Below are 44,152 nucleotides of genomic sequence, written 5' to 3'. Positions count from 1 at the left end.
TTTGCTACGGCGACCTTGCCTAAACATCTCAATTGCCTTTGCTTTTGTTGCCGTAGTTATGTTGCTCCTCGCCATGTGACCTCCTAATAAAAAAGTTGGACCTGAATTTAAATCCAAGTCCAACTTTAGGGGTTCACACCAAAAGGGCGCGTCGTTTTTGTGCGTTTACTCCTTGCTCATACTTCGCTATAAGCCCCGAGAAACGCGAACTGATCGATTGCCTCATCAAGTTCGCAAAGAAGATCGATGAAAGTCGCATCATAGACGCTTGCATCCATGTCGAAATAAAACATGAATTTAAAATCACTTCCGGCCAGAGGCCTACTTTCGATTTTGGTGAGATTTACCCCGAGTGTGGCAAACTTGGAAATCATCGAATAGAGCGATCCAGGCTCGTGAGGAACCGTGAACATAAGGCTTATCTTGTTTGCGCCGGGGTATATTTCGAGCTTCTTGGAGATGCAAATGAAGCGCGTATAGTTGTTGTCGCTGTTTTGTATCGATTCGCTGAGCACCGTCAGATCGTAGAGTCGGGCACACTCGATTGCAGATATCGCCGCAACGTCCCCTCTCCCCGACTCCTTGACCATTCGCGCGGCGACGGCGGTGTTTTCGACGACATTGACATGCACGTCTGAAAGCCCCTTCAAGAACTCACCACACTGACCGATCGCCTGCTCATGTGAATAAATCTCTTTTATGTCCTCGAGCTTTGCGCCATCGTTGGCAAGCAACGCGTGATGAATGTGCAATTTCACGCTACGGGCGATATGGAAATCACGCTGCTTCATGAGATCGTAGACTTCCGTCACCGAGCCGTAGGAGCTGTTCTCGATGGGAAGCATGCCGTAATCGCAAAGTCCTTGTTCAACCGCTTGGAAAACCGCCTCGAAGGTGTTGAAATACACAATGTTCGGCAAAGAAAAGAGCTTATCGGTCGCAGCTTGCGAGTACGCGCCCTCCGTTCCCTGGCATGCCACGACGGCTTTGTTGGGAAAAATTCGCGGGGTGTTTTCCAGCGCATCGTGGATGCGTGATGAGAGTTCTCCTCGACATCCCATCGCACGGCTCTGATACGATTTACCGATGTCGAACAATGTCGTGAACAAAGCCCGCGCATACATTTCATAGCCTGCGCCAGCCTTGCCTGCCATTCGGGAGAGAACCGCTCGCTCACGTCCTTTATCGAGAATCGATTGATTGTGCTCGCTTTTGTACCGCGCGATTTGCGCGGTTGCTTCTATCCGCTTCTTCATCAGATCGACTATCGAATCGTCAATCTCATCGATTTCGTTTCGTGCATCCGATAAATCCATCAGTTTTCTCCTAACAAAAAGTCCAAAATGACCAGAGCCGTTATCGCTTCGGCGACCGGAAGCGCCCTCACCACGACACAAGGGTCGTGGCGGCCGAGCACCCGAATGACCGCGTCCTTGCCCGTTTCCAAATTGACGGTTTGTTGCTCGCGTGCTATCGAGGGGGTCGGCTTAAAGCTCAGTGTCATGGTGACGGGCATACCGGTGCTGATTCCGCCAAGTATTCCTCCGTGGTTGTTCGTACGAGTTCTGACCATATCGCCGTCATAGAAAAACTCGTCGTTGTTCTGCGAGCCGAACATTGTGGCGACTTTGGTTCCGGCGCCGAACTCGACGGCTTTTACGGCGGGAATGCCGAAGGCGGCAAAAGAAAGCGCCGACTCGAGGCCGCCGAAGTATGCATCGCCCAGACCGGCGGGCACTCCGGATGCGGTGACGGTGATCGCCCCTCCGATCGAGTCGTTTGCCACTCTTGCCTGTTCGATGGCTTCAATCATCTCAGCAGTCGGCTCGCTCGCCTCTTGCTCAACCTCACCGATACGTATGATCCGAGCCGAAATGGATATACCGCGACGCTCGAGTATCTGCAAAGCGATGCTTCCCGCAGCGCAGAGCGGAGCGGTCAGACGACCCGAGAAATAACCGCCGCCGGCAGGAATGCGTTTGCCCGTCTTCGCATAAAACGGAAAGTCGGCATGCCCCGGACGCGGCGTATCTTTGATGGAATCGTAATCGCTTGAACGGGTATTGCCGTTCAAAATTTCCATATGGATCTGCTCCCCGTCGGTGACCCCGTCATGCAGCCCGGAGAGGAATCGCACGACATCGGCTTCTTTGCGCGAGGTGCTCAACGAGGAGCGACCCGGTGCACGCCGCTCCATGAATCTTTCAAGCAGGACCGCATCGACGCGTTCACCGGCCGGTATTCCGGAAAGCTTAGCTCCGATGGAAGGCGAATGCGACTCACCGTAAAGTTCGAGTTCGATCTTGTCGCCCTTAAGAGATTTCACGATACACACCTCCCACACTCTTCAGGTCTTCGAAAAACCGCGGATACGACTTCTCGACTGCATCGGCACCTTTTATCACGACCGGTCCTATCGCAAACAGCGCGGCGATGGCCGCCGCCATGACGATCCGGTGATCGCCCTTCCCGTCCACGACGCCTCCGCTTAGGCGAACGGGCCCGTTTATGACGAACGCATCGTCGAATTCTTGTATGTTCCCACCGAGCGCACCGAGCATTCCAACTATAGCGGAGATGCGATCGCTTTCTTTGATGCGCAGACGCCCTGCTCCGATAAAACTCGTTTGACCGTGCGCTGCGCAAGCGAGAACCGCCAAAGCCGGTGCCAAGTCGGGCGTCTGAGAAAGATCGATGACTGCCTCGTAGAGCTTTTCATGCGTACTAAAAATCGTATCGCCTTCGACGACGCGTGTGCCGAATCGGTCGAAAATAAAGCGAATGGCGCTGTCCGGTTGATACGTGAGCGGATCCAGACCCGAAAGCTTGATATCGGCTCCCAACGCATCGGCGACCAGCCAGAATGCCGCACTCGACCAGTCACCGTAGACCAAGTCACCGACAAAAGGTACGTACGCCTGACTCCCCGGAATTGTGAACATGCGGTCCGCATCATCCTCCATCCAAACGCCGAATCTCTCAAGGATGTCCAGCGTCATATGAACATATCCTTGGGATTCGAGAGGAGTGGTTATTTCAATGACACTCTCACCTTTCAACTTCGGCAGTGCAATCAAAAGACCTGAGACGAATTGCGATGTTATATTCCCCGGCAACGAAAACTTCCCCGCTTTCAAACCACCGGAGAGTGCCACCGGCAACGAAGATGCGCTCGCCTTGCAGCCGTTTTTACTCAATTCGTCCAAAATCTCGGCAATCGGACGCTTCGGGAGTCTTCCCTCTCCGACGAACGTGGCATTGTGGGCGATTGCCGCAGCCACCGGCAGGAGCAAACGCAAAGTGGTACCACTTTCCCGACAATTCAACAAAGGCGCCTCAGGAACGCTGACAATGCCTGTAACCGACACATTTTCACCCTTGCGGTCGATTTTGGCGCCGAGAGCTTCGAGACAGCCGATGGTGGCCTCGATATCGGCCGAGAGCTGATCGATGGTCATCATCGTCGTTCCCGAACAAAGGGCGGCGCATATCAATGCCCGATGCGCTTCGGATTTCGATGCGGGCACGCGTATGGTCCCTGAAAGTTCCTCTATCGGTTGTACTTCGATATCCATTACTTTTCCTTTGAAACGATTCGATTGTCGATTTCCTCTTTTTGCTCTCGCCCAGCGCGCAACAGTTCTTCGAGACGCGTCGCGTCGCCGATCTTAATGGCGGTCGTATACTCTTCAAGACGCAACGTGATTCCTTCGAGTTCCGTAACGAGATTCGTACTGTTTTCCAGGAACAACTCCGTCCACATGACCTCGTTGAGTTTTGCGACGCGCGTCATGTCCAGGTAACTCCCCGCGGAAAAACCGGCATGCTTGCGAGCAGTCGGACTTTTAATGTAGGCACTTGAGATCACATGGGCCAACTGAGAAGTGAAAGCTATCATTTCATCGTGATAATCGGCGGAGGCGATCTCGAAATTCGTAAAACCGATGCGTTCGCAGAATTTTTTGAAGACTTCTATCTCCTCTATGCGAGCGCTTTTCATAGGAGTCAGAACGAGAGAGGCCTCTTTAAAAAGCGTTTCGGAGGCTGAATTGAAGCCGGAAGTCTCAAGCCCGGCCATCGGATGGGCGCCGATGTAGGTAAACCAATGCTCACCGGCAATACTCGATAAATCGTCGAAAATTGCAGCCTTGATTCCGCAAAGGTCGGCGAGTATGGCATTCTTCTTAATCCGGTCGGCATTTCGACGAGTCCACTCGACGGCCGCTTTCGGATAAAGTGCCAATAAAATCATGTCGCACTCTTTAATGCGGTCCTCGTTCAGTTTCGCATCGATCGCTTCAACGAGGATAGCCTTATAGACGACACTCTCGTCGATATCGAATCCCAAAATCGTATCGTTTCCGAGGTTGTGGGCAGCCTTTGCAAACGATCCGCCGATGAGCCCCATTCCAACTACGCCGATTACCATGATCATTCCTTCTCTAGAGAACGGCTCGGAGGGCAAAGACCGATGAAGCGACTTCATCGAAAGCTTCGGGCGTCAACGACTGCGGACCGTCACAAAGCGCATGCGAGGGGTCGTTGTGCACTTCAATCATCAGTCCGTCGGCGCCCGCCGCCGCGGCGGCCAAGCTCAGAGGTCTCACCAGCGCCGCAATTCCGGCCGCATGGCTCGGGTCGACGATGACGGGGAGGTGCGACAGTTTTTTCAAAACCGGAACGGCACTGATATCGAGCGTATTTCGCGTGGCGGTTTCAAAGGTTCGTATGCCACGCTCACATAAAATAACGTCGGTATTGCCGCCGGCCATGATGTACTCGGCGCTCATCAGCAACTCCTGGAGGGTGTTCGCCATTCCTCGTTTGAGCAAAATAGGCTTATGCACGTGACCGAGCACCTTGAGCATTTCGAAATTTTGCATATTGCGAGCGCCGACCTGAATGAGGTCGACATCATCGAAGAGTTCGAGTTGGGAAATATCCATGATCTCACTGACGATCGGCAATCCCGTCTCCTCTTTCGCCTTCTTCATGAGCTCGAGACCTTCGCCTCGAAGGCCTTGGAATGCATAAGGCGACGTTCGCGGCTTGAAGGCTCCACCGCGCAAAAGTTTCGCGCCCGATGCCTTGACCGCTTGTGCCACGGCGCTTATTTGTTCGGGAGTCTCCACCGAACACGGACCGGCGATGATCTGAAAATTTCCTCCGCCGATTTTCACGCCGCCGACATCTACGACGGTGTCTTCGGGGTGAAACTTGCGATTGGCTTTTTTGTAGGGCTCTTGGATGCGTTTGACATCCTCGACGATGTCGAGCGCAAGAATGAGATTCATATCGATGCGCAACGTATCTCCGACGAGACCGAGAATGGTCGAAGAGGCACCATGCGACTCGTGAATCTGCAACCCCTGATTGGTCAACCAGTTCTTGAGGTTATCCAATTGCTGTTGATCGGAATTCTCTTTCAGGATTACAATCATTTTTCTCGCTCCTTTGTCCTTAAACCATTATCGACGTTTTACTCTCACAACACCCGACCTATAAAAAAAGACTCCGTCAGCGTTTTGCTACGAAGTCTTCAAGGTTTTTTCAGTTCTTTTCGTATTCGAAAATTATACCCTTGCCGCAGCAAAACCTGATTCAGACTTCTCGTAATACCAGAAGCCGAAAAAGTAAAACTTTGCTGCGAACGCATTGTGCATGGAATGTACACTCCAAAAATAGGTTAGATGAGATTGTACCACATTAGAATAAACATTCTTTATTATTACGAGCACGAAACGGTAGAATTGAATCTGTCCGAAATTGATGAGATTGGAAACCACGTGCTCTCAGAACGCATTTTGACCAACGTGACACGAATATTCAACAAGGATTATCTCAACGGTACCGTTGCAACCGATATGGCACGCATCCCGAAACCGGACCCCGATAAACACTATATGCTCTACGTGCATGTTCCGTTTTGCAAACAACTCTGCACATACTGTTCGTTCAATCGCTTCTACTTCAAAGAGGAACGCGCACGCGAATACTTCACGTATCTGCGTCGCGAGATGCGACTGGTTGCAGACATGGGATTTCGTTTCGAGGCAACGTACATAGGCGGAGGAACACCTACCGTTTTGCTCGATGAACTCGCCGATACCATCGATCTTGCGAAAAGCCTCTTCCCCGACATCAAAGACGTCTCCTCGGAGACGAATCCGACCGATCTGGGAACCGAGCTCTACGAAGCGCTCAGCGGCAGGGTCGACCGTCTTTCAGTCGGCGTGCAGAGCTTTGATGATGACCTCCTCCATCAGATGGGTCGCTATGATACGACCGGATCGGCCGAGGAGACATTGGCCGCCGTTCAGTCGATGCAAGGAAAGTTCGATTCCTTTAATGTCGATATGATATTCAATTTTCCCAGTCAAACCTTCGAAACCCTGCAGCGTGACATCGAACTCGTCAAACAAACCGGGTGTAACCAAACGACATTTTATCCCCTCATGGCTTCGCCCTTGCTCCGTTCACAGCTTAAATCGACCATCGGTGAAATCGATTACGGCCGCGAATATGAGATGTACAAGATGGTCTGCAACGGGCTTGCGGATACATTCAACCCCTCCTCGGCGTGGACGTTCAGTGCCGACAAAAATATGATAATCGACGAATATATCGTCGATTATCCCGAATACGTCGGCATCGGCTCGGGAGCGATGTCGTACCTTAAAGGATGCAATTACACCAACACTTTCAGCCTGAGAGAGTATTACGACCGCCTCGACCACGATAAGATGGGCATCACCAAAAAGAGTAAGGGCGGACAGTCGAAAATATCCTCCATGCGCTACACGTTCGCCAGCCAACTTTTCGGTCTCAGACTCGATAAGTCGGCCTTTTACAAAGAATACGGCGTCTCGGTCAGTACCGGGTTGCCCGCCGAAATGTCGTTTATGCGCATGGTCGGCGCTTTTGCGACCGACAACCGCGAAGAACTGACTTTGACCGAAAAAGGGCGTTATCTCATGGTGGCGCTCATGCGTGAAACGCTCGCCGGTAGCAACGACTACCGGGATAAAGCGCGCGAACAACTCCCCGTAGACGAGTTCAGAGCACTCTTAATGAAGGAATATCAATAATGACGCATGAGCACACCGAACAATTTCTCAAAAAAGTCGACGGCACCGGCGATAGAATTCTCATCATGGGACCGGGGAATACCATCATGGGCGATGAGGGAATCGGACCCCGCTGCATCGAAGCACTCGATCGCGATTTCGATTTTCCCGCCAACGTGACACTCATGGACGCCGGTACGATGGGACTGCTGATACTCGACAGCCTTCGCGAGTGCGACCGTCTGATTGTGATTGACGCCGCCCAAGAAACCGGGCATCCGGCGGGAACCGTTTTATTGTTCACCCCTGAGGAGCTTGCCGCCAACCAGGTGCTGCATTCGGCTCACGACATGCGCTTGGTGGATGTTTTGAAGGCGGCTACGATGATGGATATCGAGCTGAAATCAAAAGTCATCATCGGTGTGCAAGTGCAAGACATCACTCAGTGGGTTTTGGAACTATCCCCCGCCGTCGAAGCGGCGGTGCCCGTCGCTTGTGCCGCCGCGCTCGATCAATTGGCGCATCTCGGAATCGAAGCCACCCCCAAGCCCGACGTGAATCTTGCCCCGGCCCTGCTCGACGCACGGGAAAATTTCGCGCCCATGCCCGAGGAAAACCTCGAAGCCTAAAGCTCTTCGCTGTACTCGATTCCGCAATCGCCGAGCACCTTGAGAGCTGCGCGCTCTCCGCCCTCTATACAGTTGGGCACACCGACTCCGCGAAAGCATCCCCCGGCCGCGGCAAGCCCTGAGGTTGCAGCGCAGATTTCTTCGATTGTCTCCACACGGCCGAGATGGCCCATGGTATATTGCGACATTCCCAAATGCCATCGGTAAAACCGAGAGAACAGTGGCTGCGCCCCCGGCTTGATATCCATGATTTCACGCAATTCCGCAAGGATTATCTCCGTGAGTTCTTCATCGGTTTTCTCCATGAGCTCTTGATTATGCGGCGTTCCGCAAAACCCCCGAAGAAGCACTCTGCCTTCAGGCGCGCGATGTTCCCATTTGTTCGACGACCACGTCGCCGCGAGAAGCGCCCTGTTCTCAACGGCCGGCACAAGCGTCCCGAACCCTTTATCCGGAACATCGACATCCTCGGCGCGAAAGCCGAATGAGCAGGTGGATGAAGTGAGATTGGGAATTTGCCGATACGCCTGAGACATTTCGGGAGATATTCGTTCGATCAGCTGCGCACCGGCGTAGCTTTCGGTGGCGATTATCACGGCATCCGCAGAAATGCACTCTCCTGTTTCGAGCGTGATGCGATAGGTCTCGCCATTTTTTTCAAGGGACTGCACGCCGGCACTCGTATGGAGATGTTCTCGGCCGGCCCTGTCGGCCATCGTGTCGGTGAGCTGATGAAGTCCGCCTTTGAAGGTGGCGAACAGCGGCGCGGGGCCCTTAGTCGCACCGTCACGTTTTAATGCAGCGCGCTCTCGAGCTGCCGCCATCAAAACAGTACCCTTGATAACCGAGCCGTACTTTTGCTCCATATCCAAATAGCCGGGGAAAGATGCGGCAAGTGACATCGTCTCGGGCGCGGAAGCATGAACACCGCCGATGAACGGCTCAGCGAGATAGTCGAGCACTTCTCGACCGAAACGTCGCGTTATGAAACTCTCGAGAGATTCATCGTTGAATGCACCGGGAGCAACTTCCTTTTTCGGCTCCACGAGATCGCGCAACATTTCACGTTTTCCCTCTTCACTCAAAAGTTCGGTTTCAAACAGCGGAGCCAACTGCGTGGGGATGAACATCGAAAACCCGGTAGGTAGATGATATTTCTTGCCTTTTCGCCAAATATACGTTCCCCGTCGCGCATTGTTGCAGCCCAATTCTTGGTCGGCGATTCCCGCCGACTTCGCGACACGGTGCACCGCCGGCTTACGCTCGGTGAAACAGTCCGGCCCTCCGTCTACCACGTACGGCTCACCCGTTTGCGGATCGGCTACGATTTCACCTGCGACTTTTCCTCCGAGCCGCATGTCTCGCTCATAGAGATCCCATGTCATATCGACGCCTGCATTTTGTGCACGTTTCAACAAATAGGCGGCACCGAGCCCCGTCGCTCCGCCACCGATAATCACTATATGAGCCATCATGTCCCTTTTCTAAAAGATACGCGTATCCGGCTTGCCGTCCCCATCGAGAACGATATTGAAATCATCGAGTATTTTCGAAGCCGCTTTTTCACCGGATTCCAGACAGTTGGGAACCCCGACCCCGTCGTAAGAAGCACCCGCGAGCGCAAAGCCGGAGAGCGAATCCACAATCTCGTGAAGCGCCTTCATACGATCGAGGTGACCCACGGTATATTGCGGCATGCTCTCAGGAAAACGAAACACCTTGGCGTAACGAATGGGGGCATCTTTGACCAAACCGAGGAGTTCCTCATACGTTTTGCGTGCGAGATTTATGATTTCCTCGTCGGTCAAATCGAGCATATGGGGATCGCGCGGACCTCCGATGAAGCCCCGAAGCAAAACTTTGCCCTCAGGGCAGCGTCCCTCCCACTTCGACGACATCAGAGAAATACCTGTCACGCTGCGATGCTCGACTGCGGGTGTCAGTATACCGTGCCACGCTTTATCGAAAGGCGCATCGTGGCCGTCGAAGGCGAGAATGACCGTCGCACAAGAAGAGTACGGTATGGTGTCGAGGATAGCGGCGGCGGAGGCGGCGAAATCTTTCATCAACGGTGAGGCGACCCATCCGGCAGTCGCGCAGATGACCGCGTCGCCATTCATCACTTCTCCCGACTCGAGGGTGACACGATAAGAGCCGTCTATCCGTTCGAGAGACTTGACCTCGGCACCGAGCCGAATGTTATCTTGCCCGATCGCATCGGCGAGAGCATCTGCGAAAGACCCCATGCCCCGCTTGAACGAGCTCATGAACGTCCTGCGTTTCTGTCCGGGTTTCGAAGGATACTTCTTTTTCATCGCCTCCACTTTTTTTCGCTGAGCCAAAAACCCGCGAATGAGGGAGCCGTGATCTTGTTCCATTTGCAAAAGCGAAGGGTAGGTCGCCAAAACCGACATCGTTTTGGGATCCGACCCGTTTACGCCTCCGATTATCGCTTCGGCTAAATTATCGAGGCACTCGCGACCGAGCCTGCGTGTCACAAGCGACTCGACGGACTCGTCCTCCAAGCCACCGGCGGGTTGTTTCTTTTTCGGCATGAAAAAATCGAGGACCATGCGAAATTTAGCCGGCCAGGAATAAAGTGAGGTGGTGGCGAGCGGAATGATTTTAGTCGGCGCGAACATCATGATTCCATCGGGCATCTCGACGAGCTTATTATTTTTTACGATGAATGTCTTTTTCACCTCGTCGAGGGTGCCGGTTTCCTCGGTTGCCATATCTATCATCTCGGCGACACGATGCAGCGCGGGTTTCTCGGTCATGTAACAGTCACTACCGCCGTCTGCGACGATCATCTGCCCTTCGAGGTCGACGACACGGTCGGTCCAGAGCTGACCGCCGATACGATCTTGTTGTTCCAAAACGGTAAAGGAAACTTCGGCGCCCGCATCTTGCGCGCGTTTGATTTTATAGGCGGCGCCCAAACCGGCGATTCCGCCCCCGATGATGACAACGTGTCTCATAGCTCGACCTGCTCACGAATGAATCGTATAAAAATGGTTATTCGCTCTCACGGACGGTCTCTATCGATTCGACGAACGCATCGACGAGCGATTCGGAGTTATTCGGGGAAGCACTTCTGAAAAAGGCCATCCCGGCATCGGTGACCTGCTTTTTTGCAACGATATCGAGATCGTAAAGCGTTTCCATATGATCGGTTGAAAAGCCGAGCGGCGAACAAACGACCGCCTTGATCCCCCGCTTTGCGGCATCGTCTATGAACTCGGACAGCGTCGGCTTGAGCCAATCCGCCCCCCGCATACCCTGCGACTGAAATGTGACACACCAAGGGCGAGGAGGCTTACTGGTTCCATACGCCTTGATATCTTCGATCATGTATCCGTCTTCATCGGCCGGTGAGAGAAAGAGATGTTCGGACAGCGCATCGGCGGCGCGGCGCAGGCCGTCCTCATATACGTAATCGCCGGTCTCGACGGCGGACAGGGGCAAACTGTGCGCTGAAAACGAGATGGGAGCCTCGTCCGTCTCGACGTCGACCGCATCGAATATTTTGCCGAGAGCGTCTGCCTGTGCTTTGATGAAGCCCTCGAATAACCCGATCTCGGGTGCGCATACGAGCTTCACGCCTTCATGAAGGGCGACGGCTCCGCCGACCTCCTCGAACGCTCTTCCGTTGGATGCCGTCGAGTAGAAGGGAGAAAGTGAAACCGCAATGATGCGTGTGGCACCGCAGTCCACGAGAGCATCGACTGCCTCGATGATCGAGGGCGCCGTGTGCACCATACCGATTTCGACGGGAACGAGTGTTCCGCCCGATGCCAACTTTTTTTCGACGGAAGCGGCAATTTCTCGAGCGTAACCGATCAAAGGCGAGCGACCGCCTATCGCCACGTAGTGAGACTTCAAGCGATCGAGCACTTCATCACTCGGTGTACGCCCGATGAGACTTGTCATGAAACCTGAAACCTCTTCAAGGGTTTCGGGCGCTCCATAACCGACGATTATGACTGCATCCATGATCAGGACCTAGTTTCCGCTACGAATTCGAGCCGACTGCTCTTTGACCGTATTGACGAAGAAACGGGCCTTATCCGGGTCGGTCGTTTTGTGAATCCCGTGTCCGAGATTGAATATGTGCCCGGGACGAGTGCCGACGGCATTCAAAATCTCGCCCACTTGCTCTTCTATGGATTCCTCCGAGCCGAAAAGCGCCGCGGGATCGATATTGCCTTGGATGCCGAACTTCTCATCGACCTGCTCGACGATTTTTTTCATGTCGAGGCGCCAATCGAATCCGAGAATGTCTCCTCCCGCTTGTGAAACGAGGTCGAGCATCGACGTCGCACCGTTGGCGAAATAGATGACCGGAACACCGCCGGGAACCGTTTTTTGCCCATATGCTTTGACCTCGGAAAGGACACGCTGCGTATACGGCAACACAGAGCGTTCGTAATCGCGGGGCGCGAGATAGCCGACCCAACTGTCGAAAAGCTGGACGACTTGCGCGCCGGCATCGATTTGCGCGCAGAGATACGCGCTGACTGTGTCGGCGAATTTATTCATGAGGATATCCCACGCGGCCGGCTCATTCCACATGAATGCTTTGCAGATTTCATAGTCGCGGGTTCCTTCGCCCTCTATGGCATAACTTGCAAGCGTGAACGGTGCGCCGGCAAAACCGATCAACGGCACTTTGTTCTCAAGCTCATGGCGCAACATCTTGTGCGCCTCCATGACATAACCCGTATCTTTAAGCGGATCGGAAAGCGTGAGCGCACGCGCATCGGCCGCGCTTCTAATCGGATTGTTGATGACGGGACCTTTACCGCTTTGGAATTCGAGATCAAGCCCCATACCGGGAAATACGACCAAAATATCGCTGAATATGATTGCCGCGTCGACTCCGATTAAATCGACGGGCTGCAATGAAACTTCGACGGCCAATTCCGGTGTATGGCACATCTCGAGGAAACCATGCTTTGCACGGATTTCGCGATACTCCTTCAAGAAACGCCCGGCTTGACGCATCATCCACACCGGTGTGCGTTCGGTTTCCTCAAGACGACAAGCACGTAAAAAAAGGTCGTTATAAGCCATAGGTGATATCCCTTCGAGAAGTAACCATGAATGTCGTGCATACGTGAATTAACAATAGTCACATATTACACCAGCAGGAAAAAACCATCGGGCGAACTGAACTATTGTTACACTCACCGATACGCCACTCTTGACATCCTCCCCGCCCTGAACGCCGGGGTTTTCCGCAAATTTACTGATAAAAACATACGGCACGCCCCGGGGTGGCGTGCCGTATGTCGAATATAAACCGATACCTCTTATCGAATGCGACTTCGGCCGTTTCTCAAACGATGACGGTCAGTCTCTGTTGAGACGAGTCTCGATGACTTGATCGACGACATCGGGATCGACCAAAGTCGACAAATCTCCGAAAGCCTGCTTATCGATGATACCGGCGGCTACTTTGCGCAAAATGCGTCGCATGATTTTGCCCGAACGAGTTTGCGGTAGCGCGTTTACGAACTGGATGAAGTCGGGAGAAGCAATCGGCCCGATATTCTTGCGGACGTGTCCGACAAGCATCTTTCTCGTGGTTTCGGTGGCAGCCACCTCGTCATTGAGCACGACATAGGCGTATATTCCCTCGCCTTTGATCTCATGCGGGTACCCGACGACAGCCGACTCGGCCACTCCATCATAGGAGTTGAGCGCCGCTTCGACTTCGGCGGTACTCATGCGGTGGCCGGATACGTTTATGACGTCATCGACACGACCACGCAACCATATATAACCGTCCTCATCGCGCATCGCGGCATCGCCGGTGAAGTAGTGGCCGGGAAAGGTCGAAAAATAGGTCTCCTTTATACGGGCATTCCCCTCATCTCTCCACATGGAACGAATCATCGACGGCCAAGGGAATTTTATGCAGAGGCGACCGACTTGTCCCGGTTCGGTCTCTTTACTCTTGTCGTCGAGAATGACCGGCTGTACACCGAAGAATGGCATCGTCGCCGACCCGGGTTTCATAGGCGTGAATCCCGGGAAGTTTGCAATCATCTGAGCACCGGTTTCAGTTTGCCACCACGTGTCGACTATCGGGCAATTCTTTTTTCCGATTACTTCGTAAAGCCATTCCCACGCTTCGGGATTGATCGGCTCGCCGACAGAACCTATCACCCGCAAAGTGGAGAGATCATACTTTTCAGCCCAAGCGTTTCCTTGCTTCATCAGAGAGCGCACCACTGTCGGAGCGGTGTAGAACTGGTTCACGCCGTGCTTTTCGACAATCTCCCAAAAACGGCCGGGATTGGGATACGTCGGTGTCCCTTCGAACATGAGTGTGGTCGCACCAAGGGCAAGCGGACCGTAAACAACGTAGCTGTGTCCCGTAATCCATCCGATGTCGGCCGTACAGAAATAAACGTCCTCATCGTGAATGTCAAAAAGGTACTTAAGCGTCATCGCCGATTGGAGGAGGTAGCCGCCTGTCGTATGGACGACGCCTTTCGGTTTCCCTGTCGAGCCGGACGTGTACAAAATGAAGAGAGGATCTTCTGAATCCATCGACTCGGGCTCGCAGAATGAAGAAATATCTTCCCTACGCGTCTCTTCGTGATAGTAAAAATCTCGCCCGGGTTGCATATCGACGTCCGATTGAGCGTGAGACACGACAATAACCACTTCGACGGCCGGACATTCGAGAAGCGCTTCATCTGCCGCCGCCTTAATCGCGATGCCTCGTCCCCCACGACGACCGGCGTCGGCGGTGATAAGTACTCTCGCTTGAGAATCCTGTATTCGATCTCGGAGTGCCTGAGAGGAGAATCCGCTGAACACTATGGTGTGGACCGCCCCTATTCGAGCACACGCAAGCATGGTGATGACCGCCTCCGGAATCATCGGCATATAGATTGCGACGACATCGCCCTTTTTTACTCCGTGCGCCCTGAGAACATTTGCCATACGGCATACTTTCGTATACATGGATTGATAGGTATAGACCTTCGAACGCCCTCCGTCGCTTTCCCAAATGAGCGCCGCCTTATTGCGACGATGCGATTTGACGTGACGGTCGAGACAGTTCACGGACACGTTGAGCTTTCCCCCGCCGAACCATTCGATTTTCGGCTCGTCGAAATTCCATTCGAGAACCCTATCCCACTTCTTGTCCCACGACAGTAGCTCAGAGGCCTGCTGCGACCAAAACCCTTCGGGGTCTTTGACGGACCGAGCATACATTTCTTTGTATTGTTCCATCGAGTTGATCCACGCGTGTTCGGCTACTTTTGGACTGGGGTAATACACGGTCTCTTGATTTTCTGAATTCATGATTCCTCCTCGGTACAATCGTGTCGTGACCGTATATTTACATTGAATCCGCCATTCACCACCGAAAAATAGGCATCAGGTGCCCCAACGGCGCGAACTATTTGGCATATGGTATAGTTTCAGTTGTATTATGAGTAAAAAGATTAAGTTTCCTTTCTGCGAACTTGTCTGCGGACAAACAGCTTGATGCTCAAACTCCAACGGCGCACGAGTTGCGTGCATTGATCGAGTACGTGAGATGATTAGCGGAAAAGGATTATGAGAACCCCGGCCTGAAGGTCGGGGTTCTTCTTTATGTCTTGTCACAGATTTAAAGAGAAAGATTATCCATGAGTTCGTTTGCGAATCCGGGGTCTGCCACGAAATCCACGACTTCTGCAGTCGCGTAATATTCACCGGCCTCTGAAAAACGGCCGTCGAATCCGCGAGCAATCATCGTGGCTCCGTCAAGCGCGGCATCGATTCTGTATTCCATTGAAACGCCGACCAACTCGGAAGGCAAAATCTTAAGTCCGAATAGAACATGCGCGTTCAGCGCGTTTCCGAACGCTCCGGTGATAATCACACGCGATAAATCGCCGAAACCGATATGTGCGGCGTGCAATATTTTTTCAACCCCCACTCCAACGGCAGCCTTCGCAAGCTGGAAATCGCGAATCTGAAGTTGCGTCAAGATTCGCTTTCCATCCTCGACGAACATCACCCCGTCAAGGCCGGTAAAAACCTCTCGATTTGTTGCATCGAGCAGACCCGACTCATCCAATATGCCTCGCTCGCGCAGCTGCAGAAGCTTCTCTAAGACCGAGGAGCCCAACCCTCCGCTTGCCGCAAAGGCACTCCCCGCCGGAGCGGAGCCGACGATTATCTTATCGGGTAATGCGGCAACGAACTCGACGTTGGTGCCGATGTCGACAAACAGTACCGGTTCCTTAGGTTTCAGCACGTCAGCACCGAAAAGACCGCATACGATATCTCCTCCGACAAACCCTCTCAAAGGAGCGACGACGTGCACTTCACAAGAGGGGTTCGCTGCGAGGAGAGCCTCGTGAAGTGGCCCGGCAGACAGCAAGAACTCTTCCGGGGCCAGAAACGGAGCGTGGGCGAGCCCGTGCGCCGGCGTACCGCACAAAAGGCTTGCAACGACGGTGTTGGCTCCGATCACCATCCGCTCCACCGCGTCAGGTTCCCGTCCAATCGACAGCAAAGCGCTTGAAAGCGCTTCGAGAATCGAGTTTTGAGCGGCATCGCGTAAAGCGAGCATCTCCGCTCGGTCTTGAACCGCGATGCTCAGACGACTCAAGACGTCGGCCCCCCACGCATTTTGAGCGTTGGTGGAATGGGCGACGGCGATGACGGAGGCACGTTCGAGGTCGAAGACATCGAGAGCAATCGACGTCGTTCCGAAATCCACCCCGACGACGAGAGGAGAATCGGTGGAACTCGCCGTGTCGCGCACATCTGTGGAGAGTTTTTGCCTTTGAGAGATCGGCATCACCACGACATCTCCGATAACTCTTGCCCGGCATGCCAATCTGACCGAACTTTTACCGACTATGTTTTGCTCCTCGGGACTTATCGGGCCGAGTTTCCCTTCGAGGACACGGACGGCGCATGTTCCGCAAGCCTTTCTTCCCGCGCAGGTGGCCAAGATGTAGGCGCCTGCACTACGCGCAGCGGAAAGAAGCGTCGTCCCCTCCTCCACCGTGGCACAAACTCCGTCCGGCTCGAACCGGCATACGCAAAGTTTTTTCGAGGATGGTATGTCGTTTAGCCCGGATATCTAAACCATTCCTTCGCCGAACGAGCGCCCGCCGAAAATATGAACGTGGAGATGCGACACCGTCTGCCCCGCATCTTTCCCGTTATTTTGAACCACTCGATAGCCCGATTCAGCCACGCCCTTAATCTCGGCGACCGTATGTACGGCGTCGAATAAATGCGCAAGCAATTCCGGAGAGGGATTATCTTCAAGATTGACTACGTGCTCTTTCGGCACAATCAGGGTATGAACGGGAGCTTGGGGAGCGATGTCATCGAACGCCAGCACATATTCGTTCTCATAGACCTTTTTCGAAGGAATCTCGCCTCGTACGATCTTGCAAAATATGCAATCCTTCGTCAACTCATGCATTTCTTACAGCTCCTCTCGGCCCGTTTCGGGCTCGATATCACCAAGCAAAGTGGTTACTTTCTGCTCAGCCGTTTCGAGCTTCTCTTGTAAAACACGAATCAGCTTCACCCCGCGCTCATAACGAAGCAAGCTGTCTTCGAGTTCCAATTGTCCACCTTCGAGTTCGCGTACAATCCCCTCCAGCTCGCTCAACGCTCCGCTGAAAGTCAATTCGTTTTCATTCGTTTCCATAATGCGCCTATCCTTCCGTCTTGTTCTTGGAAATGACACTGCAACCGAGCTCACCGTCTGCTATACGAACCGAAATCAAATCTCCGATTCCGACCGAATCGACATTCTTGACGACGAGACCGCCCCGTTCGTCGAATGCAACCGCATACCCGCGCGATAAAATCTTGAGCGGCGACAAATCATCGAGACGAGATGCAGCCGTTCCCACCTTAGCCTGCGGCATACGCATGAAATTCGTTCCGATGGACGTAAGCCGATTGCGCATGTTGGAAATTGAAACTTTATCTTGTGCGATTTTGCCGGGAATCGCCCGATCGAGTCGCTGGTGCAGCCCGTCGACGGTTTGAGCTTTTTGCATGAGCAAGGACAGCGGATCGGAGAAAATATTTCTCGCCATCAAAACATCGAGTGCGTGCACGTTTGCATCGAGATTCGCCTGCAACGCGCCCGAAAGAATCTTCCTTTTTTGGTTTAAATTACGAACGACCTCTTCGCGCGACGGAGTGACCGCCTCGGCTGCCGCTGTCGGTGTCGATGCCACTTTGTCGGCGATATAGTCTGCGATGGACACGTCGGGTTCGTGACCGATGCCGGTTACGATCGGCGTGTTTGCCACAGCAATCGCACGGGCGACCTCTTCGGAGGAAAAAGGCAACAAATCTTCGTACGAGCCGCCACCGCGTACGACGAGTATAACATCTGCACCGATGCGATCCGCCTCGGCAATGGCGTGAGAAATGTCTGCGGGAGCACTTTCGCCCTCGACTTTCACACCGAAGAAGAACACCTCGGCATAAGGAAACCTGCGACGAAGCGTACGCAATACATCGTGGACGGCCTTACCTTGAGGAGAGGTGACCACGGCGATTTTTTCAGCCATGTTCGGAACCGATATTTTTCGCGCCTCGTCGGTCAGGCCCTCGTTTCTCAAGCATTCAAGACGAGCGGCGACCAGCGCCTTCAGATTGCCTTCCCCTGCGGCCTCAAGACGCGAGACACTGAAATTCATGCGTCCTTTCGCGGCATAAAGCGAAAACTTCCCCGTCAGTTCGACGAGCATCCCGCTGCGGAGAGTGACACCGCTTGCATCGTACTGAGCGCGCCACATCATACACGGCAACACCGAATCCTTGTCCCCGATGCTGAAATATGCCGCCTTGTAGCCGGGTTTGTCGGAAAACTCCGACACCTCTCCGATGACACGGATATATATTCCTTCGAGCTTCTCTTTGGCAATCCCGAGAGCCTGGCTTACCGTCAATGTCACCATTTCAGCCATGGTCGTCAGTTCCTTCGGGCGAGACCGATGTAGTAGAGCAAGTTGAGAATGGAAATGAGCGCGGCGGCGACATAGGTGAGCGCGGCGGCGGTGAGCACCTGACGCGCTGCGGGAAGTTCGCTGCCCGACAGCATGCCACCGTCGCTTAATTGTACGAGCGCTCGCTTCGATGCATTGAGCTCGACCGGCAACGTGATGATTTGAAACAAAACCGCCACCGAATACGCCAAAATCCCGAGCCACATGAGACCGGACAGTTGGATCCAGAAGCCCATGACGATCAAAATACCCGCGGCGGCTGAGCCGAAGCCCACCACCGGGACGATTTTCGTGCGAATTTCACCCCATGTGTAATCTTGCGCATCCTGCAACGCGTGCCCGGTTTCGTGCGCAGCGACAGCGACGGCCGCAATGGAGGCATCTTTGTAGACACCCTCGGAAAGCGAAACTATACCCGTGCGAGGGTCGTAGTGATCCGTCAGCGTCCCCTCGACGGAGGCAACTGCACAAGCACCTTCACCGGTGGGCTGGCCGGGAGAAGCGGCGATGCCGTTGCGTTCCAAAATCATCTGCGCCGCCTGCGCGCCGGAAAGTCCGTTCTTATTGACCACCCGGCTCCACTTGGCATACGTCCTTTTAATGTACATCTGCGTGAGACCGCCGAGGGCGACGGTGACAAGCATCAACAAAAGCCAGTTCGAACTCAAATTCATAAACATGGGCATCACTCCTCCGTGTTATTTTCTATCCGCCGTACCTCAAGATTCGGCCCTTCGAGCGACAACGACAGCTTACCTTCCAGCAAATCCGTCAACTCGTCGCCCACCATGGACTTTCGCCAACCCTGTTTGACTTCGTTCTCGGAATCCGGAGACTCTACAAGTTTTTCGAGCATCGCGTGGGAAGCAAGTATGGTGGTGGATATATTATTATCTTTTGCGCGTTGTCTTACGAGTGCCGTCATTAAATCAACACTCGCGCTGACGTCTTGTGTCGAGCGCTCATTATGCGAAAGCACCGGTAGCTCACTTTCAGGAATCGAAAGTCCGCATGCGATGGCCTCGATTAAGCCTTTTCCTTCTTTGACCATTATCGGCGAGTAGCCCCGTATCATCTTAATGGCTTCGATATCTTTGGGGGCACGCCTGGCAAGCTCAATAAGCGTCTCATCGGAGACTATCCACCGCTTAGGCAAATTTCTCCTCTGCGCCTCCCTCTCACGCCAAATCGCGACTTGCTGCGCGACGCCGAGTGCGCGGCGGTTCAAAGACTTGAACTTCTTCACACGACGGTACAAATGGTCATAGTCTATTTCGTACGTCGAAGGATTGCATTTTTGAGCGAAATCTTCATCCAACCACGCGAGTCTGTCGATTTTTTCGAGTTTTTCCCGCATGGTCGGGTAAAGCTTGACCAGATAAACCACATCATCTTTCGCATAGCTGATCTGGGCATCCGAAAGAGGCCTCCGCGCCCAATCAGTGAAGCTGTCGGCTTTGCTCAGATGGATATCGAACTCGCCTGACACAAGTGCACCATAGCCGATTTGCTCCCGATATCCCAAAAGCGAAGCTGCATTTTGTGTATCGAAAACCGGGCAGACGGGCTTACCGAAGAGTTGATAAAATATTTCGAGGTCTTGCCCTCCGGCATGAAATATCTTGACGATTCTTTCGTCGTATAAAATATCTTCGAGTGGCGAAAGGTCACCGATGGCAAGAGGATCGATGATGGCCGCCTCACCGTCGTCATAGCCGATTTGAATGAGGCACAGGCGTGCGTAATATGTTTTTTCACGCATGAACTCCGTGTCGATGGCGACCACATCCTCGTTCTTCAAAAGTTGAACGAGTTCGGCCAGTTGCTCTCCGGTGGAAATATACATCGTATTCTTTCTCATGTGCTGATACATTATTAATAGGATACAGCATTACCCGGACGCGAGCATCTCGCGCGCACCGGTCTTTACAGTAAAAACTTACCGGGAACCATTCTCACGATCATAAGGGTGAACACGCATGAAAACACCTAAATACTGGAAACCGATTCTCGGAATCACTTTGGCAATCGTAACCATAGCTTTATACACCATTCGGTGGTTCGCCTTTTCCACGCCGATTCTCCATAACGAATTGGAGCGCTTTTTTATCGGGGATCTGGCATTCATGTGTTTCCAAATTCTCTTGGTGACCGTATTTTTGGAAACATATTTGAAGCGACGCGAAAAAGAAGTCCTTCGCGAGAAGCTCAACATGATCATCGGGGCTTTTTTCTCCGAAACCGGGTTCGATTTGCTGAAAACCATAGCCGGGGTCGACCGCAACTCCGCAACGCTGGTCGAAAAAATCACACCGCAGGTCGGATGGACGAAAGAGAACTATAAACAAGCGGAGGCCACTTTTCATGCCTATGCCCCCGACATTAAACTCACACCTTCATCACTGGCCTCTATGAAGAAATTTCTCATCGAGCACAAAACATCTATTTTGGGACTGCTCGCCAACCAGTCGCTTCTCGAACATGAACAGTTCGCCGACCTCCTCTGGGCGACGAACCATATATCCGACGAGCTTCAGGCACGCAGCAGCCTCGACAATTTACCGGAGGCAGACCTCGCCCATCTCGAACTCGACACGAAACGGGCCTATGAGATTCTCGCACTCGAATGGCTGGAATACCTCGAACATCTGAGCAAGCGATATCCCTACCTTTTCGCTTTGGCCTCCAGAAGAAGCCCCTTCAACCCGGCATGTCGAGAGCGAAGTACACGCTGAACTCGCACGATAGTGGCGCTGCTTCGCTCTAGCCCTGAAAACGTGCGGTTTCATGTGAACATCAATGATGCGGTCTGTTATACGAGACCGGCGAGTTCTTCGCGTTTGAGGTTGTGGATATATTCCTCGACGGGAGTATTCAAAATCAGATTGCGCAAATCGGAGTAGGCACATCCGCTCAGATGCTTTTGCAACAGATCGAGAGGCTTTACTTCGAAAAAATCCCCGTAGATATCAAAGGTCGTGACGATGCCGCAATCGACGTTCATGCACGCCAAAACATTGCCGGCGTCGAAACGCGCTTCCTTCATATGAGTATAGTGCGGCGATGCGCCCCAATTCCACTGAAGTGTTCGATATTTCCCCTCTCTCAATGCAAGGACCTCGTCGTGTTGTCCCTCATCGAGCTCGATGGCATTAAGCGGGGCGGCGATGTCGATTTCTGCCAACCGATGAGCGAAAATATCGACGAATTCCTCAAGCGTCACGTCAAGATACTCCCGCAAGTTAGCGACACGACTTTTATGGGAAGCGACACCTTTGGCTTCAACGGCGGCATCCCTTTGTTTCGGCTTGAGAACATGACCGAGCACGCTCAAATCGGAATCGAAGAGAATGGTTCCGTGGTGAAGGAGGGTATCGCCGTGGCTATACTGGGCGTTCCCGGAAAACTTCGCACCTTCGACCAACACATCGTTGCGCCCCGAGAACTCGGCTTTCGCACCCAACAACCTGAGAGTTTCGACAAGCGGATCGGTGAAAAACGAGAAGTTGTTTTTGAGCGCATGTGCGTTTCGCTTGATGATTGTGAAGTTCACGTTGCCGAGGTCATGATAAACCGCACCACCTCCCGACATTCTTCTCACCGCATGAATGTCGTTTTGTTCGAGATAGACTCGATCGAGCTCACGTTCCGTGTTCTGGTTACGGCCGACGACGACGGTCGGCTCGTCTTGCCACAACATGGCGATGTCGTTTTCCGCAAAAAGAGAATCCTTCGTCGTGACCAAGAATTCTTCCAACGCCAGATTGTATGTGGGATCAAGCGATGTATTCAGCACATATATCATAAGTACACTCCACTCCAGACATTTTTTCGAATATCAGCGCAGCAAAAACCCTGCTATGAAATTGATGGTCGTGGCGATGATAACTGTGCCGAACATGAATGATGGCGAGGCGGCGAAACTTGCTGTCTTCGAGTTGCGTGTCAGACACCTAGTACGTCATCCCTATGGTGAACGCGAGATAAAAGAAATCGGTGAACATGGGACGTTTCGTTTTTCCGAAGTCGACGCCGCCCTCGTCACCGGCATAGTACAGGGCGGCATAGCGAAGAGTGAATACCAGATGAAGCAAAAACCACAAAACGACGACGCTGAACAGTCCAAGTACCACCGTCTGGTTTTGAGAGAGCACACTCGACTTTCCCGTCAAGAGCACTATCACGTCTCCGAGACTCACCACGCAAACCATCACGGCCAACGCACCGCCGAGAGGCAGGTTGACACCATCGCGTCGCGCGATGGCAGCCGTCTCCTCGACACCGCGGCTGTGAAGATCGACAAACCAGGTGATGATGAGCGAGAGAGCCGCGGCATCCCACCTGACGAGCAGTGCATAGCGCCATTCCAGCAACAGCACCGTCGCAACAGCGAAAACGAGTAAGTGGTGGGCGGTACAGGATTCGAACCTGCGACCCCTACCGTGTGAAGGTAATGCTCTCCCGCTGAGCTAACCGCCCACTTACGAACTTCTCTATGATAATACAAAACGCGGAACGGATAGTGCGATAAAAAAGGATCCTATCCGGGATCCCCGTAGTTTGAAAAGTGGTGGGCGATGCAAGATTTGAACTTGCGACCCCTACCTTGTCAAGGTAATGCTCTCCCCCTGAGCTAATCGCCCACTTTTGCGACCCGAAGCGAGATTGCACGCTTAAAAGTAGCAGAAGTCAGTATATCAGTAACAAGTGCACGGTCAAGTATTTTTCAGCCTTTCACGTGCTCATCTTCGCGTTTCCGGCGCAAAATGTCGTCGGGCTTCAATTCAAACGGAGCATCCATCGTATAGATATCCGTCGCCTTGTTGGCGACATCGACGAGTTCCCCCCACTCGGTCCGTAGGTTCGTCACCGTGAACGCTCTCACCGGTACTCCCGGCGAGAGAACCTCGACTTCATCACCGGTGAAGAAACGGTTGCGCTGCCGCACCGACGAACGACCGTCATCGCTCTTGAGCACGGTCGCACATAAATCATGTGTTTGAAGATATTGTGCATCATCATAAGTTTGCTTCGCCGGGCCGAAGAAGAATCCCGTCGAATAGGGTCTGTGGCTCACACGGTCGAGCTCGGGAAGGATTTCGGCCATATCGCCTCCATTCAGTGCTCGGCGATAGGCGTTGACAACCGTGGCCACGTAGTACGCTCCCTTGGCGCGACCTTCGATTTTCAGACTGTCGACTCCTGCATCGAGGAGCTCATCGATATGCTCGATCATGCACAGATCACACGAATCCATCAGGTAGGTTCCGCGCTCATCTTCCTCGATGGGAAAATAGCGCCCGGGCCGAGTCTCCTCGACAAGGGCATACTTCCAACGACACGGCTGAGTACAGTGCCCGCGGTTCGCATCGCGCTGAGTCAAATAGTTGCTGATGAGACAGCGCCCCGAATAGGACATACACATGGCACCGTGAACGAAAACCTCGAGTTCGAGATCGTCGGGAACATGGGAGCGAATATCGGCGATTTCCGTCAAGGAGAGTTCACGGGCGAGCACGATGCGCTTTGCGCCGAGCGAATGCCACATCGATGCCGTGGAGTAATTCGTGACGCTCGCCTGCGTGCTCACGTGAATCTCAAGATTGGGTGCGCAGGCGGCAACGACCTGCAATGCGCCCAAGTCACTCAAGATAACGGCGTCGACTTGCGCCTCGTCCAAGAACGTGACATACCGTCCGAGCGGCTCGATATCCTCATCATGCATAATCGCATTGATGGTGGCAAACACGCGCTTGCCTGCTTTGTGAGCAAACTTCACCGAAGAGACGAGCGCCTCATCGGTGAAGTTACCCGCACGTGCACGAAGACCGAAGTGCTGTCCGGCGATGTAGACGGCGTCTGCCCCGAAGTGGAGCGCATATTTCAGTTGCTCGGCGCCGCCCGCCGGAGCCAAAAGCTCGATATGATCGCGCTTGAGGTGATAGGCCATACGTAACCCTTATTTCTTTTTTGACGACTAAGCGCCAAGTCTTTGACAGACTTCGTCGTACTCTTCTTTGGTGATTTCACCCTTGGCGTAACGAACGCGAGCTATTTGGCAAGCGTCATCGACCATCGGCGGCATCGGTGTATGTGAATGATTACTCGCATGTCGAATGCTCCAAAGAACGAGAGCAACTATACCGATAACTACCGCAAGCCAAAATATTCCCATAAAAATCCCAGGAAAGGCAGAGCCCGTCATCGAGTTCCCGTAGTCGTAGTTGTAACCATACATCATGTGCGCTCAACTCCTCTAGACATCGTGCAGATTTTAAACATGTCACGTTTATCCGTCTGCTTTCCATTCCCCTTTTCAGAGGTCCGCAGTAATCATACCCCGTGCGAGAGGGAAATCCGTATAAAATGCGACAAAGAAGGTCGCACCGCAGAAACAACACAAACCAGGCGGGATTTCGCTTAAGATATGTGACCGAGGAAGTCTTTCGTACGCTCGTGCTGCGGATTATCGAGCACCTCTTGCGGGGTGCCTTCCTCGACGATAAAACCGTCGTCCATGAAAATGACCCTATCGGCGACATCGCGCGCAAAACCCATCTCATGGGTGACCACGATCATGGTCATACCTCCGCGGGCGAGGAGACGCATGACATCGAGGACATCGCGGACGAGTTCGGGGTCGAGTGCCGAGGTGGCCTCATCGAAAAGCATCACGTGTGGATCCATAGCGAGTGCGCGAGCGATTGCGACACGCTGCTGCTGACCGCCGGAAAGCTGACTGGGAAGATAGTCGGCGCGATCGGCCAATCCGACCTTCGTCAGCTGCTCGAGCGCGACTTTCGCGCCCGCCGCTTTCGACAGCTTACGCACCTTCCGCAAGGCCAACTCCACGTTACCCTGCGCCGTCAAGTGCGGAAACAGATTAAACTGCTGGAAGACCATGCCTATGTGCTCGCGAATCTCATTCACATCGGCCGATTTATCGTTTATGAGTTTATTCTCGAACCAGATTTCTCCTCCGGTCGGTTTTTCGAGCAAATTGATACAGCGGAGCAGTGTCGATTTTCCCGAACCGGACGGTCCCAGAATCGTTACGACCTCGCCACGGTCGACTTCGAGCGAAACGTCTTTGAGAACTTCGAGGTCCCCGAAAGATTTTTTCAGATTGTTGATTCTTACGATTGCATCAGACATATTTTCACTCCCTATTCGACATCATACGTTCCTTATGGGGAACGATATGTTCGGCATCGAGAGCACTTGTGCCCAATCGAGGCGGGCGCTTTCCCGTTCCGCCGCTGTCTTGAAGGGCGAGGCGATTCTCCAGCCCCGACACAAAACGGCCCAAGGGGACGGTGAGCACCAAATACATGAGCGCGGCAACGATATAAGCCGACTGGTTGAACGTCGTGGCTGCCGCCTCCTTGGCACGCAGCGTCATTTCCGCGACACTGACGGCGGCCAACAGCGCGGTATCCTTGAAGAGCAAAATGAACTCCGACATCATGGTCGGCAAAATCCTGCGGACTGTTTGGGGAAGAATGACGGAGGACATCGTCTGAACCGCGCTCATCCCCAACGAACGCGACGCCTCGGACTGCCCTTTCGGAATCGACTGGATTCCCGCCCTGAAAATTTCGCACATATACGCCGCAGAGTTAAACGAGAGCACGAGCAAACCGCGAAGGACGACCGTCGAGTCGATGCCGACAAACAGATAACTCCTCAGGCTCAAAGCATCGACGATCGTCTTATAGATGGGTGTGAGCGGAAGGCCGAAAAACACCAGCAGTATCTGCAAGAAAAGCGGAGTTCCGCGCACGACATCGACGTAAATCGTCGCAGGCCAGCGAAACCAACGGGTGTTGCTCATCTTCATGAAAGAGAGCGCAAGCCCGCCGGGAATCGCAAGCAGGAACGCAACAAGACCGAACATCAATGACACGGGAAGCGCTGTCAAAATAGCAGGCAACGCATCTTTCATCGCCGAGAACGAAAAGAAGAGGTGCGTAACCTGATTTGTTTCCCACCAGTGTAAAAACTGACTCATAGCCTATTCCGCCTTTTTGAGCATACGTATCGGTAACACCGTTAAGGAATCGAGACCGGCTCGACTTTAAACCACTTCTTATAGATTTCAGTATAAGTTCCGTCTGCTTTGATGGTTTTCAATCCTTGGTTGAATGCGGCGAGATATGCGGTGCTGGCTTTCGGGAAAGCGATACCGTACTGTTCACCGGTGCTGATTTGCTCAACGATGGTCGCCTTGCGCGTTGTATCGGCGGCATAATCGCTTGAAACCTGAAAGTCAGCTACGACGCCATCGACATCTCCTGCAGAAAGCGCAGCGAAACAACTGGGGATTTGATCATACGATTTGATTTCGATACCTTTAGCTTTCAGGTTCTTGTTTGCCCAGATTTCACCGGTAGTTCCGAGCTGAACGGCGATTTTCATACCTTTTTTGATATCTTTCGTCGAAGTCATGGTCGAGCCGGTGGGAACAGCGAAAGACTGGTTGGCATTAAAATACGGGTCCGAGAACAACATATTCTTTGCCCGCTCAGGCGTAATGGTAATCGAAGATATCGCGGCATCATAGTCGCCGCCGGTAGCGCCCATAGCGGCAATCAAAGCATCGAATCCGCATGTCTTGAACTGGACCGTGCCGCCCTCCGCCTTAGCTGCGGCATTCGTGATATCAATGTCGAAGCCTTCGTAGGTACCATCCGCCTTGACCATTTCCATCGGAGGATACGGTGCATCGGTACCTGCGATGATGGTTTTACCCGCCAACGGGCCGGTTGAATTCGCTTTGGTGGCGGCAGACGTATCGTCCTTGACCTTGGAGCATCCTGCAAGAGCGAGTACTCCAAAAGCAAGCACTACGACCGTCAGGAGTACAATGATTCTTTTCATGTCCCCATCTCCCTGTGTTATTAAGGTTATATTATTGAAAAATTATAGTACATATATTAGCAATATCAGATATTTTTTAACTAAAATGATTAAAATATGCAAAAAAATGTAACTTTCATGCATACATTTTCAACCGGACCCGTTAGCTCCGGTATCCCGATCGATAACAAAAAAAGAGAGCGCTAACGCGCTCTCTTTACAATGAGCCCCCCCTGAAGGGATTGCCGGCTTCGATGATTTGCAATCGAAATTATTCGACCGGATCTCCCGGCTTAAAGGTCGGTTCGACACCGAACCATTTTTTGTAAATCTTTGCATACGTCCCATCTGCCGTGAGCTCTTTGAGCGTCGAATCCATCGTAGCTTTCATAGCTTCGCCTTTAGCGTTTTTCGCTAAGCCCATGCCGAAATACTCCGCAACGGATACGTGCTCAACTATCTTCGCGTCACGAGCCGAGTCAGAAACAACGGACGTGGCCATTGCGAGATCTTGGATTACCGCGCCGGCATCCCCCGCCGTCAATGCGTTGAAGCAGTCAAGCGTATTCTCAAAAGTTTTTATTTGCACTCCAGTACCGGCAAACTGTTTCTTCGCCCATTCGTTTGCGGAGGAGCCGGTTTGCACACAGACGATGTCGCCTTTTTTGAGCTGTTTGTAGCTTGTCAACTTCGAATCCTTAGATACGACGACGCCGAAGTCGTTGCGATAATAAGGAATCGAAAAGTTCACTTGCTTTTTACGCTCCGCGTTGATGGTCCAAGCCGAAGTCACCATATCAAAATCGGTGCCTCCGTTGAGACCGGCGACCAGAGAGTCAAAATTGTATGTTTTGAATTCGAATGAAAGTCCTGTTTTCTTGCCGATTGCCTTCATGAGGTCGACATCGAAACCGACGAAATTATCGCCTGATTTCGGCGCAGACTCAAAAGGAGGGTAATTCGTGTCGGCTCCTACGATAACGGTGCTTGCGCCCGGTGTGATGAGTTTGCTCGCCCAAGCCGGTTTTGTTACGCCTGCCGCAGGCGTAACAGACGTAGTCTTCACTTTCTGGCACCCGGTGAGCAGTCCCATGCAAACCGACAAACCGATGCACAGAACTAAAATAACGTATGTGTTCTTATTCACAATTCCTCCTATAAATACTGCAGAAACAGGCCGCCATATCTTTAAGGCAGAAAAAGCCTTTGTGCTGCATCCCCTGCACAGCACAGAGGAAACTTTAGCACTTTACCGTGCTGAAGTATAGAAGTAGGACACCATTTGAAGATCACCTATTTGTTCGAAGATAACGCCTGCGTCGACGTCGAAATCCATTTCCGATTCATCGAGTCGATTATCGATTTATCGGTTGCGTTGGCGAGCAGTGTCGAAATCGCGGAGCCGAGTTCGGTCTGGGCGGGCGCAACAGCGACACCGAACTTTTTCTCACCGTCGAGGAACCCGGCGAATGAGATTTTCGAGCCGCCTGCAATCGCATACTTACCGACGAGCGAATCCATCGCTCCCAACGAAACACTTCCCGACGCGACAGCCGCTATGAGCTCTTTTGTCGTGGAAAACGTTTTGACACCGCTCTCTCCGAGCGCATCGACCAAATACCAATAGGAAATCGAATTTTTTTGAACTCCTATGGGCAAGTTCTTGCGAAAATCTTTGGCCGACGATTCGGCATTCAAAGCATTATCGCTTGCAGTGAAAAAACCGGGGCCGCTTGTATAATAGGGTCCCACGAGAAGCGCATCACCGGTATCCATATCGGCAGAAAGCACGACATCGACGGTGCCGTTTGCAAGCGCAGTTGCAACCTTGTCGGGCGCCACTTGAACATACTCGGGATAGAGGCCGAGTTTTTGACTGATCAAATCGGCCACTTCGGCATCGAAACCGACGACGGCATCACCTTGTTTGACGGCATAAGGGGCGACACCGAAGTTCACCCCGACTTTCAAGACACCATTTTCAATGATTGCAGGTGACTTGATTTTGGCGGTTCGAAGAGTCTTCGTCTCCTGTTTTTTGCATCCGACGAGCGCGCCCGAAGCAAAAACGCAGAGACAAAGTGCACCGATGACGGCACGCTTCTTGTTCAAATGCATGTTTCCCTTTCCTAAGGTCAAAGCTAGCTTTTGCGGCTGACCTGGTATTTGACCCCACACTCGCATACGGGAGCTTTTGCTTGAGACGATCTCACTACTTGCTCTCTCGACGGATTGCTCCGACGGTACGACTTACCCCTAAGATGCGCCATGCTCAATCATTCCCATTCGGGCAACGAAATTACGTGGATCCTTTTGACCGCATCTGCCTTGGACTAAGATAGCCGCGCATTTTGCGCAGTATCCGCAACCACAGACCCGCAAAAGCAAGTTTCAATTCTACCATGTACGCGCCACCGCCGCGATGCGCACTTCACGTGCGCCTCCCTCAAGCAACACATTTGCCACGCTATTCGCCGTCGCTCCCGTAGTTATCACATCATCCACCAGCAGCATATGGGGAGCAATCGGTTGACCCGACAAAGAATAGGTGTCAGATGTCAGTTCACGACGTTCATTGCGCGTGTGTCCGCGAAGTTCATACTCCTGCTTTCGCACGACGACACCGACTGCGGGAACTCCGAGGCATCCGGCGACCCCTTCGGCAAGCGATTTGCCATGATCGAAACCACGCCTCTGCAATGCTTTTTTCGATGGAGCGACCCACGTCACACAATCCGTCCATGAGTCAAATTCGACACGTACCCTCATTCCCAGCATCAAGCCGAGGTACGCCCCAAGCCTTTGCTCATTCGAATCCTTATGCAACACCACCGCGCGAGCAAGCGTGTCGCTCAATTCTCCGAGAACAACCGTTTGCGTAAAGGAAAAATCACTGTCCCAGCACTCCGTGCAAACGATCTTTCCATACGGAGCTCCGCACCGGGGGCACGCATATTGAGACAGATACTCACTGAGCTTTTTTAAGCATTTGTCACACATCAACGTGCCATATGCATCACACCCGGCGCATCGTGTCGGTGCAAGCAACTCCCCGACCGCATCTTCGAACATGGCTTTATATTCATGTAGCAACTGCAGATGAGACATGGCACTCCTTTGAGAATGCCATGTTCACATGAAGCGATAATCGGATACTGAAAAAAGCCTATTATGCATCTTAACAATCACGAAGCGATTGTATTGTGGTACCGACGGGACGGTTATTCAAAGAAGTTTCGAGCCGAGACGCGCAGCCGAGTTTCTGAAAGTTTCGAAGAAACGCATATCTTCGATGTCTTTGATTGTGATCTCTCTGCATTCCTTTTTATCTTCGGCAAAAATTCTTTCGTACTGCGCCGATATTTCCCGATCATAAAACCAAACTGAAAGTTCTTTATGCAAATCAAGAGAGCGCACATCGAGATTCATCGTTCCTATCGAACAGGCTTCGCCATCGACGACGATTGCCTTTGAATGGAAGAATCCCTTTTCGTAAAGAAAGACGCGTGCACCTGAATGCAGAAGTTTCTCGAAATAGGAAAACGCAGCATACCAGGCCATTTTCTTATCGGGAACTCCGGTGATCATCAGCTCTACTTTCACACCGGCCAGAGCGGCGTTGATAAGGGCCGTCTCTATGGCATCGGTGGGAACGTAATAAGGTGACTGGACGAGCACCGACGTATTCGCCGTGCTGATGGCGACTTCATAAGAACGCGCAACTGCGTGCCAATAGTCTTCGACACCGTGCGCAACGACTTGCGCCAGCACATTCCCGTTACCGACGAGGTTGACGGGAAAAAACCTATCGTTGTAAATCGTCTCGCCGACGCCATCAAACCACCGCTGTGCGAACAAATCTTGGAGCTCAAGTACACAAGGGCCGCGGAAGCGTATGCCGGTATCACGAAAGTAATCATACTTTTTCGCACCGTCGATATACTCCTGCCCGATGTTAAAACCGCCCGTATGTGCCAAAACCCCATCGATTACCGTTATTTTTCGATGATTCCGATAGTTCGCCTTGGCGATTGCCGTCACATCCTGGTGCACTTGAGCACCGGCCTTGCGGAGTCTGTTCAATCCCTTTTTTTTGTACGTGAGGCAACCGATAAAATCATTGAGAATCCTCACCTCGACTCCGTTTTTCAATCTATCGAGAAGGATATCGACGATTTTGTCGGTCAATTCGTCTTCCATCCAGATGAAATACATCATATTGATAGTGTCTTTCGCCTTCGACAAGTCATCGAGGAGCGCAGGGAAATACACCGTGCCATGGGGAAATATCTCCACATCCCGTACAAAAAGAGGAGGGACTCCCCTTTGATTGAAAATCGAGTTCTGCACCTCTCGTGACATCACCGAATCAATCCCCGCGCCGTCAGAAGAGACCTCGGGCGCATCGATTTCCCGAATCGACTTCATAAAAGGCCTACGAATCCCCTCGCGAGCTCGGAACCACTTGCTCTTGCGTGTGATGTGCTTCCAATCGCGACCGAAAAAAAAGTAGAGAACAAGGCCTGCGCCGGGCAGCAGGCAGAGAATCAATATCCACGCAAGCGTCGTTGTCGGTTCTCGATTCTCGCCGATGAGAACCAATACCACGGCGATCCAGTATATCCACATGACGACTATGAAAGTGTTATAAACCATAGAGTCCCTCTGCTTACTTCCGGCGCTTGTGTCCATAAGAACTGCCTTTGCGAGCGCTGCTTTTGAGCTTACCCAAAACGTCTTCCTTACCAATTCCTTCGATTTCCGTTCTCAGTTTCAACACCTGATCGCGGATACGCGCAGCCGTCTCGAAATCAAGCTTCTCGGCGGCAAGCGTCATCTCCTCTTCCATCGCGGAAACTATCGAAAGCGCACGCCCTTTCCCGAGTGCGGCCAGTTCTGCGGCCGCATCGACGACGGCGTCGCCATTCGGCTCTTCGCCGCTTCCGATGAATGAAGATATATCCGAAATTGCTTTTCGGATCGTCTCCGGTTTGATGCCGTGTTCTTCATTATAGGCAGTCTGAATCTCCCTACGACGATTCGTCTCCTCGATTGCGATCTTCATCGAGTCGGTCATTCTATCGGCATACATTAATACTTTTCCCGAAACATTACGTGCCGCTCGGCCGGTTGTCTGAATCAACGAGCGATGGTTACGCAAAAAACCTTCTTTATCGGCATCCAAAATTGCGACCAGTGAAACTTCGGGAAGATCAAGACCCTCGCGGAGGAGATTGATACCCACAACCACATCGATGACGCCTTGACGCAGTTCCCTTAAAATATCCACGCGCTCGAGCGTCCCGATGTCGCCGTGGAGGTAACGCACCTTCACCCCATGCTCACAGAGGTAGTCGGTGAGGTCTTCCGACATCTTTTTCGTGAGGGTCGTCACGAGAACTCGATCACCGGATTGCACACGCTCATGGATTTCATTGAGAAGATCATCGATTTGTCCCTTGCTGGTTCGAACTTCTATTTCCGGATCGATGAGACCGGTCGGGCGAATAATTTGCTCGACGACTTTTTGTGAAATATCGAGTTCGTAGTCACCCGGAGTCGCAGATACGTAAACGGTTTGCTTCACCTTCTGATTGAACTCATCGAAGCGCAAAGGACGGTTATCCAACGCCGAAGGCAGTCGGAACCCATGCTCCACGAGTGTGATTTTTCGAGACCGGTCCCCCTCATGCATGCCCCGAATTTGGGGGACCGTCACATGACTTTCATCGATGATACAAATGAAGTCATCGGGAAAATAGTCGATCAACGTATTGGACGGCTCGCCGGGTTTACGACCGTCGAGATGACGGGAGTAGTTCTCAATACCCGCACAAGAACCGATTGTCTCAAGCATTTCGAGATCGTATTGCGTTCGCATTTGCAATCGCTGCTCTTCCAGCAGTTTTCCTTGAGAATGGAACTCCGCCAAGCGCTGATCGAGCTCGGCTTGAATAGTCACAATAGCTTTATCCAACTTCGCGTGCTCGGTCACATAGTGCGAAGCAGGCCATATCGGGAGCCAGTGAAACGTATTGAGCTCTTCGCCGGTGATGTTGTCGACCTCGGCGATACGCTCGATATCGTCGCCGAAAAGCTCGATTCTGATCGGATGATCCGCATACGGAGGAAACACATCGATGACATCGCCTCTCACACGAAAATTTCCGCGCTCGACCGCATAGTCGTTACGGTCGTATTGGATGTCGATGAGATCGGAGATCAACGTATCCCGATCGTACTTCACATCGTCATCGAGCAACACCGCCATACCCGCATAATCTTCCGGCGAACCGATTCCGTATATACACGACACGCTCGCTACCACCACGACATCGCGGCGTGAAAGAAGCGACGCCGTGGCGGCATGGCGCAACTTTTCCACCTCCGCATTTATCGAGGAATCTTTCTCAATGAAGGTATCCGTCGAAGGAACGTACGCCTCGGGCTGGTAATAATCATAGTAGGACACAAAATAGACGACGGCGGCTTCAGGTAAGAATTCCTTGAGTTCGGAAGCAAGCTGGGCGGCCAGCGTCTTATTGGGAGCCATGACCAATGTCGGGCGCTGCACTTCCTCGATCAGTTTCGCCATAGTGAAAGTTTTCCCCGAACCGGTGACGCCGAGCAGCGTTTGGTAACGCAACTTGTCGCGAATCCCTTTAGCCAAACCGGCAATCGCCTTGGGCTGATCGCCGGAAGGCTCGAAGGGGGAAACGACTCTGATGGGTCTGTTCGATATGGGGCGCGGAGTTTTCATCGCGCCTCTCTTTCAATGATTTTCTCAAGCGAGGATACGAGGTCATCACGAGTGCCGTCATTGATCACCACATAATCCCCCGTGTACTCTCCTTTTGAATGCTGAAGCCGGTCTCGCCTCATAACATCCTCGGGGAAAAGACTCGTTTTACGATTCACCCGAAGCTCTCGTCGACTCTGCAAAACGATGACTTTAGAAGTCGCGAAAATGTCTTTGAACGTATCGTATCCGAAGAGCGCATTTACGGGGAATGGACATTCTATGACGAGAATACCCTCAGGGTCGGACTTCAAGAAATCGTTCCTCATCTTCAAAAGACGTTCCCCGATTTTTTCATGAGTGCACTCGTTGAGTATTTCCGTATTTTCAGGTGAAGAAAACGCAACCGCCGCCAACGCCGAACGATCGATCTCACCTTCAGGCGACAATATTCTCGTTCCGAAAGCATCGACAAGTCCGCGTATAACGGATGTATCATCGGCGAGAACTTCGTGCCCGATTGCATCGAGCACGACGAGTTTCGACGTAATCCCCTTTCGGGAGAGCACATCAAGGATTATGTTGCCGGCGCTTGTTTTACCTGCGCCTATGGGGCCGGAAAGAATGAGTGTATCCATACATGAATTGTACCCTTACCGACATCTCTGTGAATTTTTCTCCATAACTTTCTTTTTGAAACAGTTGCTAAATGAAACAATTTCATTTAGCATACATACAAGGAGGAAACATGACAGACCAACAAAAAAATATAAATCCGAAAATCGAGGAACTGGCCGATAACCTCCACATCATTTTGCCGGCGCTGAACAGGGTCATGCACCAGCAATGGCATACAACCGGACGGGGGCAGAAGGACATCTATCTCCTTCTCGCGCTTTCGCACCGTTCAGTCACGCAAGGTGAGCTTCAGGAAAGATTCGACATTCCTGCTCCTTCGCTCTCGAGAGCCATCGACTCGCTCTTTTCGGCCGGGCTGATCGAGCGGACCGTCGACTCCCAGGACCGCAGAAGGCAGATTATTCAGATCACCTCGAAAGGTGAGGAACTGCTCGCCCAACTGCACCAAATTTCGCAAGACGCGCTCATTGATGTGTTCGCCGATGTATCCGAAGAAAAACTTGAAATCATCACCGAGGGCTGTGCCGCCTTGAGCACCGTTGTTTTGGAAAAAATGAACGGAAGGGAACGTTCGCAAGGCTGTTCAGAGACCCATCATCGTACCTCGTCCTCCCACAAACCGCACCACCCGACTGGAGAAGAACTTGACTAAACTCTTGAAAAATTTCAAGCCCTACCTCGGTGTCATCATTGTGATTATATTTCTCACAATAGGCCAAGTCAGGGCTACTCTCGAACTTCCGAATCAGATGTCGGAAATCGTCGATGTCGGAATCGTCCAAAAAGGTATCACCAATCCCGTGACACAAGGCGCCGGCACCGCCGCCACGCAGCTGAGTTACATCCTTAATAAGGGTGCTCTCATGCTTCTCATCACCGTTCTGTATATGATATGCGCCGTCGCTGCAGGCTATCTCGCATCGAAGGTTTCTGCCGGGGTTGCTCGCGATTTACGCGCAAAAGTTTTCTCCCGCGTCGAAGCATTTTCGCTGGCAGATATCGACAAATTCTCGATTGCCTCTCTCATCATCCGTTCGACTAACGATATCGCACAAGTCCAACAGATGTCTTTCATGCTTTTACGCATCGCTTTGATTGCACCGTTTATGGCAATCGGAGCGATTCTCATGACGTTGAAGGCGGATGGACAACTCACGTGGATAATCGGTGTGGCCATCCCGCTGCTGGCGATACTCGTGGGAATCACCGCTCGTTTCGCAATGCCGCTGTTTCGCTCGGTGCAAAAGAAATCGGACCGGCTCAACCAAGTTGCACGAGAGGGTCTTACCGGTGTGCGCGTGATTCGTGCTTTCAACCGTCAAGATCTCCAGCGCGAGCGTTTCAATGCCACTAACACCGAGCTTACAGCTACCACCTTGCGCGTAAACAAACTCATGACCACCATCCTGCCGATCATGATGTTCATAATCCAAGCGGTAAGTGTCGCCATCATCTGGTTCGGCGCAAAGCTCATCGATACGGGCGGGCTTCAAATCGGTAGCCTCATGGCGTTCTTGCAATATGCGATGCAGATACTGACCGCCGTTATGATGCTCTCCATGATTCTCATCATGCTTCCTCGTGCAAGCGTTTCCGCCGAGCGCATCAACGAAGTGCTCGAAACCGATCCCACAATTTTCGACCCGGAGAATCCTCGGATTCCCGGCAACGATGCGAAAGTTGAATTCAAGGACGTTTCCTACGCTTTCAAGGGAGCCGACGAACCGGCGCTCAGCAATATATCGTTTACCGCCACAGCCGGAACCACCACGGCCATCATCGGATCGACCGGTGCGGGAAAATCTACACTCATCAACTTGATCGAGCGTCTCTATCAAGCCACATCGGGCACGATTACCGTCAACGATGTTCCCGTCGGCGACGTCAGCCAAGAAGAGCTCCACAATCGTCTCGGCTACGCACCTCAAACGGCGGTTCTTTTCAGCGGAACGATTGCAGATAACTTACTCATCGGCAATGAAAATGCCACGGAGGAAGACATGTGGACCGCTCTCGAAGTGGCACAAGCGAAGGCTTTCGTCGAAGAACTTCCCGAAAAACTCGATTCGTATGTCTCTCAGGGAGGCAAGAACTTCTCGGGCGGACAAAAGCAGCGTTTGGCGATTGCACGTGCCATCATCCGTAAGCCCGATGTCTACCTATTCGACGACACGTTCTCCGCACTCGACCTGACGACCGATGCGAAATTGCGTGCGGCGCTCGAGCCCATCACGAAAGAAGCCGTCGTCATCATGGTCGCCCAAAGAATTTCCACCATCACCCATGCCGACCAAATCATCGTAATCGATGAGGGACGCATCGCTGGTGTCGGAACACACGAAGAGCTCCTCGCAACAAACGAGGTCTACCAAGAGATCGCGCACTCGCAACTGAGTGAAGAGGAGATGAGTCGATAATGGCAGAAACCAAACCGACTGAAGCAAAAAATAAGCGACAGAAGCGAGTCGCCACCGGCATGGGCGGATCACCGGCCATGACCGCCCTCGGACAAAAAGCCGAAAAAGCCAATGATTTCAAGGGCAGCCTTAAAAGACTTTTCAAAGAAATGCGCCCGGACAGAACCTATCTGCTCATCGCCATCGTATGCGCAGTGATTTCGGTCGCAGCCTCAGTCGCCGGCCCGAAAATCATGGCACTTGCCACCAATAAAATCGGTGAGGGCATAATCCTGCGTGCGAAGGGGATGAACGTCGGAATAGACTTCACGTATATCGGGAAAGTCGTGCTCGTTCTCGTCATCCTCTACATAGCAAGCTCGCTCTTCAACTGGGGCCAGCAAAACTCGACCGTACGACTCACGCAAAACCTCGTATACCGTTTGCGTGCCAAAGTTTCCGACAAGCTCAACATGTTGCCCCTCTCCTATTTCGATAGCAACACCTACGGAGAGACGCTGTCTCGTATCACCATCGACATCGATTTGATATCGAGCAACTCGCAACAGGTGCTATCCCAGCTTCTGACCTCGATTCTGACCATCATCGGAATCATGATCATGATGTTTACCATCAGCCCGATTTTGGCCGTCGTGGCGCTCGTCGCAATTCCCGTGACCATCGGCGCCACGGCGCTGATCGCGCCTAGGTCGCAAAAGTACTTCGGCGCACAGCAAGAAAAGCTCGGCGTTATCAACGGCATCGTCGAGGAAAACTATGCGGCACACTCGATCATCAAGTCGTTCAACCGCGAAAAAGACTCGCTCAAGGTGTTCAACCAAACCAACGATAAGCTCTACGGGGATGCCTATCGCGCGCAATTCACCGCCAGCGTCATGATGCCACTCGTCAACTTCATATCCAACCTCGAGTACATCGTAATCGTCGTCGTTGCGGCACTGCTGTCCGCCGCAGGTAAACTCATGATCGGCGACATCCTCGCCTTCATCCAGTATGTCCAGCAGTTAACACAACCGCTCAGCCAGACCGCACAAATCGCGAACGTAATTCAGGGCACGATCGCTGCTGCTGAACGTGTATTCGATCTTCTCGCAGAAGATGAAGAGGCTCCCGATAAGGCCAATGCCATCGAGGAGCTCGACGATGAAAAAATTCGCGGAGAGATTCTCGGTTCGCACATCGCATTCAGTTACAGTGCGAAGAAGCCGCTCATCACCGACTTGAGCTTCGACGCGAAGCCCGGACAAACCATTGCAATCGTCGGCCCGACCGGTGCCGGTAAGACGACCATCGTCAACTTGCTCATGCGGTTTTATGAGATTCAGGGTGGCGCGATTTCAATCGGTGGCGTGAACACCTCCGACATGACCCGCAGCGCCGTGCGTCAAGAGTTCGGCATGGTGTTGCAGGACACGTGGCTCTTCACCGGAACGATCCGCGACAATATCGCCTACGGTAAAGACGATGCAACCGATGAGGAGATCCACAACGCGGCCATAGTCGCGCTCGCCGATCACTTCATTCACACGCTTCCCAAGGGCTATGACACGATTTTGACCGAAGACGCAGGCAACATATCCGTCGGACAGAGGCAACTCCTCACCATCGCCCGTGCGGTCTTGGCAGATGCTCCCATCCTGATTCTCGATGAGGCGACGAGCTCGGTCGACACCCGCACCGAGCGCATGATCCAAGAGGCGATGAACCGTTTAATGGCGGGACGCACCAGTTTCGTCATCGCCCACCGCCTCTCGACGATCCGTGATGCCGACCTCATCTTGGTCATGAACCACGGCTCGGTCATCGAGTCGGGGAACCACGAAGAGCTTCTCGCTCAAAACGGTTTCTACGCGAACCTATACAATTCGCAGTTTGAAGATCCTCTCGACGATGAGGAGATCATCGCCTAGCGCCCAGTCTCAATCCAGCATCTCGCATAAACCATGATCACAGAGAAACACCCGGCCGAGAGCCGGGTGTTTCTCTGTATACCAGAAAGCTAGTTCTCTAACGCGAAAAACAAGCTATAAAATAATGGCTTTAACGTCAACAACAGCGCTCGGACGCACAATAAAATAAGACCCGCAAAAAAATGCGGGTCTTATTTTATATATGACTACCTAACTCTATGCTTTGGTGGTTTCCTCTGCAGGAACTTCTTCTGCGGGAGCATCTTCTTCAGCGACTTCCTCGGCAGGAACTTCCTCAGCCTCTACGGGTGCCTCGGCACGAGCCTCTTCAGCGACGGCTTCCTCGGCAGGAGCCTCCTCAACAGCGGTTTCCTCTGCAGGAACTTCCTCAGCCTCTACGGGTGCCTCTTCGGCAGTCTCGACGGCTATGGGAACTTCCTCTGCCTCTACCTCAGCAGCAGGAGCCTCATCGGCAGGAACTTCCTCTACCTCGGGCTTGCTGGTAATCTCGATTTCATAACCGAGCTCCTCGGCGGCAGCGCGCATCGAAAGCGAAATACGACGACGATCGGTATCGACGTCCATGACCTTGATCTTTACGGTCTCGCCCACCGAAGTGACCTGGTCGGGAGTCTCTACGTGACCCTTGGCCATTTCGGATATGTGAACAAGTCCCTCGACACCGTTTCCGAGCTCGACGAAGATGCCGAACGGAACAAGTTTGGTAACTTTACCCTCGATAATTGCACTCTCGGGGAAGCTTGAAACAAGTTGCTTCCAAGGATCCTCGGTGGTCTGCTTGAGACCGAGAGAAATGCGCTCACGGTCCATGTCGACCTCGAGAACCTGAACGTTAACCGCATCGCCGACTTTGACAACCTCGGACGGATGGTTGACGTGGCTCCACGAAAGCTCTGAAATGTGAACAAGACCATCGATGCCGCCGAGGTCGACGAATGCACCGAAGTCTACGATTGATGAAATGTGTCCCGGAAGAATCATGCCCTTTTGGAGTTTGCCCAAAAGCGCGCCGCGGTCTTGCTTGCGACCCTCTTCGAGAACTACGCGACGAGACAAAACGACGTTGTTGCGGTTGCGGTCCATCTCGATGACACGAGCCTCGAGCTTCTCGCCCAAGAATGCCTGCAAATCGCGAACGCGTCGCAAGTCGACGAGTGACGCAGGAAGGAATCCGCGAAGGCCAATGTCGATGATGAGACCGCCTTTGACGACCTCGATGACTTCACCTTCGACGATTTCGCCGGACTCGAACATTTTCTCAACATTGCCCCACGCGCGCTCGTACTCCGCACGCTTCTTAGAAAGAATGAGGCGACCATCTTTGTCTTCTTTCTGCAGTACTTGTGCCTCGATTTCATCGCCGTATGACACGAGCTCGGCAGGAGACGCATCCTTGCGAATCGAAAGCTCGCGCACAGGAATGACTCCTTCTGATTTGTAGCCTATATCGAGCAGGACTTCGTCGCGCTCGATTTTTACCACGGTACCGCGGACGAGGTCGCCCTCGTCAAAATCAGTCATAGTACCGTCGATGTATGCATTCATCTCTTCGTCAGAGAGCTGCTCCATCTCAAATGTGGTGCCAAACACTTGGTCGGTCATGTGGACCCCTTTCACGCATCGGGACCCCCTACATGCTTGTCGCCTACAGATTCGTCGTCGAGGTTTACAGTACTTGTTACTTGTCGTCGCCTACTACAGGTTCTTACATTTTCGGGGCCAATAAATACACCTGCCACGGTGAAAAAAACCGCTTTTCGCTCGTCTGTTCGCACAAACGCGTGAAAGCGGAGAAGTTCCCACCCATCTGACAGTGTGAACAGTATAACACGTGAGAAAGAAGATTTGCACTGAAGAACGACCTTTTGACGACAAAAAAAGACGCCGGATAACGATCCGACGTCTTAAACTATTTCAGAATCAAAATAACCGCATGCGCTCGACGTGATTACTGAGGGATAACACCGGTAACCTCGGGGATTGCCTCCTTGAGGATGCACTCGACCTGCGTCGCCAAGGTGAATTGCGACATCGGGCAACCGCGGCAAGCACCCTGGAGCGCAACGATAACCTCGTCTTTGTCGTTGACGTCGATGAACTCGATGTCTCCGCCATCGGCCTGGAGGCGAGGGCGAATCGTCTCGAGTACCTCTTTGACTTTCGCTTTATCAAGAGCCATAACATTCTCCTTAGAATAATTGTGATTAACAGCCGTTAACTTTATCAGAATTAAACAAAACGCGCCACAATAAACGGCAAAAGGTGCCCAAATGAGCACCAAATTCACGTTGTCTGCATAGAAAAAACGAGAGAAATACCCCGGATTTCCAACTAAATATCGCATTCCGAATCTAAACGGAGCCTGATATAAGAAATACTACATTCCCGAATGACGACTGATCAAATAAAAAGAGTCGTCGGTAGTGCTTAGCAACGTCCTGCTCTTCCATCGGCTATACCGACAGTACCATCGGCGCTGGAGGGCTTAACTTCCGAGTTCGGAATGGGATCGGGTGTACCCCCTCCGCAATAATCACTAAGCACTACCGACGACTCTCATAAGTCGATCTTCGTCGGAGTGTAATATTCTCCATGTCAAGCGTACCGGAAGGTACCCTGAATGTCGAATAGCGCAATCAAAATCATGTAATGAAAATAAGACCTCGACCAATTAGTACTGCTCAGCTGAACGTATTGCTACGCTTACACTTGCAGCCTATCAACCTCCTAGTCTAGAAGGGGTCTTACCTAGTTAACCTAGTGGGAAAACTCATCTTAGGATTGGCTTCCCGCTTAGATGCTTTCAGCGGTTATCCATTCCGAACGTAGCTAACCAGCGATGCCTTTGGAAGACAACTGGTGCACCAGAGGTTCGTCCATCCCGGTCCTCTCGTACTAGGGACAGATTCCTTCAATTTTCCTACGCCCACGGTGGATAGGGACCGAACTGTCTCACGACGTTCTAAACCCAGCTCGCGTACCGCTTTAAATGGCGAACAGCCATACCCTTGGGACCTGCTCCAGCCCCAGGATGCGATGAGCCGACATCGAGGTGCCAAACCCTTCCGTCGATGTGGACTCTTGGGAAGGATCAGCCTGTTATCCCCGGAGTACCTTTTATCCGTTGAGCGACGGCCATTCCACTCTGGGCCGCCGGATCACTAGAACCGACTTTCGTCTCTGCTCGACTTGTAGGTCTCGCAGTCAAGCTGGCTTATACTCTTATACTCTACAAACGATTGCCAACCGTTTTGAGCCAACCTTACGTACGCCTCCGTTACATTTTAGGAGGCGACCGCCCCAGTCAAACTACCCACCTGACACGGTCCACTGCCCTGTTTCAAGGCGCAGTGTTAGATCATCAATCTTTCGAGGGTGGTATTCCAAGGGTGACTCCACAGGAACTGGCGTCCCTGCTTCAAAGTCTCCCACCTATCCTCTACACGAAAAATCAATAATCAATGTCAAGCTATAGTAAAGGTTCACGGGGTCTTTCCGTCCTACCGTGGGTAATTCGCATCTTCACGAATAATACAATTTCACCGAGTCTATGGTTGAGACAGTGCCCAAGTCGTTACGCCATTCGTGCAGGTCGGAACTTACCCGACAAGGAATTTCGCTACCTTAGGACCGTTATAGTTACGGCCGCCGTTTACTGGGGCTTAGGTTCAGAGCTTCGCCCGAAGGCTAACCCATCCCCGTAACCTTCCAGCACCGGGCAGGCGTCAGACCCTATACGTCATCTTACGATTTAGCAGAGTCCTGTGTTTTTAGTAAACAGTCGCTTGGGCCAATTCACTGCGGCCACGATCAGCTTATGCCGCAAGGGCAATCACCAACCGAGGCGCTCCTTCTCCCGAAGTTACGGAGCCATTTTGCCGAGTTCCTTAACCATAGTTCTCTCGATCGCCTTGGTATTTTCTACCTATCTACCTGTGTTGGTTTGGGGTACGGGTAGCATTAACACTCCCTAGAAGCTTTTCTCGAAAGCAGAGGATCACCGACTTCGCTCAATCGCTTCGTCTCAGTTCTCAGGCTTAATGAAAGACGGATTTACCTATCTTTCGCCCTACAACCTTTCACGTGGACGTCCAGAACCACGCTCGGCTACCTTTCTCCGTCACTCCATTGGTAATAACGCGTTAATACTAGTACTGGAATATCTACCAGTTGTGCATCGACTACGCCTTGCGGCCTCGCCTTAGCTCCCGACTGACCCTGGGAGGATTAGCCTTGCCCAGGAAACCTTAGATATTCGGCGGAAGTGTTTCTCGCACTTCTCTCGTTACTCATGCCAGGATTCTCACTTCTGTACAGTCCACAGACGGTTTCCCGCCAGCTTCAACCCGGTACAGAATGCTCCCCTACCACTCCACATACGTGAAGTCCGCTGCTTCGGTAATATGCTTAAGCCCCGTGAATTGTCGGCGCATGTCCACTTGACCAGTGAGCTGTTACGCACTCTTTAATTGAATGGCTGCTTCTAAGCCAACATCCTGGTTGTCTGAGCAAACGCACATCCTTTTCCACTTAGCATATATTTTGGGACCTTAGCAGGCGGTCTGGGCTGTTTCCCTTTCGAATACACAGCTTAGCCCACATATTCTGACTGCTGCGCTCTAAAGTACCGGCATTCGGAGTTTGGTTCATTTCGATAAGCGGTGAAGCCCTCTAGACGATCCAGTGCTCTACCACCGGTACAAAACGCGCAACGCTAGCCCTAAAGCTATTTCGGGGAGAACGAGATATCTCCAAGTTTGATTAGCCTTTCACTCCAATCCACAGGTCATCCCCTCCGTTTTCAACCGAAGTGGGTTCGGCCCTCCACGAAGTCTTACCTTCGCTTCAGCCTGCCCATGGATAGA

Annotated in this window: 37 protein-coding genes, 2 tRNA genes and 2 rRNA genes (1 of these 41 running past the window's edge); 6 read left to right on the top strand and 35 right to left on the bottom strand. The window is 52.4% G+C overall.

From position 1 onward, the window contains the following. Positions 1–176 precede the first annotated feature (176 nt). Genes JJE36_03605 through aroF form a run of 5 tightly spaced genes read right to left on the bottom strand, consistent with a single transcriptional unit; the run spans position 177 to position 5,441 of the window. Positions 177–1,316, bottom strand: coding sequence for a chorismate mutase (locus tag JJE36_03605; protein MBK5211382.1), 1,140 nt, complete (start codon positions 1,314–1,316; stop codon positions 177–179). After that, on the bottom strand, positions 1,316–2,326 hold the full coding sequence (gene aroC, locus JJE36_03600) for a chorismate synthase (protein MBK5211381.1): 1,011 nt from the start codon (positions 2,324–2,326) through the stop codon (positions 1,316–1,318). Before aroC ends, JJE36_03605 begins: the two co-directional genes overlap by 1 nt. Beyond that, the gene (gene aroA / locus JJE36_03595; protein MBK5211380.1) at positions 2,313–3,575 is read right to left on the bottom strand and encodes a 3-phosphoshikimate 1-carboxyvinyltransferase; all 1,263 of its coding nucleotides are present in this window, start codon (positions 3,573–3,575) and stop codon (positions 2,313–2,315) included. Before aroA ends, aroC begins: the two co-directional genes overlap by 14 nt. Next, positions 3,575–4,429 carry a prephenate dehydrogenase gene (locus tag JJE36_03590; GenBank protein MBK5211379.1) on the bottom strand — a complete coding sequence of 285 codons (855 nt, stop codon included), beginning with the start codon at positions 4,427–4,429 and terminating at the stop codon, positions 3,575–3,577. Before JJE36_03590 ends, aroA begins: the two co-directional genes overlap by 1 nt. A gap of 13 nt (positions 4,430–4,442) precedes the next feature. Next, positions 4,443–5,441 carry a 3-deoxy-7-phosphoheptulonate synthase gene (aroF, locus tag JJE36_03585; GenBank protein ID MBK5211378.1) on the bottom strand — a complete coding sequence of 333 codons (999 nt, stop codon included), beginning with the start codon at positions 5,439–5,441 and terminating at the stop codon, positions 4,443–4,445. A 345-nt stretch (positions 5,442–5,786) separates the two neighbouring features. Between aroF and JJE36_03580 the strand changes: the two genes are divergently transcribed. Next, the gene (locus JJE36_03580; protein MBK5211377.1) at positions 5,787–7,088 is read left to right on the top strand and encodes a coproporphyrinogen III oxidase family protein; all 1,302 of its coding nucleotides are present in this window, start codon (positions 5,787–5,789) and stop codon (positions 7,086–7,088) included. Further along, positions 7,088–7,696, top strand: a complete 609-nt coding sequence (locus tag JJE36_03575) for a hydrogenase maturation protease (GenBank protein MBK5211376.1) — start codon at positions 7,088–7,090, stop codon at positions 7,694–7,696. The genes JJE36_03580 and JJE36_03575 overlap by 1 nt, the downstream gene beginning before the upstream one ends. Here JJE36_03575 and hemG (JJE36_03570) read toward each other — a convergent pair. The 11 genes from hemG (JJE36_03570) to rnd form a co-directional block, all read right to left on the bottom strand. Then, on the bottom strand, positions 7,693–9,171 hold the full coding sequence (hemG, locus tag JJE36_03570; GenBank protein MBK5211375.1) for a protoporphyrinogen oxidase: 1,479 nt from the start codon (positions 9,169–9,171) through the stop codon (positions 7,693–7,695). The two genes, JJE36_03575 and hemG (JJE36_03570), sit on opposite strands and share 4 nt — an antisense overlap. A gap of 9 nt (positions 9,172–9,180) precedes the next feature. Further along, positions 9,181–10,677 carry a protoporphyrinogen oxidase gene (gene hemG, locus JJE36_03565; protein MBK5211374.1) on the bottom strand — a complete coding sequence of 499 codons (1,497 nt, stop codon included), beginning with the start codon at positions 10,675–10,677 and terminating at the stop codon, positions 9,181–9,183. A 37-nt stretch (positions 10,678–10,714) separates the two neighbouring features. Then, on the bottom strand, positions 10,715–11,692 hold the full coding sequence (gene hemH, locus JJE36_03560) for a ferrochelatase (GenBank protein ID MBK5211373.1): 978 nt from the start codon (positions 11,690–11,692) through the stop codon (positions 10,715–10,717). A gap of 9 nt (positions 11,693–11,701) precedes the next feature. Then, positions 11,702–12,772: a uroporphyrinogen decarboxylase gene (gene hemE, locus JJE36_03555; GenBank protein MBK5211372.1), complete on the bottom strand. Its 1,071-nt coding sequence runs from the start codon at positions 12,770–12,772 to the stop codon at positions 11,702–11,704. 279 nt (positions 12,773–13,051) lie between these two features. Further along, a complete protein-coding gene (gene acs / locus JJE36_03550) occupies positions 13,052–15,022 on the bottom strand; it encodes an acetate--CoA ligase (GenBank protein MBK5211371.1) in 1,971 nt (656 codons plus the stop codon). A 310-nt stretch (positions 15,023–15,332) separates the two neighbouring features. Continuing rightward, complete coding sequence (locus JJE36_03545; GenBank protein MBK5211370.1) at positions 15,333–16,724, bottom strand: DUF4445 domain-containing protein; 1,392 nt, start codon at positions 16,722–16,724, stop codon at positions 15,333–15,335. 78 nt (positions 16,725–16,802) lie between these two features. Further along, a complete protein-coding gene (locus tag JJE36_03540) occupies positions 16,803–17,153 on the bottom strand; it encodes a histidine triad nucleotide-binding protein (protein MBK5211369.1) in 351 nt (116 codons plus the stop codon). A gap of 3 nt (positions 17,154–17,156) precedes the next feature. After that, positions 17,157–17,384, bottom strand: coding sequence for an exodeoxyribonuclease VII small subunit (gene xseB / locus JJE36_03535; GenBank protein ID MBK5211368.1), 228 nt, complete (start codon positions 17,382–17,384; stop codon positions 17,157–17,159). A 7-nt stretch (positions 17,385–17,391) separates the two neighbouring features. Further along, a complete protein-coding gene (xseA, locus tag JJE36_03530; protein ID MBK5211367.1) occupies positions 17,392–18,663 on the bottom strand; it encodes an exodeoxyribonuclease VII large subunit in 1,272 nt (423 codons plus the stop codon). 5 nt (positions 18,664–18,668) lie between these two features. Next, a complete protein-coding gene (locus tag JJE36_03525; GenBank protein ID MBK5211366.1) occupies positions 18,669–19,346 on the bottom strand; it encodes a zinc metallopeptidase in 678 nt (225 codons plus the stop codon). Positions 19,347–19,387: 41 nt separating this feature from the next. Continuing rightward, on the bottom strand, positions 19,388–20,575 hold the full coding sequence (gene rnd, locus JJE36_03520; protein ID MBK5211365.1) for a ribonuclease D: 1,188 nt from the start codon (positions 20,573–20,575) through the stop codon (positions 19,388–19,390). Positions 20,576–20,681: 106 nt separating this feature from the next. Here rnd and JJE36_03515 point away from each other — a divergent pair, with 106 nt between their 5' ends. After that, positions 20,682–21,437, top strand: coding sequence for a hypothetical protein (locus JJE36_03515; protein ID MBK5211364.1), 756 nt, complete (start codon positions 20,682–20,684; stop codon positions 21,435–21,437). A gap of 77 nt (positions 21,438–21,514) precedes the next feature. Here JJE36_03515 and JJE36_03510 read toward each other — a convergent pair whose 3' ends face one another. The 15 genes from JJE36_03510 to JJE36_03440 form a co-directional block, all read right to left on the bottom strand. Then, complete coding sequence (locus tag JJE36_03510; protein MBK5211363.1) at positions 21,515–22,507, bottom strand: lipoate--protein ligase; 993 nt, start codon at positions 22,505–22,507, stop codon at positions 21,515–21,517. A gap of 148 nt (positions 22,508–22,655) precedes the next feature. After that, on the bottom strand, positions 22,656–23,081 hold the full coding sequence (locus JJE36_03505; GenBank protein MBK5211362.1) for a DUF1345 domain-containing protein: 426 nt from the start codon (positions 23,079–23,081) through the stop codon (positions 22,656–22,658). Positions 23,082–23,106: 25 nt separating this feature from the next. Then, positions 23,107–23,181: transfer RNA gene (locus JJE36_03500), tRNA-Val, on the bottom strand. Positions 23,182–23,270: 89 nt separating this feature from the next. After that, positions 23,271–23,345: transfer RNA gene (locus JJE36_03495), tRNA-Val, on the bottom strand. An 83-nt stretch (positions 23,346–23,428) separates the two neighbouring features. Beyond that, the gene (locus tag JJE36_03490; protein ID MBK5211361.1) at positions 23,429–24,652 is read right to left on the bottom strand and encodes a U32 family peptidase; all 1,224 of its coding nucleotides are present in this window, start codon (positions 24,650–24,652) and stop codon (positions 23,429–23,431) included. A 27-nt stretch (positions 24,653–24,679) separates the two neighbouring features. Continuing rightward, entirely contained in the window at positions 24,680–24,943 is a 264-nt protein-coding gene (locus JJE36_03485) for an SHOCT domain-containing protein (protein MBK5211360.1), read from the bottom strand. A 179-nt stretch (positions 24,944–25,122) separates the two neighbouring features. Beyond that, entirely contained in the window at positions 25,123–25,845 is a 723-nt protein-coding gene (locus JJE36_03480) for an amino acid ABC transporter ATP-binding protein (GenBank protein ID MBK5211359.1), read from the bottom strand. A 16-nt stretch (positions 25,846–25,861) separates the two neighbouring features. Next, a complete protein-coding gene (locus JJE36_03475; protein ID MBK5211358.1) occupies positions 25,862–26,713 on the bottom strand; it encodes an amino acid ABC transporter permease in 852 nt (283 codons plus the stop codon). A gap of 41 nt (positions 26,714–26,754) precedes the next feature. After that, a complete protein-coding gene (locus JJE36_03470) occupies positions 26,755–27,582 on the bottom strand; it encodes a basic amino acid ABC transporter substrate-binding protein (GenBank protein MBK5211357.1) in 828 nt (275 codons plus the stop codon). A gap of 250 nt (positions 27,583–27,832) precedes the next feature. Beyond that, a complete protein-coding gene (locus JJE36_03465; protein MBK5211356.1) occupies positions 27,833–28,708 on the bottom strand; it encodes an amino acid ABC transporter substrate-binding protein in 876 nt (291 codons plus the stop codon). A 146-nt stretch (positions 28,709–28,854) separates the two neighbouring features. Beyond that, positions 28,855–29,679: a transporter substrate-binding domain-containing protein gene (locus JJE36_03460; protein ID MBK5211355.1), complete on the bottom strand. Its 825-nt coding sequence runs from the start codon at positions 29,677–29,679 to the stop codon at positions 28,855–28,857. 279 nt (positions 29,680–29,958) lie between these two features. Then, complete coding sequence (locus JJE36_03455) at positions 29,959–30,669, bottom strand: ComF family protein (GenBank protein ID MBK5211354.1); 711 nt, start codon at positions 30,667–30,669, stop codon at positions 29,959–29,961. 117 nt (positions 30,670–30,786) lie between these two features. Beyond that, a complete protein-coding gene (gene cls / locus JJE36_03450) occupies positions 30,787–32,217 on the bottom strand; it encodes a cardiolipin synthase (protein MBK5211353.1) in 1,431 nt (476 codons plus the stop codon). Between the two features lie 13 nt (positions 32,218–32,230). Next, positions 32,231–34,321, bottom strand: a complete 2,091-nt coding sequence (gene uvrB / locus JJE36_03445) for an excinuclease ABC subunit UvrB (GenBank protein MBK5211352.1) — start codon at positions 34,319–34,321, stop codon at positions 32,231–32,233. Further along, on the bottom strand, positions 34,318–34,938 hold the full coding sequence (locus JJE36_03440) for a dephospho-CoA kinase (protein MBK5211351.1): 621 nt from the start codon (positions 34,936–34,938) through the stop codon (positions 34,318–34,320). Before JJE36_03440 ends, uvrB begins: the two co-directional genes overlap by 4 nt. A 110-nt stretch (positions 34,939–35,048) precedes the next feature. On the opposite strand from JJE36_03440, the gene JJE36_03435 reads away from it, so the two are divergent. Genes JJE36_03435 through JJE36_03425 form a run of 3 tightly spaced genes read left to right on the top strand, consistent with a single transcriptional unit; the run spans position 35,049 to position 39,266 of the window. Continuing rightward, the gene (locus tag JJE36_03435) at positions 35,049–35,591 is read left to right on the top strand and encodes a MarR family transcriptional regulator (protein MBK5211350.1); all 543 of its coding nucleotides are present in this window, start codon (positions 35,049–35,051) and stop codon (positions 35,589–35,591) included. Beyond that, on the top strand, positions 35,584–37,356 hold the full coding sequence (locus JJE36_03430) for an ABC transporter ATP-binding protein (GenBank protein ID MBK5211349.1): 1,773 nt from the start codon (positions 35,584–35,586) through the stop codon (positions 37,354–37,356). Before JJE36_03435 ends, JJE36_03430 begins: the two co-directional genes overlap by 8 nt. 59 nt (positions 37,357–37,415) lie before the next feature. Then, positions 37,416–39,266 (top strand): ABC transporter ATP-binding protein, encoded by a 1,851-nt coding sequence (locus JJE36_03425; protein MBK5211348.1) that lies wholly within the window; start codon positions 37,416–37,418, stop codon positions 39,264–39,266. A 216-nt stretch (positions 39,267–39,482) separates the two neighbouring features. On the opposite strand, the gene rpsA is transcribed toward JJE36_03425, so the two are convergent. From rpsA to JJE36_03405, 4 genes are all read right to left on the bottom strand, one after another. Continuing rightward, entirely contained in the window at positions 39,483–40,889 is a 1,407-nt protein-coding gene (gene rpsA / locus JJE36_03420) for a 30S ribosomal protein S1 (GenBank protein ID MBK5211347.1), read from the bottom strand. A 346-nt stretch (positions 40,890–41,235) separates the two neighbouring features. Further along, positions 41,236–41,466, bottom strand: coding sequence for a NifU family protein (locus JJE36_03415; protein ID MBK5211346.1), 231 nt, complete (start codon positions 41,464–41,466; stop codon positions 41,236–41,238). Between the two features lie 246 nt (positions 41,467–41,712). Then, positions 41,713–41,828: ribosomal RNA gene (rrf, locus tag JJE36_03410) — 5S ribosomal RNA — on the bottom strand. Positions 41,829–41,938: 110 nt separating this feature from the next. Further along, positions 41,939–44,152 (bottom strand): 23S ribosomal RNA (locus tag JJE36_03405); it runs 789 nt beyond the window's last position.

The sequence above is a fragment of the Coriobacteriia bacterium genome, from assembly GCA_016649875.1.
In the GTDB taxonomy this organism is placed as follows: domain Bacteria; phylum Actinomycetota; class Coriobacteriia; order WRKU01; family JAENWW01; genus JAENWW01.
The sequence above is the reverse complement of the archived record's forward strand: the minus strand, read 5'-3'. Positions and strand labels throughout refer to the sequence as shown.

Excerpts from the sequence above, each read along its gene's own strand:
- JJE36_03525 (MBK5211366.1), bottom strand. The coding sequence starts at position 19,346 with ATGCTTGTCACCGTCGCCCTCGGCGGTCTCACGCAGATGTACATTAAA.
- hemG (MBK5211375.1), bottom strand. The coding sequence starts at position 9,171 with ATGATGGCTCATATAGTGATTATCGGTGGCGGAGCGACGGGGCTCGGT.
- hemG (MBK5211374.1), bottom strand. The coding sequence starts at position 10,677 with ATGAGACACGTTGTCATCATCGGGGGCGGAATCGCCGGTTTGGGCGCC.
- uvrB (MBK5211352.1), bottom strand. The coding sequence starts at position 34,321 with ATGAAAACTCCGCGCCCCATATCGAACAGACCCATCAGAGTCGTTTCC.
- aroA (MBK5211380.1), bottom strand. The coding sequence starts at position 3,575 with ATGGATATCGAAGTACAACCGATAGAGGAACTTTCAGGGACCATACGC.
- JJE36_03485 (MBK5211360.1), bottom strand. The coding sequence starts at position 24,943 with ATGATGTATGGTTACAACTACGACTACGGGAACTCGATGACGGGCTCT.
- JJE36_03455 (MBK5211354.1), bottom strand. The coding sequence starts at position 30,669 with ATGTCTCATCTGCAGTTGCTACATGAATATAAAGCCATGTTCGAAGAT.
- JJE36_03470 (MBK5211357.1), bottom strand. The coding sequence starts at position 27,582 with ATGAAAAGAATCATTGTACTCCTGACGGTCGTAGTGCTTGCTTTTGGA.
- JJE36_03475 (MBK5211358.1), bottom strand. The coding sequence starts at position 26,713 with ATGAGTCAGTTTTTACACTGGTGGGAAACAAATCAGGTTACGCACCTC.
- JJE36_03510 (MBK5211363.1), bottom strand. The coding sequence starts at position 22,507 with ATGATATATGTGCTGAATACATCGCTTGATCCCACATACAATCTGGCG.
- JJE36_03460 (MBK5211355.1), bottom strand. The coding sequence starts at position 29,679 with ATGCATTTGAACAAGAAGCGTGCCGTCATCGGTGCACTTTGTCTCTGC.
- JJE36_03415 (MBK5211346.1), bottom strand. The coding sequence starts at position 41,466 with ATGGCTCTTGATAAAGCGAAAGTCAAAGAGGTACTCGAGACGATTCGC.
- aroF (MBK5211378.1), bottom strand. The coding sequence starts at position 5,441 with ATGATTGTAATCCTGAAAGAGAATTCCGATCAACAGCAATTGGATAAC.
- JJE36_03590 (MBK5211379.1), bottom strand. The coding sequence starts at position 4,429 with ATGGTAATCGGCGTAGTTGGAATGGGGCTCATCGGCGGATCGTTTGCA.
- JJE36_03435 (MBK5211350.1), top strand. The coding sequence starts at position 35,049 with ATGACAGACCAACAAAAAAATATAAATCCGAAAATCGAGGAACTGGCC.
- hemE (MBK5211372.1), bottom strand. The coding sequence starts at position 12,772 with ATGGCTTATAACGACCTTTTTTTACGTGCTTGTCGTCTTGAGGAAACC.
- cls (MBK5211353.1), bottom strand. The coding sequence starts at position 32,217 with ATGGTTTATAACACTTTCATAGTCGTCATGTGGATATACTGGATCGCC.
- JJE36_03575 (MBK5211376.1), top strand. The coding sequence starts at position 7,088 with ATGACGCATGAGCACACCGAACAATTTCTCAAAAAAGTCGACGGCACC.
- hemH (MBK5211373.1), bottom strand. The coding sequence starts at position 11,692 with ATGGATGCAGTCATAATCGTCGGTTATGGAGCGCCCGAAACCCTTGAA.
- acs (MBK5211371.1), bottom strand. The coding sequence starts at position 15,022 with ATGAATTCAGAAAATCAAGAGACCGTGTATTACCCCAGTCCAAAAGTA.
- xseA (MBK5211367.1), bottom strand. The coding sequence starts at position 18,663 with ATGGCTGAAATGGTGACATTGACGGTAAGCCAGGCTCTCGGGATTGCC.
- JJE36_03440 (MBK5211351.1), bottom strand. The coding sequence starts at position 34,938 with ATGGATACACTCATTCTTTCCGGCCCCATAGGCGCAGGTAAAACAAGC.
- JJE36_03515 (MBK5211364.1), top strand. The coding sequence starts at position 20,682 with ATGAAAACACCTAAATACTGGAAACCGATTCTCGGAATCACTTTGGCA.
- JJE36_03605 (MBK5211382.1), bottom strand. The coding sequence starts at position 1,316 with ATGGATTTATCGGATGCACGAAACGAAATCGATGAGATTGACGATTCG.
- JJE36_03490 (MBK5211361.1), bottom strand. The coding sequence starts at position 24,652 with ATGGCCTATCACCTCAAGCGCGATCATATCGAGCTTTTGGCTCCGGCG.
- rnd (MBK5211365.1), bottom strand. The coding sequence starts at position 20,575 with ATGTATCAGCACATGAGAAAGAATACGATGTATATTTCCACCGGAGAG.
- JJE36_03540 (MBK5211369.1), bottom strand. The coding sequence starts at position 17,153 with ATGCATGAGTTGACGAAGGATTGCATATTTTGCAAGATCGTACGAGGC.
- xseB (MBK5211368.1), bottom strand. The coding sequence starts at position 17,384 with ATGGAAACGAATGAAAACGAATTGACTTTCAGCGGAGCGTTGAGCGAG.
- rpsA (MBK5211347.1), bottom strand. The coding sequence starts at position 40,889 with ATGACCGACCAAGTGTTTGGCACCACATTTGAGATGGAGCAGCTCTCT.
- JJE36_03425 (MBK5211348.1), top strand. The coding sequence starts at position 37,416 with ATGGGCGGATCACCGGCCATGACCGCCCTCGGACAAAAAGCCGAAAAA.